This window comes from Nannocystis pusilla, from assembly GCF_020073745.1.
In the GTDB taxonomy this organism is placed as follows: Bacteria; Myxococcota_A; Polyangia; order Nannocystales; family Nannocystaceae; genus Nannocystis; species Nannocystis radixulma.
This window is the reverse complement of sequence record NZ_JAIRAU010000001.1, coordinates 1,312,501-1,369,224: the sequence shown is the minus strand read 5'-3', so window position 1 is coordinate 1,369,224 and position 56,724 is coordinate 1,312,501. Positions and strand designations below refer to the sequence as shown.

47 protein-coding genes, 2 rRNA genes and 2 pseudogenes (2 of these 51 cut by a window edge) are annotated in these 56,724 nt (G+C 70.7%); 28 read left to right on the top strand and 23 right to left on the bottom strand.

What is annotated here, in order from left to right:
* Together K7C98_RS05405 and K7C98_RS05400 are read left to right on the top strand one after the other, a co-directional pair.
* Positions 1–1,316, top strand: partial view of a hypothetical protein gene (locus tag K7C98_RS05405; RefSeq protein ID WP_224190438.1) — the 3' portion only. 109 nt of this gene lie to the left of the window's left edge; only the last 1,316 of its 1,425 coding nucleotides appear in the window; its start codon lies off the left edge, out of view; its stop codon occupies positions 1,314–1,316.
* Between the two features lie 116 nt (positions 1,317–1,432).
* Complete coding sequence (locus tag K7C98_RS05400; RefSeq protein WP_224190437.1) at positions 1,433–2,323, top strand: nucleoside hydrolase; 891 nt, start codon at positions 1,433–1,435, stop codon at positions 2,321–2,323.
* 146 nt (positions 2,324–2,469) lie between these two features.
* Here K7C98_RS05400 and K7C98_RS05395 read toward each other — a convergent pair whose 3' ends face one another.
* On the bottom strand, positions 2,470–3,006 hold the full coding sequence (locus K7C98_RS05395) for a hypothetical protein (RefSeq protein WP_224190436.1): 537 nt from the start codon (positions 3,004–3,006) through the stop codon (positions 2,470–2,472).
* Positions 3,007–3,019: 13 nt separating this feature from the next.
* Between K7C98_RS05395 and K7C98_RS05390 the strand changes: the two genes are divergently transcribed.
* The 6 genes from K7C98_RS05390 to K7C98_RS05365 all read left to right on the top strand — a co-directional run bounded on the left by K7C98_RS05390 (position 3,020) and on the right by K7C98_RS05365 (position 12,254).
* Positions 3,020–3,835, top strand: a complete 816-nt coding sequence (locus K7C98_RS05390) for a hypothetical protein (RefSeq protein ID WP_224190434.1) — start codon at positions 3,020–3,022, stop codon at positions 3,833–3,835.
* A gap of 536 nt (positions 3,836–4,371) precedes the next feature.
* On the top strand, positions 4,372–5,796 hold the full coding sequence (locus K7C98_RS05385) for an HsdM family class I SAM-dependent methyltransferase (protein WP_224190433.1): 1,425 nt from the start codon (positions 4,372–4,374) through the stop codon (positions 5,794–5,796).
* The gene (locus K7C98_RS05380) at positions 5,789–7,018 is read left to right on the top strand and encodes a restriction endonuclease subunit S (protein WP_224190432.1); all 1,230 of its coding nucleotides are present in this window, start codon (positions 5,789–5,791) and stop codon (positions 7,016–7,018) included. The genes K7C98_RS05385 and K7C98_RS05380 overlap by 8 nt, the downstream gene beginning before the upstream one ends.
* A 513-nt stretch (positions 7,019–7,531) precedes the next feature.
* A complete protein-coding gene (locus K7C98_RS05375; RefSeq protein WP_224190430.1) occupies positions 7,532–9,247 on the top strand; it encodes a tetratricopeptide repeat protein in 1,716 nt (571 codons plus the stop codon).
* Positions 9,248–9,539: 292 nt separating this feature from the next.
* Positions 9,540–10,352, top strand: coding sequence for a hypothetical protein (locus K7C98_RS05370; RefSeq protein WP_224190429.1), 813 nt, complete (start codon positions 9,540–9,542; stop codon positions 10,350–10,352).
* Between the two features lie 141 nt (positions 10,353–10,493).
* A complete protein-coding gene (locus tag K7C98_RS05365) occupies positions 10,494–12,254 on the top strand; it encodes an N-acyl-D-amino-acid deacylase family protein (RefSeq protein ID WP_224190427.1) in 1,761 nt (586 codons plus the stop codon).
* A gap of 91 nt (positions 12,255–12,345) precedes the next feature.
* Here K7C98_RS05365 and K7C98_RS05360 read toward each other — a convergent pair whose 3' ends face one another.
* Positions 12,346–13,323 (bottom strand): Kazal-type serine protease inhibitor family protein, encoded by a 978-nt coding sequence (locus K7C98_RS05360; RefSeq protein ID WP_224190426.1) that lies wholly within the window; start codon positions 13,321–13,323, stop codon positions 12,346–12,348.
* Between the two features lie 227 nt (positions 13,324–13,550).
* Entirely contained in the window at positions 13,551–13,697 is a 147-nt protein-coding gene (locus K7C98_RS05355; RefSeq protein ID WP_224190425.1) for a hypothetical protein, read from the bottom strand.
* 256 nt (positions 13,698–13,953) lie between these two features.
* Here K7C98_RS05355 and K7C98_RS05350 point away from each other — a divergent pair, with 256 nt between their 5' ends.
* From K7C98_RS05350 to K7C98_RS05340, 3 genes are read left to right on the top strand one after another with little or no spacing between them, the layout of a single operon-like run.
* Entirely contained in the window at positions 13,954–14,535 is a 582-nt protein-coding gene (locus K7C98_RS05350) for a TetR/AcrR family transcriptional regulator (RefSeq protein ID WP_224190424.1), read from the top strand.
* A gap of 18 nt (positions 14,536–14,553) precedes the next feature.
* Positions 14,554–15,789, top strand: coding sequence for an acetyl-CoA C-acetyltransferase (locus K7C98_RS05345; protein ID WP_224190423.1), 1,236 nt, complete (start codon positions 14,554–14,556; stop codon positions 15,787–15,789).
* A gap of 19 nt (positions 15,790–15,808) precedes the next feature.
* The gene (locus tag K7C98_RS05340) at positions 15,809–16,291 is read left to right on the top strand and encodes a PaaI family thioesterase (protein ID WP_224190422.1); all 483 of its coding nucleotides are present in this window, start codon (positions 15,809–15,811) and stop codon (positions 16,289–16,291) included.
* Between the two features lie 78 nt (positions 16,292–16,369).
* Here the strand turns inward: K7C98_RS05340 and K7C98_RS05335 are convergent, their stop codons facing one another.
* Positions 16,370–17,302 (bottom strand): methyltransferase domain-containing protein, encoded by a 933-nt coding sequence (locus tag K7C98_RS05335; RefSeq protein ID WP_224190421.1) that lies wholly within the window; start codon positions 17,300–17,302, stop codon positions 16,370–16,372.
* 55 nt (positions 17,303–17,357) lie between these two features.
* Between K7C98_RS05335 and K7C98_RS05330 the strand changes: the two genes are divergently transcribed.
* The 3 genes from K7C98_RS05330 to K7C98_RS05320 all read left to right on the top strand — a co-directional run bounded on the left by K7C98_RS05330 (position 17,358) and on the right by K7C98_RS05320 (position 20,270).
* Positions 17,358–18,179 carry a DUF1338 domain-containing protein gene (locus K7C98_RS05330; protein WP_224190420.1) on the top strand — a complete coding sequence of 274 codons (822 nt, stop codon included), beginning with the start codon at positions 17,358–17,360 and terminating at the stop codon, positions 18,177–18,179.
* 90 nt (positions 18,180–18,269) lie between these two features.
* On the top strand, positions 18,270–19,049 hold the full coding sequence (locus tag K7C98_RS05325; protein ID WP_224190419.1) for a tRNA(His) guanylyltransferase Thg1 family protein: 780 nt from the start codon (positions 18,270–18,272) through the stop codon (positions 19,047–19,049).
* A gap of 60 nt (positions 19,050–19,109) precedes the next feature.
* Positions 19,110–20,270, top strand: coding sequence for an acyl-CoA dehydrogenase family protein (locus K7C98_RS05320; protein WP_224190418.1), 1,161 nt, complete (start codon positions 19,110–19,112; stop codon positions 20,268–20,270).
* Positions 20,271–20,383: 113 nt separating this feature from the next.
* Here the strand turns inward: K7C98_RS05320 and map are convergent, their stop codons facing one another.
* From map to K7C98_RS45435, 4 genes and pseudogenes are all read right to left on the bottom strand, one after another.
* Positions 20,384–21,145: a type I methionyl aminopeptidase gene (gene map / locus K7C98_RS05315; RefSeq protein ID WP_224190417.1), complete on the bottom strand. Its 762-nt coding sequence runs from the start codon at positions 21,143–21,145 to the stop codon at positions 20,384–20,386.
* A gap of 68 nt (positions 21,146–21,213) precedes the next feature.
* Positions 21,214–22,077, bottom strand: coding sequence for a PrsW family glutamic-type intramembrane protease (locus K7C98_RS05310; RefSeq protein ID WP_224190415.1), 864 nt, complete (start codon positions 22,075–22,077; stop codon positions 21,214–21,216).
* Positions 22,078–22,090: 13 nt separating this feature from the next.
* The gene (locus tag K7C98_RS05305; RefSeq protein ID WP_224190604.1) at positions 22,091–22,561 is read right to left on the bottom strand and encodes an RDD family protein; all 471 of its coding nucleotides are present in this window, start codon (positions 22,559–22,561) and stop codon (positions 22,091–22,093) included.
* A gap of 12 nt (positions 22,562–22,573) precedes the next feature.
* Positions 22,574–22,774, bottom strand: a pseudogene (locus tag K7C98_RS45435) (double zinc ribbon domain-containing protein); the annotation flags it as partial.
* A 123-nt stretch (positions 22,775–22,897) separates the two neighbouring features.
* Between K7C98_RS45435 and K7C98_RS05295 the strand changes: the two are divergent.
* The 3 genes from K7C98_RS05295 to K7C98_RS05285 all read left to right on the top strand — a co-directional run bounded on the left by K7C98_RS05295 (position 22,898) and on the right by K7C98_RS05285 (position 25,204).
* The gene (locus K7C98_RS05295) at positions 22,898–23,353 is read left to right on the top strand and encodes a hypothetical protein (RefSeq protein WP_224190414.1); all 456 of its coding nucleotides are present in this window, start codon (positions 22,898–22,900) and stop codon (positions 23,351–23,353) included.
* Positions 23,354–23,516: 163 nt separating this feature from the next.
* On the top strand, positions 23,517–24,830 hold the full coding sequence (locus K7C98_RS05290) for a cytochrome P450 (protein WP_224190413.1): 1,314 nt from the start codon (positions 23,517–23,519) through the stop codon (positions 24,828–24,830).
* A 44-nt stretch (positions 24,831–24,874) separates the two neighbouring features.
* Positions 24,875–25,204 carry a LysR family transcriptional regulator gene (locus tag K7C98_RS05285; RefSeq protein WP_224190412.1) on the top strand — a complete coding sequence of 110 codons (330 nt, stop codon included), beginning with the start codon at positions 24,875–24,877 and terminating at the stop codon, positions 25,202–25,204.
* Positions 25,205–25,343: 139 nt separating this feature from the next.
* Here K7C98_RS05285 and K7C98_RS05280 read toward each other — a convergent pair whose 3' ends face one another.
* Positions 25,344–26,096, bottom strand: a complete 753-nt coding sequence (locus K7C98_RS05280) for an EF-hand domain-containing protein (RefSeq protein ID WP_224190411.1) — start codon at positions 26,094–26,096, stop codon at positions 25,344–25,346.
* A gap of 460 nt (positions 26,097–26,556) precedes the next feature.
* Here K7C98_RS05280 and K7C98_RS05275 point away from each other — a divergent pair, with 460 nt between their 5' ends.
* Positions 26,557–27,564 carry an NADP-dependent oxidoreductase gene (locus K7C98_RS05275; protein ID WP_346660266.1) on the top strand — a complete coding sequence of 336 codons (1,008 nt, stop codon included), beginning with the start codon at positions 26,557–26,559 and terminating at the stop codon, positions 27,562–27,564.
* 46 nt (positions 27,565–27,610) lie between these two features.
* Here the strand turns inward: K7C98_RS05275 and K7C98_RS05270 are convergent, their stop codons facing one another.
* Positions 27,611–28,075 carry an SRPBCC domain-containing protein gene (locus K7C98_RS05270; RefSeq protein WP_224190408.1) on the bottom strand — a complete coding sequence of 155 codons (465 nt, stop codon included), beginning with the start codon at positions 28,073–28,075 and terminating at the stop codon, positions 27,611–27,613.
* A 215-nt stretch (positions 28,076–28,290) separates the two neighbouring features.
* On the opposite strand from K7C98_RS05270, the gene K7C98_RS05265 reads away from it, so the two are divergent.
* The gene (locus K7C98_RS05265) at positions 28,291–28,989 is read left to right on the top strand and encodes a hypothetical protein (RefSeq protein WP_224190407.1); all 699 of its coding nucleotides are present in this window, start codon (positions 28,291–28,293) and stop codon (positions 28,987–28,989) included.
* 269 nt (positions 28,990–29,258) lie between these two features.
* Here the strand turns inward: K7C98_RS05265 and K7C98_RS05260 are convergent, their stop codons facing one another.
* The gene (locus tag K7C98_RS05260) at positions 29,259–29,459 is read right to left on the bottom strand and encodes a CsbD family protein (RefSeq protein ID WP_224190406.1); all 201 of its coding nucleotides are present in this window, start codon (positions 29,457–29,459) and stop codon (positions 29,259–29,261) included.
* Positions 29,460–30,054: 595 nt separating this feature from the next.
* Here K7C98_RS05260 and K7C98_RS05255 point away from each other — a divergent pair.
* Entirely contained in the window at positions 30,055–31,767 is a 1,713-nt protein-coding gene (locus K7C98_RS05255; protein WP_224190405.1) for a choice-of-anchor Q domain-containing protein, read from the top strand.
* Positions 31,768–31,815: 48 nt separating this feature from the next.
* Here the strand turns inward: K7C98_RS05255 and K7C98_RS05250 are convergent, their stop codons facing one another.
* Positions 31,816–32,709: an SDR family NAD(P)-dependent oxidoreductase gene (locus K7C98_RS05250; protein ID WP_224190404.1), complete on the bottom strand. Its 894-nt coding sequence runs from the start codon at positions 32,707–32,709 to the stop codon at positions 31,816–31,818.
* Between the two features lie 63 nt (positions 32,710–32,772).
* On the opposite strand from K7C98_RS05250, the gene K7C98_RS05245 reads away from it, so the two are divergent.
* Positions 32,773–33,402, top strand: a complete 630-nt coding sequence (locus K7C98_RS05245) for a TetR/AcrR family transcriptional regulator (RefSeq protein ID WP_224190403.1) — start codon at positions 32,773–32,775, stop codon at positions 33,400–33,402.
* Between the two features lie 23 nt (positions 33,403–33,425).
* Here K7C98_RS05245 and K7C98_RS05240 read toward each other — a convergent pair whose 3' ends face one another.
* Positions 33,426–34,154 (bottom strand): hypothetical protein, encoded by a 729-nt coding sequence (locus tag K7C98_RS05240; protein ID WP_224190402.1) that lies wholly within the window; start codon positions 34,152–34,154, stop codon positions 33,426–33,428.
* Positions 34,155–34,854: 700 nt separating this feature from the next.
* On the opposite strand from K7C98_RS05240, the gene K7C98_RS05235 reads away from it, so the two are divergent.
* The 4 genes from K7C98_RS05235 (at position 34,855) to K7C98_RS05220 (ending at position 39,290) form a co-directional block, all read left to right on the top strand.
* The gene (locus K7C98_RS05235; RefSeq protein ID WP_224190401.1) at positions 34,855–36,282 is read left to right on the top strand and encodes a monooxygenase; all 1,428 of its coding nucleotides are present in this window, start codon (positions 34,855–34,857) and stop codon (positions 36,280–36,282) included.
* Positions 36,283–36,395: 113 nt separating this feature from the next.
* Positions 36,396–37,004 (top strand): TetR/AcrR family transcriptional regulator, encoded by a 609-nt coding sequence (locus tag K7C98_RS05230; protein WP_224190400.1) that lies wholly within the window; start codon positions 36,396–36,398, stop codon positions 37,002–37,004.
* A gap of 19 nt (positions 37,005–37,023) precedes the next feature.
* Positions 37,024–37,869 (top strand): DUF4241 domain-containing protein, encoded by an 846-nt coding sequence (locus K7C98_RS05225; RefSeq protein ID WP_224190399.1) that lies wholly within the window; start codon positions 37,024–37,026, stop codon positions 37,867–37,869.
* Positions 37,870–38,075: 206 nt separating this feature from the next.
* Positions 38,076–39,290 (top strand): MYXO-CTERM sorting domain-containing protein, encoded by a 1,215-nt coding sequence (locus K7C98_RS05220; protein ID WP_224190398.1) that lies wholly within the window; start codon positions 38,076–38,078, stop codon positions 39,288–39,290.
* A gap of 80 nt (positions 39,291–39,370) precedes the next feature.
* Here K7C98_RS05220 and K7C98_RS05215 read toward each other — a convergent pair whose 3' ends face one another.
* Positions 39,371–41,557 (bottom strand): 3-hydroxyacyl-CoA dehydrogenase NAD-binding domain-containing protein, encoded by a 2,187-nt coding sequence (locus tag K7C98_RS05215; protein WP_224190603.1) that lies wholly within the window; start codon positions 41,555–41,557, stop codon positions 39,371–39,373.
* A gap of 23 nt (positions 41,558–41,580) precedes the next feature.
* Positions 41,581–42,792 carry an acetyl-CoA C-acetyltransferase gene (locus tag K7C98_RS05210; RefSeq protein ID WP_224190397.1) on the bottom strand — a complete coding sequence of 404 codons (1,212 nt, stop codon included), beginning with the start codon at positions 42,790–42,792 and terminating at the stop codon, positions 41,581–41,583.
* A gap of 116 nt (positions 42,793–42,908) precedes the next feature.
* Here K7C98_RS05210 and K7C98_RS05205 point away from each other — a divergent pair, with 116 nt between their 5' ends.
* Both K7C98_RS05205 and K7C98_RS05200 read left to right on the top strand, forming a co-directional pair.
* A complete protein-coding gene (locus K7C98_RS05205; protein WP_224190396.1) occupies positions 42,909–44,117 on the top strand; it encodes an acyl-CoA dehydrogenase family protein in 1,209 nt (402 codons plus the stop codon).
* On the top strand, positions 44,114–45,127 hold the full coding sequence (locus K7C98_RS05200) for a phosphotransferase family protein (protein WP_224190395.1): 1,014 nt from the start codon (positions 44,114–44,116) through the stop codon (positions 45,125–45,127). The genes K7C98_RS05205 and K7C98_RS05200 overlap by 4 nt, the downstream gene beginning before the upstream one ends.
* Before the next feature lie 16 nt (positions 45,128–45,143).
* On the opposite strand, the gene K7C98_RS05195 is transcribed toward K7C98_RS05200, so the two are convergent.
* From K7C98_RS05195 to K7C98_RS44625, 6 genes and pseudogenes are all read right to left on the bottom strand, one after another.
* On the bottom strand, positions 45,144–46,598 hold the full coding sequence (locus K7C98_RS05195) for a coniferyl aldehyde dehydrogenase (RefSeq protein ID WP_224190394.1): 1,455 nt from the start codon (positions 46,596–46,598) through the stop codon (positions 45,144–45,146).
* A 138-nt stretch (positions 46,599–46,736) separates the two neighbouring features.
* Entirely contained in the window at positions 46,737–47,207 is a 471-nt protein-coding gene (locus tag K7C98_RS05190; RefSeq protein ID WP_224190393.1) for a DUF4334 domain-containing protein, read from the bottom strand.
* Positions 47,208–47,223: 16 nt separating this feature from the next.
* Positions 47,224–48,315, bottom strand: coding sequence for an NAD(P)-dependent alcohol dehydrogenase (locus K7C98_RS05185; RefSeq protein ID WP_224190392.1), 1,092 nt, complete (start codon positions 48,313–48,315; stop codon positions 47,224–47,226).
* Positions 48,312–49,469, bottom strand: a complete 1,158-nt coding sequence (locus tag K7C98_RS05180) for an acyl-CoA dehydrogenase family protein (RefSeq protein WP_224190391.1) — start codon at positions 49,467–49,469, stop codon at positions 48,312–48,314. The genes K7C98_RS05185 and K7C98_RS05180 overlap by 4 nt, the downstream gene beginning before the upstream one ends.
* Positions 49,470–49,486: 17 nt before the next feature.
* The gene (locus tag K7C98_RS05175) at positions 49,487–50,725 is read right to left on the bottom strand and encodes an acyl-CoA dehydrogenase family protein (protein WP_224190390.1); all 1,239 of its coding nucleotides are present in this window, start codon (positions 50,723–50,725) and stop codon (positions 49,487–49,489) included.
* Positions 50,722–51,780, bottom strand: a pseudogene (locus K7C98_RS44625) (acyl-CoA dehydrogenase family protein); the annotation flags it as partial. The pseudogene K7C98_RS44625 and the gene K7C98_RS05175, both read right to left, overlap by 4 nt.
* A 448-nt stretch (positions 51,781–52,228) precedes the next feature.
* On the opposite strand from K7C98_RS44625, the gene K7C98_RS05165 reads away from it, so the two are divergent.
* Positions 52,229–53,905, top strand: a complete 1,677-nt coding sequence (locus tag K7C98_RS05165) for a DUF3556 domain-containing protein (protein ID WP_224190389.1) — start codon at positions 52,229–52,231, stop codon at positions 53,903–53,905.
* 323 nt (positions 53,906–54,228) lie between these two features.
* On the opposite strand, the gene rrf is transcribed toward K7C98_RS05165, so the two are convergent.
* Positions 54,229–54,345 (bottom strand): 5S ribosomal RNA (rrf, locus tag K7C98_RS05160).
* A gap of 176 nt (positions 54,346–54,521) precedes the next feature.
* Positions 54,522–56,724 (bottom strand): 23S ribosomal RNA (locus K7C98_RS05155) (it continues 740 nt past the right edge of the window).

The window sequence follows — 56,724 nt, the reverse complement described above, 5'->3', positions numbered from 1 at the left end:
CGTGGCAGTGTGCGTCGCGTCCCGGCGACAGCGCCTCGCTCAACCCCGAGATCGAGGCCGCCGCCGTCGACCCCGCCGACCTCGACCGTGGTCGTAGCGACTTTTACGGCGAGGATTTCGGCAACGACGTGTTCTTCACCGACGTCATGGGCGTGTTGCGCGGCCCGATGAGGACGTGGCCGGTCGCGCAGGCCCTGATCGGATTGCACGGCGCCGGCACCACCAACCTGGCGATCGAGCTGAGCGAGGACGTCACGATCGGCGGTCAGACCTACGCGCGCGGCACCACCGTCGACACCGGCCTCGACGTCGCCGCCGGCTCGATCTTGCCGCTCGGCGTGGTCGTGCACATGGACCGTTATCAGCTGCGTGTCGGCATCACCTGCGCGCTGTGTCACTCGACCGTCGATCCCGAGACCAGGCAAGTGATCCACGGCGCGGCCAACAGCGACCTGCAGATCGGCCTGCTCCTCGCGCTCGCGCCCAACAGCGCGGCCTACCGCGGGCACACCGACATCGGCCCCGACCCTGACGAGGCCGCGCTCGAGGAGGCCGTCGATCGCACGCTGGCGGCCTGGCCTCCGGGCAGCTTCGACGCCACCCTCGACGGCGCCGCCAACCCGACGCGGATCCCCGACGTCTTCGTCCACGAGGAGGCGCCCTACGGCTGGACCGGCTCCTCGCGCGCCGGCCCGCTCGGCGGCCTCGCGCTTTACATCAATGGCCCCACCAGCCTCCACGCCGTCAGCGCGCCCTACGTCCCCCCGCCCGAGTGGGAGCGGATCGTCGCCATGGCCGCCTGGCAGGACGCGTTGCGCCCGCCCGAGGTCGTCGTCGACGCCGCCGCCGCCGCGCGCGGGCGCCAGGTGTTCGTCCGCGCCGGCTGCGAGCGCTGTCATGCCGGTCCGGCCTACACCACGCAATCGGTCCTCCCGCACGCCCGCGTCGGCACCGACCCCGCGCGCGCCAATGGCCAGAGTGGTTACAAGATCCCCGGCCTCGTCGGCTTGTGGTGGAGCGCGCCCTATCTTCACGACGGCGGCGTCGCCGTCGCGCCCGCCGAGAGCGTCGTCGGCGTCGGCAACATCCGCGCCCGCGGCCTCCCCATCGATCCGCGCGCCAGCCTGCGCGCCCTCGTCGATCGCGAGCTGCGCGCCCGCGTCATCGCGGCCAACCACGCCGACGCCACGCGCTGGGCCCTCCACGTGCGCGGCGTCGGCCACGAGTTCTGGGTCGACCCCGGCGCCGGCTTCACCCCCGCCGAGCAGAGCGCCCTCGTCGAGCACCTGCTGTCGGTGCGCCTGCCGGGCCGCTGACCGCACCGCACGAGCCGCGCGCGCGCCTCGTGTCGTGACCGCAGCCGTCGCGCTCGCGACTTCGCGCGCCCGCGATCGACTTCCGTCCGCGCCGCCCCGCGACTACGCTCGTGCGCGTGCAGCACGACGAGCGCATCCCGCTGGTCTGGGACATGGAGACCAGCGACCCGGACGACTTCCTCACCTTGCTGATGTTGCTCGGTCATCCGCGGGTCGACCTGCGCGCCGTCACCGTCACGCCCGGCACCGCCGAGCAGGTCGGCGTCGTCCGCTGGGCCCTGCGCGAGCTCGGCCGCGACGACATCCCGGTCGGCGCCTACGACCTCGGCCGCGACAAGCCGTGCGTCTCGCAATGGCACTACGACGCCTACGGCGCGATCGCCCCCTCGCGCGACGCCGAGCCCGGCCCCGAGCTGCTGCGCCGCGCCCTGCGACCGGGCGTCACCCTCGTCACCGGCGCCGCGCTCAAGAACCTCGGCGGCGTCATTCGCGGCCCGCACGCCGACGAATTCGTGCTCGACCGCCTCGTCGTGCAGGGCGGATTCGCCGGAGAGGGCGTCGTCCCGGCCGAGCGGCAGCTCGAGAAATTCCGCGGCCTCGTCACCTGCCCGAGCTTCAACCTCAACGGCGATCCGAAGGCGGTGCTCGCCGCGCTCGCGCATCCCGGCATCCGCTCGCGCCGCTTCGTCTCGAAGAACGTGTGCCACGGCGTGGTGTACGACGCCGGGGTCCACGCGCAGGTCACCGAGCTGCGCCAGCGCAGCGCCAGCCTGGCGCTGATCTGGCGCGGCATGGATCATTATCTGCGCAAGCACCCCGCCGGCAAGATCATCCACGACCCGCTGGCCGCCTGCTGCGCGATCGACGGATCGATCGGCGCCTGGGCGGAGGTCGAGGTCTACCGCGCGAAGGGCGAGTGGGGCGCCCGCCTCGCCGAGGGCACGCGGACCTTCATCATCGTCGATTACGACAGGCCGCGCTTCCTCGCCACCTTCCTCGCCTGTTGATTCTTTAACAAAGGACCCCGTGCGCGGACACGCGGATCGAATCATCAAGGCGCTCGCACGACTCGGCGGCAGGTCGGGCGCGCGCCCGGCCTGCCGCGTCGACGATTCACGGCATCATGCGCCGCGGATCGCGGCGCCTCGGTGGGTCAGCCGGCGCACTCCGACGCATCGATCTCGGGGTAGCAAACCTCGCCGTCGTCGCACGGGTTATTGCACCACTCCTGCTTCGTGCACGGATTGCAGTTCTCGAGGGTGTCGGTGCTGCAATTCGGGCTGCCGATGAAGTAGTCATCCGCCCCGATCGTGCAGCAGCCGAAGCAGTCGCAGCCGTTCGGCGCATCGCAGTTGTCCTTGCAGGTCTCCGCGTTGCCGTCGACGCACTTGCCGAAGTCCCAGGGGCCCACGGGGTTCGCGGGGTAGAGGCCCGGATTGTACTTGCACACCGGGCCGCCCGGCTCCAGCTCGTCGCACTTGAGGTTCCACTGACAATCGGCGCCGCCCTGGCCGCCGTTGCCGTCGAAGTAGCAGTCCTGCTTGCACGGATCCTTGTCTTCGAGCGGCGAGCCGAACAGCTCCTCGCTGTCGTCGCACGGTCCGAAGCACTCCAGGTCGGCGCAGTCGATCCCCTCGTCGCCGTCGTTGTTGAGGCAATCGCCGCACTGGTGGATCTGGCCGTCGTTCATACAAATCTGTGGGGTGCACTCGATCCCGGCCGTGTCGGTCTCGGCCACTCCTCCGGTGTCGCCCGCGCTGTCCGTCGCGCTCGCGCTCTCCGCTCCGCTGTCCGTCGCGCTCGCGCTCTCCGCTCCGCTGTCGGTCGCGCTCGCGCTCTCCGTCGCGCTCGCGCTCTCCGCTCCGCTCTCTGATGCGCTCACGCTCTCCGCTCCGCTCTCTGACGCGCTGTCCGTCCCGTTTCCGCTGTCCGTCCCGTTTCCGCTGCTCGTCCCGTTTCCGCTGTCCGTTCCGTTCCCGCTGTTCGATCCGTTCCCGCTGTCCGACCCGTTTCCGCTGTCCGTCCCGTTCCCGCTGTTCGATCCGTTCCCGCTGTTCGATCCGTTCCCGCTGTCCGTCCCGTTCCCGCTGTCCGTCGCGCTCGCGTTCTCCGTCCCGTTCCCGCTGTCCGTCGCGCTCGCGCTGTCCGTCGCGCTCGCGCTGTCCGTCCCGTTCCCGCTGTCTGTCGCGCTCGCGTTCTCCGTCCCGCTCCCGCTGTCCGTCGCGCTCGCGCTGTCCGTCCCGCTCGGGTTGCCCGACGCGCTGTCGGTCGCGCTCGCGGTGTCACCGGCCGTCGCCGAATCGCTCATCGACTCGGTCCCTTGCGCGGTCGTCGTCAGCCCGTTGGAATCGCTGATCCCCGAGGTCGGGTTGTCGGCGGTCGCGGCCGTCGAATCCGTACTCAGATTACCGGTGCTGGTGGCACCGACTGTCGCTGAATCACCAGGGTTACCCTCGCCGCAGCCCGCAAGAAATAGCCCCACCGCGATGACCATCTTTTTCGCCATGAACCCACCATGAAGTGGACTCCATCAAGCGCCATCAATAAACCATCAAATCGGCGTCACGGGCGCCGACTCGGGCCTCGGCGGAGCCGGCGCCCGCGAAAACCCCGGCTGTTGAAACACGTGCGCCCTCCTCGCGTCGCGTCGGTCGAACATGCGGAGTCGCCGCCGCCATCGACCTCTCGCACAGATGTCTCGAGGAACAGGTCGAAACGAGTTTCGTTTGTCGATTGTGTTGGAATGACCTCTGTTCATTCGTCCGCGCGATCGCTCGCGCGAATCACGCCGGTCGGCACGGGTGGCGCGTCGACGTCCGGCATGACGGCGTTCACGTCTCCGCCTCCGCGATCGACGACACGCCCGCGGTCCGGGCCCCTCACGCCTGCGGGCGCCTGGCAGCGGGCAGGGGGCGTTGACCTGAACACCCGCTCTCGTTGCATCGGCAACTTCACCCCAGCAGTCACCCCGCGTCTGGGGCCGTTCTGGCGTGTTTTGGCTCATGCGCGATTGCGCGCCCCCCGCGTCCGGGCTGACGTATCCTCGCGTCGAACGATGACGGGCCAGCGTGTGCGCCGTGACGACAACACCCTCGAGCGCCAGCTGTGGCTCGCGGCCAACAAGCTCCGCCATCACCTCGATGCGGCCGCCTACAAGCACATCGTCCTCGGGCTGGTGTTCTTGCGTTGCCGCCCGCGCGAGTGGTCGAAGCTGGCATCCTCGCGCGGCAGCTCCGACCTCGGGGTCAAGCTCGACCGGGCCCTGGAGAAGATCGAGCGCGACGACGCCTCGCTGACCGGAGTCCTGACCGCGCGCTATAAAGGTTCGGGCCTCGAGCCCGCCTGTCTCGAGGAGCTGGTCGCGCTCGTCGGCAGCGTCGACATCGACGGCGACCGCGACCTGCTCGGGCGGATCTACGAGTACTTCCTCGCCGAGTTCGCCAGCGCCGAGGGGCGCAAGGGCGGTCAGTTCTACACCCCGCGCGGCGTCGTCCAGCTGCTCGTCGCCATGCTGGCCCCCAAGGCCGGCCGGGTCTACGACCCGTGCTGCGGCAGCGGCGGCATGTTCGTACACAGCGCACGCACGCGCGACATCTGTCTCTTCGGACAGGAGTCGAACCCGACCACCTGGCGCCTGGCGAAGATGAACCTCGCGCTGCGGGGCCTGCAGGGCGACCTCGGCCCCGGCCCCGGCGACACCCTGCGCCGCGACCTCCACCCCGACCTGCGCGCCGACTACATCCTCGCCAACCCGCCCTTCAACGCCAGCGCGTGGGGCGAGGCCGAACCCGACGATCCGCGCTGGCGCTACGGTCGACCGCCGCCGCGCTGCGCCAACTTCGCGTGGGTCCAGCACGTCCTCCACCACCTCGCGCCGCAGGGCGTCGCCGGCGTGGTGCTCGCGTGCGGCAGCCTGAGCTCGCGCCGCTCGGGCGAGGGCGACATGCGCCGCGCGATCGTCGAGGCCGACAAGCTCGACTGCGTGGTCGCCCTGCCCGCGCAATTGTTCTACGCGACGTCGATCCCGGCCTGTCTGTGGATCTTCGCCGCCGACAAGCGCGGCGGCGACGGCCGCGACCGCCGCGGCGAGACCCTCTTCATCGACGCGCGTCACCTCGGCAGCATGGTCACCCGCACCATGCGCGAGCTCTCGCGCGACGACATCGACACGATCGCCGGCACCTATCGCACCTGGCGCGGCGAACGACGTCGGACCGGCGCGAGTCGGCGCGGCGCGGAGGCCTCGTCGCGGGTCGACGTCCCCGGATTCGCGCGGGCCGTCGACCTCGCCGAGATCGCGCGCCAGGAATTCGTGCTCACGCCCGGGCGCTACGTCGGCGCCGCCGCCGAGCCCACCCCGACCGAGCCGTACGCGGAGCGCATGCGCCGGCTCGCCGAGACCCTCGCCGCCCAGCTCGTCACCGCCGCCGAGCTCGATCGCAAGCTCCGCGAGCTCGTCCGGGGGCTCGGCGTTGACTGAGCGCCGCCTCACCACACTGGGCGCGCTCGGCAGGATCGTCATCGGCAGCACGCCCCCGGGCGACGACCCGACGCACTTCGGCGGGCCCGTCCCGTTCGTCACGCCCGCCGACCTCGACGGCCGCCGCATCGTCGACAGCGCCGCCCGCAGCCTCACCGAGCAGGGCGCGGGCCTGATCGCCGCCGCCCGGGCCCCGCGGGGCTGCGTCCTCCTCGTGTGCATCGGCGCCGACCTCGGCCGCACCGCCTGCGCCGGCATCGACACTGCCATCAATCAGCAGCTGGCCGCGATCATCGTCGAGCCGCCCAACAGCGCCCGCTATGTCTATTACGACCTGCGGGCCCGGCGTCGCGAGCTGCGCGCCGCCGCCGGGGGTTCGGCCCAGCCGATCCTCACCAAGTCGGCGCTCCTGCGCACGCCGATCGCCATGCCCACGCCGACCCGGCAGCGCGCGATCGTCGACGCGCTCGGGGCCCTCGACGACAAGGTCGAGCTCAACGAGCGCCTGTGCCTCACCCTCGCGGAGATCGCCCGGGCCCGCTTCCGCGCCCAGTTCGTCGACCTCCCCGGCGGTCCGGGGCGCGACTGGAAGGCCGCCCGCCTCGGCGATCTGTTCGACCTCGACAAGGGCCTGTCGTACCGCGGCGAGCTGCTCGGCGACGCCGGCCCGCGCCTGCTCGGCCTCGGTCAGTTCGCCCCGCGCCCCGAGCTCGGCTTCGACGAGCTCCCGCGGCGCTACGGCGGCCGTCACAGCGAGCGCCACCTCGTCCGCGCCGGCGACCTCATGATCGCCAACACCGACCTGACCCAGCGGCGCGAGCTGATCGGCGTACCGCTGCGGGTCCCCGAGCTCGGCGAGGGCCCGCTGCTGTTCACGCACCACGTCTACGCCGTCCGCTTCCGCCGCGGCTGCGAGGAGTGGCGCGATTTCGTGTACTTCGCGCTCCAGCAGCCCGAGTTTCGCGCGCGCGCGGCCGGCTTCGCCGCCGGCACGACGGTGCTGTCGCTGCCGCGCGACGCCGTGCTCGACCACGCGATCGCCCTGCCGCCGCCGCGCCTGCGCGCCGCCTTCGCCGAGGTGACGCGCCCGTTGCTCGTGCGCATCGACCACGCGCGCCACGAGTCGCGCGCGCTGGCCGAGCTCCGCGATCATTTGCTCCCGGGCCTGGTGTCCGGCGCCCTCGCGCCGCCGCGCGTCGCCGGCCGGCCGGCCGTCCCCTGAGCTGCGGTGATGCGCACCCGAACCAGCCTCGGGGCCGGCGATGTCTATATGCAGTCCCCGAAGGGCAGCGACGACGGCGGCCAGCGACGACGCCATGCACCCCGCCCCCGCGGCGGCAACTGACCGGTCGCGGACCCGCCAAAAAGCGGACCGGCCGCGCTCGCCCCGGCCGCGCCTCGCTCCATACATTGTCCAAAGGACATGTTGTTTTTAAAAGCATGTCCGCGGCCTCCTTGCTGTGGGCGGTGGACGGCCCGCTCTGCCGCTCGGCCCGGCGCCGGTGAATGCGGCGAACGCCTCGCCCGGCCGCGACGGCCTGCCTCGCGGCCTCGACGGTCGCGGCGGTGATTCATGGCACTGGCGCGCGTCCCCCGCAGCAGAAGCTGGCGCCGACGGCAGTCTACTCCGCGGAGCCGTCCGGGGGCCCCCGGCGTGAACCCCCGGGTGGGGTTCCGGCGCCCGTCGAGCGCGGCTCGCGTCTCGGCGTACCTTGAGCAGCGGAGCCTCGCTGTCATGTCTCGAGTTCGAACGATCGCCGTCCTGGCCCTGCTCGCCTGCGGTCGGCACGCCGGGGACGGGTCCACCGATCCGCCGGCCGGCGGCACCGGCTCCGGCGCCGCGGCGACCGCCGACCCGACGCGCGGCGAGTCGTGGACGCTGATCGCGCTGGCCCGCGGCGCCATCCTTTTCGACGACCTCGGCGACCACCGGCGCAAGGTCACCACCCAATCACCACAGGCGCAGGCGTTCTTCGATCAGGGCCTCGCCCTCCTGTATGGATTCAACCACGACGAGGCCGCGCGCTCGTTCGCCCGCGCCGTCGAGCTCGACCCCAGCTGCGCCATGTGCCTGTGGGGCGTCGCCTACGCGCTCGGGCCCAATTACAACATCCCGATGCTGCCCGACCGCGCGCGCGCCGCCTGGGACGCGATCACGCGGGCGCAGGAGCACGCGCAATACGGCCAGCCGGTCGAGGTCGCGCTGGTGGCCGCGCTGGCGCGGCGCTTCAAGGGCTCCGAATACGCCCCTCCCGAGGAGATGGAGGCCTACAACCGCATCTACGCCGGCGAGATGCGCGACGTCGCCAGGCGCTTCCCCGACGACCTCGACGTCCAGGTGCTGTTCGCCGAGGCGCTGATGAACGCCAACCCCTGGCGATTGTGGAGCAGCGAGGGCGTCCCCGCGCCCGGGACCCGCGAGATCGTCGAGACCCTCGAATCGGTGCTCGCGCGCGACGAGTCGCACCCCGGGGCCAATCATTTCTACATCCACGCCGTCGAGGCCTCGCCGCGGCCGGAGCGGGCGGTCGCCGCCGCCGATCGGCTGCCCGGGCTCATGCCCGGGGCCGGTCACATCGTCCACATGCCGGCCCACATCTACCAGCGGGTCGGCCGCTACGGCGACGCCGCCGAGGCCAACCGCCGCGCGATCCAGGTCGATCAGCGCTACCTGGCCCGCGTCGAGCCGATCGGCTATTACCCGCTCTACCTCGCCCACAATTACGGCTTCCTCGCCTACGCCGCGTCGATGCAGGGCCGCAGCGCAGAGTCGCTCGAGGCCGCGCGCAAGTCGGCCGAGCACATGCCGCGCGACGTCGTGTGCGGCATGCCGGGCATGGACTTCTTCCTGTCGGAGCCGCTGCTGGTGATGGTCCGCTTCGGCCGCTGGGACGAGGTCTTCGGCGCCTCCAAGCCCGACCCGAAACACCAGACCCTGGTCGCGCTGTGGCACCACGCGCGGGGCATGGCGCTGGCGGCGACCGGCGAGATCGAGGGCGCCTACGCCGAGGCGATGGCGGTGCGGGAGATCATGCGCCAGCTGCCCGAGGACCAGCTCGCGGGCCTCAACAACGGCAGGCGCGTGCTCCAGCTGGCGGCCGACGTCGTCGAGGCACGCGCCGCCGAGGCCGAGCGCTCGCCCGAGACGGTGGCCCGCTGGCAGCGGGCGGTCGCCCTCGCCGACACGCTCGCCTACAACGAGCCGGCCGACTGGTTCTATCCGCTGCGTCACTACCTCGGCGCCGCCCTCCTCGACGCCGGCCGGGCGCGCGAGGCCGAGGCCGTCTACCGCGCCGACCTGGCGAGGAACCCGAACAACGGCTGGGCCCACTTCGGCCTGTGGAAGTCGCTCGCCGCGCAAAAGAAGAGGGTCGCCGCGCGGAAGGCCGAGCGCGACTACCTCGACGCCTGGGCCTTCGCCGACTTCGAGCTCGAGCGGACCGCGTTCTGAACGAGGTCGGCAATCATCATACCTCATCGTGCCAGCGAAACCCGGCGCGGATCCGCGCACGGCTCGCATTCGCGGCCCGCGAATGGACGAATGGCCGCTGACCACAATGGAGGAATTCCGGCGACGCTCGCGGCGCCGCGGTCGATTCGCTGCAGGGCGTGGACGGCTTCCTCTGGCCGTTCGGCCAGTCGCGGACACTTGCTCGCTACAAGTGGACGATCGCCCGCATCGGCATCACTGTGCTCGTACGATTGCGATGGATGTTTCTACACGGATCGTGTAAAGTGGAGGTGTGACCACGATCGAGCAGATTCAACGCCAGCTCTGGGACTCCCTGATGGACCACGAGCGCCGCGTCTTTCTACAGCTCATCCAGGACGAACTACCCAGTCTCACCTTGCGCGAGCTCGGCGAGATCCTCACCAGCCCCGCCGCACGCAGCGTCGGCGCCCTTCCGGTGTCCTCGCTGCTCTCCGGCACCGCGGCCCAGGTGGTCACCCAGGCGCCCGCGACAAAGAGCCCGCGCCGCGCTCGTGCCAGCGACAAGCCCGCCGACAAGCCGGCCAAGTCCGTCGATTCGGCGGCCCCGACGCCCAGCCCGCGATTGCGGCCTGTGTCGCGCGCGGAGGTCCCCGTCCGCGATCTCGTCGAAGAGGCTGCTGCTGCCGCCGTCGCCGCCGAGAGCGCCGCCCCCGACCTCGACGTGCGGCGCGAGTCGTCGCTGACGAACATACGCAGCGTGCGCAGCGGCGGCAGCGGCGAAGAAACCCCGCCGGCCCCTCGCCGGCCGCGCCCGGAGCCCGCCCAGCTCGAGATCGCGCCGGCCTCCGATCGCAGCAATGTCGATGTCGTGCGCAGCGCCATGTCCCGCACGCTCGCCCAGCACAATCGCTTCGATCCCGACACCCTCGTCATGAACGCCCTGCGCACCACCGGCGAGTGGATTCGGGCCAGGGACCTGCGCCCCCGCGTCGGCCTCCAGCCCGACGACCTGCGGGCCGTGCTCAATCGCCTGGTCAAGGCCGGCGCCATCCGCCGCGAGGGCGAGGGCCCCGATACCGTCTATCAGGTCCTCACCGCCGCCGCCGCCGCACCGGTCGCGTGAGCGTCGCCCCCAGCACCCAGGCGCGGCCGCCGTGCCACGCATGATTCGCCCCTGGTAGATTCCCTCGCCTGTCCCTCGAGACATCATCGCAGTCGCGGCCCGCGCGCTGTCCGTTCCCCCGCCCGCCTGATACGCTGAGCCATGCGCTCCCAGGTCCTCCGCGGCGGCATTGTGTTCGACGGCCTCGGCAACCCGCCCCGCGCCCTCGACGTATTGGTGGAGGCGGGCGCGGTCGCGGCCCTGCTCCCGCCGGACTCGGCCGTCGGGGAACACGTCGAATCGATCGACGTCCGCGGTTGCTGGATCACCCCCGGCTTCATCGACATCCACACCCATTACGACGCCGAGCTCGAGCTGTGGCCCGCCCTCGGCGAATCGCTGCGGCACGGGGTCACGACCGTGTTCCTCGGCAGCTGTGGCCTGAGCCTGGCGATCGGCGCCCCCGATGAATTGGCCGACATGTTCTGCCGGGTCGAGGGGATCCCCCGGGCCTGCGTCGAGCCGCTGCTGCAGCGGGTCAAGGACTGGAACGGGCCGGCCGAGTATTTGCAGCACCTGGAGCGGCTCCCGCTCGGCCCGCACGTCGCAGCATTGCTCGGCCATTCGGCGATCCGCGCCGCCGCCATGGGCCTGGGCCGCAGCCTCGACGCGCGCGCCCGCCCGGGCGCCGACGAGCTCGCGCGGATGCGGGCACTGCTCGACGAGGCCCTCGACGCCGGATACCTCGGCCTGTCGATCAACACCCTGCCGTGGGACAAGATGGGCGGCGAGCAATTCCGCAGCCGGCCGACCCCCTCGGTGTTCGCCTCCTGGTCGGAGTACCGGGCCCTCGCCGCTGTCCTGCGCGCGCGCGGACGCGTGCTGCAGGGCGTGCCCAACGTATCGACCAAGGTCAACGTATTGCTGTTCGCCGCCCTCAGCGCCGGCCTGCGCCGCGCCGCCCTCAAGACCACCCTGATCGCCATGATGGACGCCCCGCCCGCGCGCGGCGTCCACCGGGTCGCGGGCGGGCTGGCGTGGCTCGTCAATCGCCTGCTCGGCGGCGACCTGCGGTTTCAGGCCCTGCCCAATCCGTTCGACATGTGGGTCGACGGCATCGAGGTCCCGGTGTTCGAGGAGTTCGCCGCCGGCACCGAGGCGCTCCACCTCGAGCAACCGGCCGCCCGCGCCGCCCTCCTGCGCGACCCCGCCTATCGCCGGCGGTTCCGCCGCCAGTGGCAGGATCGCCTGCGCGGCCGCGCCTACCACCGCGACCTGCGCCGCACCCGGATCCTCGCATGTCCCGAGGGACAGTTGGTCGGCAAGTCGTTCGCCGAGGTCGCCGAAGCGCGCGGGCGCGACGCGATCGACACGCTCCTCGACCTCGTGGCCGAGCACGGGACCGCGCTGCGCTGGCAGACGATCGTCGCCAACGACCGCCCCGAGGTGCTCGAGTGGATCGTGCGCCACCCCGGCGCCCTGATCGGCTTCTCCGACGCCGGCGCCCACCTGCGCAACATGGCCTACTACAACTTCCCGCTGCGCCTGCTGCGAATGGTCCGCGCCGCCGCCGCGCGCGGGCGCCCGATCATGAGCCCCGAGCGCGCCGTCCACCGCGTCACCGGCGAGCTCGCGCAGTGGTTCGGCCTCGACGCCGGCGTGCTCGCCCCCGGCGCCCGCGCCGACCTCGCCGTCATCGACCCCGAGGCCCTCGACGACAGCCTCGACGCCCTCCACGAACAGCCCGTCGCCCCCGAGGGCGTCGGCGGCCCCTTCAGCAGCCTGCGCCGGCTCGTCCGCCGCAACGACGCCGCCGTCCGCCGCGTGCTCGTCGCCGGCCGCACCGCCTGGAGCGCCGGGGCGTTCGCGCCCGAGCTCGGCCGCGAGCGCGGCTTCGGCACCGTCCTCCGCGCCCGGTCTTGAGAAATTGACGAAGGGACATGTCTGTCAAGACATGCCCCCGAGACCAGGGCTGTTCAGGCATGTCCTCACGGACACGCCCGCAGCCCGCCGCTCACGAACCCGCCGGCTTGCACTCGCCCTTGTACGCCAGGCCGACCCCGGCCGACTGGCGCGCGCAGTCGTTGCCGTAGGTCTTGTCGTCGCAGCCGCACACCGGGCTGTACTCGAACGTGCACGCCTCCGGCCTGGCCCGGCAGGTCCCGCCGATGTCGGCCCCGCCGCACTGGCTCGGGTCGCAGAACTGGCCCTCGCCGCAGGCGAGCCCGCGGATCCCTCCGCACTCCGGACCGCCCGCGGCGGCCCCGGTGGCCCGCGTGTAGAATTCGCTGGCCACCAGCGCCTTCATCGTCCCGTTCGGCCCCGTCACCTCCGACGTCGTCGCCGCCGCGAGGATGCCCTCGGGCGTCTCGTACATCGTCTGATTGGCGGCGTCCTGGACCTCCTGCGGCGCGCCGCCGGCGGCCAGGTCGATCCCGGCGAACAGCCCCTGCCAGTCGGTGTTGAGGCGGAACGCGCTGGCCGACGGACACGGCAGCCCGGCGCACTTGGCATGAATGCCGCGCACGCGCAAAAACTCACCCTTCGGCTCGACGCCCGCGCGCCCGCTCCAGCCCTCGCTGGCGACCAGCGCCCCGATCTCGGGGAACTTGGGGTCTACTCCCAGGGAGATCCCCCCGCGCACCAGCGCGTGCCGCTGCCCGAACGCCTCGCGGAACGCGTCCTCGCCCGCCGGGTCGAGCTTAAGCGCCGCCAGATCGACGGTGCCCACATAACACTCCTTCTCCGCCTTGCCGTCGGCGCACGTCGTCGTGTCCTGATTGACGCGCTGGACGTAGAACCCGCCGCACATCGGCGCCGCGCACTTGCGGACGTCGCGGCGCGTCACGATGTAGAACGTCTCCTGCTCGGCGGCGCCGGGCCCGCTCTGCTCCCCGGCCTCCTCGGGATTCTTCGGGGCGGGGCTGTCGCAGGCCGGCGAGAGCGACAAAACAGAGACACAAGCCAACAACACGAACGATGAATGGTGCATGACGATGAATGGCCTCTGGCGGAGGCGCGGGAGTTCTATGCCATGAGCCCGGCGATGCAATACCCCTTTTGCCGCCTGCCCTCGTGACGAAACGAGGCATCGCCCGCGCGATCCGCCGCCCACCTCCGCGACGCAGGTCGGGTCGCCCGTGCGACACGCGGCGACCGGACACGCACATGCGCCGGTGGACGCATGTCCGTGACAACATGTCCATGAAGCCATGTTTATCAACGCCGCTCCGACGACGGGAGTTTGCATGCGCCCTCGTCGCGCGCCCCGTCGTTGCCGTAGGTCTTGCCGTCGCAGCCGCACACCCGCTCGAACGCGTCGCACTGGCCCGGGCGCGTCTGGCACGACTCTCCCGGCGCGCACATGCCTCCGGCGCACCCGAATGGTTGTCTATGCGATGAGACCCGCGCCGCACCCCGCCCGGCCCCTCGTCGTGACGAACCGGCGCGCGTCCGTGTGATCCATCTCCGCCTCGCACGCCGCACACCAGGCCCCGCCTCCCTCCTTCGCCCACATGGGCGACCACGTCCCGCGGCATTCGGCGCCGCGCACGCTTGACATCTCGGATGACGCCCGTCATATTACGACCGTCATACCGACCCGGCCGAGAGGAGGCCCGCCGTGACCGTCAGGACCGAGCAGAAAGAGCGAACCCGGCAAGACATCCTCGCCTCGGCGAACCGCCTGTTGCGCGAGCGCGGGATCGCCGGCGCCAGCGTCGCCGAGGTGATGAAGGGCGCCGGCCTGACGGTCGGTGGATTCTACGCCCACTTCGAATCGAAGGAGGCGCTGGTCGCCGCCTCGTTGCGCGAGTCGCTGCGCGAGCTGTGGAGCGGCCTGGTCGCCGCCGCCGGCAAGCTGCGCGGCGTCGAGGCGGTCTCCTTCGTGGTCCGGCGCTACCTCTCGCGCAGCCATCGCGACCACCCGTGCGAGGGCTGTCCGCTGCCGGCCGTCGTCGCCGACGTCGCCCAGGCGGGCGAGCCCGTGCGTGACGCCCTCGCGCGCGAGCTGGGCGACTACGCCGGCGCGCTCGGCGAGTGCATCGCCGACGACTCGCCGGCCAGCCGCCAGCGCGCGCTGGCCCTGATCGCCCTCATGTACGGCGGTCTCAGCCTCTCGCGCGCCCTCAAGGGCACCCCCGCTTCCGAAGAGCTCCTCAAGGCCTGCCGCGACTTCGCGCGCCAGGCGTTCCACAACGATTAGTCCCGGAGGACATGTTTCATGGGCAAGGCACTCATCCTCGACGCTGTTCGCTCCCCGCGCGGTCGCGGCAAGGCCGGCAAGGGCAGCCTCAGCGCCATTCACCCGCAAGAACTCCTCGCGCAGAGCCTCCATGCGATCGTCCAGCGCGCCGGCGTCGGCGCGGCCGCGGTCGACGACGTGATCGTCGGCAGCGTCTCGCAGGTCGGCGAGCAGGGCGCCAACATCGCCCGCAACGCGGTGCTCGCCGCCGGCTGGCCGCAGGAGGTCAGCGGCGTCTCGCTCAATCGTTTCTGCGGCTCGGGCCTGCAGGCCGTCGCCATGGCGGCCTACGGCGCCGCCTCGGGGTTCCAGCACTTGCTCGTGGCCGGCGGCGTCGAGAGCATGTCGCGCGTGCCGATGGGCTCCGACGGCGGCGGCCAGGACGGCAACAACGACCGCCTGCGCGAGCGCGTGTTCCAGATCCCCCAGGGCATCAGCGCCGATCTGATCGCCACCCGCGAGGGCTTCACCCGCGCCGAGCTCGACGCATTCGCCGTCGACTCGCACCGCAAGGCCACGATCGCCGTCGAGCAGGGCCGCTTCACCCGCGCCCTCGTCCCGGTCGTCGATCCGGCCACCGGCCAGGTCGTGCTCGCGCGCGACGAATTGGTCCGCCCCGACACCAGCCTGGGCGGCCTCGCCAGGCTCGCGCCGTCGTTCGTCGAGCTCGGCAAGCTGCCGGTCACCCCGGACGGCCGCACGCTCGACCAGATCGCGCTGGCCCAATTCCCCGAGACCCCGCGCATCGACCACCTGCACACCGCCGGCAATTCGAGCCCGCTGACCGACGGCGCCGCGACCGTCCTGATCGGCTCGGAGGAGTTCGCCCGCGCCCACGGCCTCAGGCCGCGCGCGGTCATCAAGACGATCGCCACGATCGGCAGCGACCCGGTGCTCATGCTCACCGCCCCGGCCCCGGTCTCGCGCAAGGCGCTGCAGCAGGCCGGCTTGCAGGTCGGCGACATCGACCTGTGGGAGATCAACGAGGCCTTCGCCGCCGTCGTGCTCGAGACCACGCGCAGCCTCGGCGTCGACCCCGAGCGCGTCAACGTCAACGGCGGCGCGATCGCCCTCGGCCACCCGCTCGGCGCCACCGGGGCGATGTTGCTCGGCACCGTCGTCGACGAGCTCGAGCGGCGCGACCTCGTCACCGGCCTCGTCACCATGTGCATCGGCGGCGGTCAGGGCATCGCCGTGATCGTCGAGCGCGTGTGAGATCACAGGAGTCGCGCTCATGACCACCGCCGCACCGCCACCCGAGAAGAGCGAGACCCCCGTCATTCACCCGCGCGAGTGGTTCGCGCGGGTGATGGCCGGGGAGCTCCCGCACCCGCCGATCGCCCGGCTCGTCGGCATTCGCATGATCCGCGCCGAGGACGGCGTCGCCGTCGCCGAACTGCAGGCCGACCCCGAGCGCCACGGCAACCCCATGGGCACCATGCACGGCGGGATCCTCTGCGACCTCGCCGACCTCGCCATGGGCACCGCTGTCGGCTCGATCCTCGAGCGCGGCGCATCGTTCACCACCCTCGAGCTCAAGGCCAACTATTTTAAACCGGTGTGGAACGCCCTCCTCACCGCCAACGCGCGGATCGTCAAGCGCACCCGCACGATCTGCTACATCGAGTGCGACGTCGTCGACGACAAACAGAGCCTGGTCGCCCGCCTCGCCAGCACCTGCATGATCCTGCGCGGCGACATGGCCGCAGGCCGATAAGTATCGTTCGTAAGGACAATGACCCGAAAGAGCCTCCGGGTGCTCGTTATGTCCATGGAGGACGAGCGTGCGTGACGCTCAGCGGCGGCGCATCACCGCGAACAGCTCCTGGCGGTGGCGGATCAGCGTCGAGCCTTGTGCCACCTCGAGCTGCTCGATGGCGAAGCGCCGCGCGAAGCGCCGCTCGACCTCGGCGCGGTCGGTCGTGAACGGCGGGCCGCCCGGGCGGCCGTGGGCGTAGAACAGCCCGACCAGCGTCCCTCTGGGCTGCAGCGCGTCGGCCACCGCCGTCACGTAGTCGTCGCGGCGGGCCGGGTCGATCGCGCAGAAGCAGGTGTGCTCGACCACCAGGTCGAACGCGGGCGGCTGACCGATGCGCGTGAACAGGTCCTGCACCGCGAACGTGATCGGCAGGCCGGGCGGCGTCATCGCCTGGGCCTGCGCGATCGCCGTCGGCGCCAGGTCGATCGCCGTCACCGTCGCCTCGAGCGCGGCGAGGAGGCGCGCCTCGTGGCCGCGGCCGCACCCGGGCACCAGCGCGTGCATGCCCTTCGGGACATGCTCCGAGAACCATGTCACGAGCGGCGGCGCGGCCCGTCCGAGCTCCCAGCCGCCGGTGTCGGCGGCGAACATCGGGTCCCAGAACCTGGCCTCACCGGGCCCGGCGCCGGGCACGTCGGGCGCGCGCGCGATCAGCTCGCCGCGGATCGTCCGGGCCACCGGGGCGACGACGTCGACGAACGCCTCGAACTCCGAGCCTGGCAGCTTCAGCCCGGGCCGCCTGGCGTCGGCCAGCGACAGCGTCGCGTGGCGCGCGAACGCGTCGACCGCGACCGCGCGCACGGGGCTGCCGGCGTGGCGCTCGAACGCCGCCCACATCGGCCCGGCGACCGCGTCGACGCGCGCGTAGGCCGGGCCCTCGAGGTCGCGCCCTTGCTCGCCGCGCGCGCCGACGACGACGGCGCGCACGTGTTGATCGGGCCGGTGGAGCTTGAACGATCGGAGGTCCACGCGCCGCGAACTTTGGCGCGTCCGCGACGCCGCCGCAAGCGCTATCCTGCCCGCCATGGACGGCGCGATCCGGGAGCTCCACGACATCCTCGCCCGCCTGTGGCGCGACTACGCCGGGCATAACCCGCAGGTCGCCCGGATCCACGCGCTCCTGGCCGATGCCGGCGAGGTCGTCGTCCACGACCACCTCGCCCTGCGCACCTGGGGCGATCCGCGCTGCGGCATCGACGTGCTCGCGCGCCCGTTCGTGCGCGCCGGCTACCGCCCCGCCGGCGCCTACCGCTTCGCCGAGAAGCGCCTCGTCGCCCGTCACTTCGCCCACGACGACCCCGGCCTCCCGCTCGTGTTCATCAGCGAGCTGGTCCTGGCCGAGTGCTCGCCCGCGCTGCGGGCCGCGGTCGCCGGTCTCATCGCACAGGTCCCCGAGGACATGTTCGATGCGCCAGACCTGTGCGCGCGCGGCCGGCCGTGGCAGCTCACCAGGGCCGCCGCCGAGGCGCTGCGGCGCGAGAGCGAGTACGCCGGCTGGCTGGCCGCGTTCGGCTGGCGGGCCAACCACTTCACCGTCTCGGTCGACGCGCTCGCGCGGCTCGGCGACCTCGCGCGCCTGAACGACTTCCTCAAGGGCCACGGCCTGCGCCTGAACGACGCCGGCGGCGAGATCAAGGGCTCGCCGGCGCAGGGCCTCGAGCAGTCGTCGACCCTCGCCGACCTCGTCGACGTCGCCTTCAGCGACGGCGTCGCCGCGGTGCCGGGCTGTTACTACGAGTTCGCGCGCCGCTGGCCCGGCCCCGACGGTCGGCCGTTCCGCGGCTTCATCGAGGGCTCGGCCGACAAGATCTTCGAGAGCACCGACCAGCGGGGGTCCCGATCATGACCGCCGCACCGCCGCCCGAGCTCGTGCTCTTCGCCCTCCATCACGTGCGCATCGACGAGGCCGGCGAGCTCGTCGCGGAGGGCTGGCGCGATGAAGTCTGACGACCTGTCCGCGCGCCTGCGGCCGTTCGAGACCGCCGGCGACCGCCGCGTCCCGCCGGGCTTCCACATGGTCGCGCGGCTCGACGGCCGCGGCTTCAGCAGGCTGACGAAGGAGCGCATGCCCGGGCTCGAGCGGCCGTTCGACGTCCGCGTGCGCGACATGATGATCGACACCTGCCGCCACCTCATGCAGTGCGGCTTCTCGGTCGTCTACGGCTACACGCAGAGCGACGAGATCTCGCTGCTGTTCCACCCGCGCGAGCGCGCGTTCGGCCGCCTGCTGCGCAAGTACCACTCGATCCTCGCCGGAGAGGCGAGCGCCAAGTTCAGCCTGCTGCTCGGCGAGCCGGTGTGCTTCGACTGCCGCGTCGCCGAGCTGCCCGATGTCGATCGCGTCGTCGAGTACTTCCGCTGGCGAGCCGACGACGCCGCCCGCAACTGCCTCGGCGCCCACTGCTACTGGGCGCTGCGCGCCGCCGGTCGCAGCGAGGGCGAAGCGACCGCCGCGCTCGCCGGCCTCGGCCCCGAGGGCCGCCACGAACTCCTGTTCCGCAGCGGCACCAACTTCGCCGATCTGCCGCTCTGGCAGCGCCGCGGCGTCGGCCTCGTGTGGGTGCACATCGGCGACGAGCGCCCGCGGATCTCCCCGGACCTCGCGCTGCCGATGCGCGGCGACTACGACGCCTACGTGCGCGCCAGGCTGGCAGAGTCGACGCGCGAGGCGCCCGGCGACACGACTCACGAGCCCATTGTGCAGCCGCAGCGATGAGCCATCGCACGCCCGCCGGGCTTATGCGTCCGCGGCGAGCAGTGCCACCCTTTGTTCGACATGGAGCGACTCGCCTCGGACCTGCTGTTCAACCCCACCGAAGAGCACCGCATGCTGCGGCAGATGGTCGCCGACTTCGCTGTCCGCGAAGTCGAGCCGCAGGCCGCCGCGCACGACGCCAGGGGCGAGCTCAACGTCCCGCTGTTCCGCCGCCTCGGCGACCTCGGCCTGCTCGGCATCACCATCCCCGAGGCCGACGGCGGCGCCGGCATGGACGCGGTCGCGGCCGTCATCGTCCACCACGAGCTCGCCAAGTACGACCCCGGCTTCACGCTGGCGTACCTCGCCCACGCGATGCTGTTCGTCAACAACTTCTACCACTGCTCGAACGCCGAGCAGCGCCGCCGCTACCTGCCGCGCGTGTTGTCGGGCGAGTGGCTCGCCGGCATGGGCATGACCGAGCCGGGCGCCGGCACCGACGTGCTCGGCATGACCACCACCGGCGTGCGCGACGGCGACGGCTGGGTCCTGAACGGCACCAAGACGTACATCACCAACGGCTGCGAGGGCCACTGCTTCCTCGTCTACGCCAAGGTCGAGGGCCGGATCACCGCCTTCGTCGTCGATCGCGACTGCCCCGGCTTCCGCACCAGCAATCACATCGACAAGCTCGGCATGCGCGCCTCGACGATGTCGGAGCTGATCTTCGAGGACTGCAAGGTGCCCGGCGCCAACGTGCTCGGCGAGGTCGGCAGCGGCCTCACCCACATGATGCGCAACCTCGAGATCGAGCGCACCACCCTGGCCGCGATGAGCGTCGGCATCGCCGACCGCTGCGTCGACATCATGGTCCGCTACGCCGAGGAGCGCCACGCGTTCCGCCAGAGCATCAACCGCTTCGGGCAGATCCAGCGCTACGTCGCCGACGGCTACGCGATGACCGAGGCCGCCAAGTGCCTCGTGTACAACGTCGCCCGCGACATCGGCCCCGAGGTCCGCAACCGCGTCGGCTCCGACGCCGCCAAGCTGTTCGCCGCCCCGGTCGGCAAGCAGGTCGCCGACTACGCCATGCAGGTCATGGGCGGCGCCGGCTACTGCAAGGAGTTCCCCGTCGAACGCCTGTGGCGCGACGCCAAGCTGCTCGAGATCGGCGGCGGCACCCTCGAGGCCCACCAGAAGAACCTGACGAAGGACCTCACCGCCCTGATCGCCAAGGGCTGACGCGGCGCGTCGGTCCTGCCGCGCCGCGCGGATCTCCTGCCTTCGAGGACATGCCCCCGGGAGCACGTCCTCCCGTCCATTCAAGGCATGTCTCTTCGAACATGCCCGCCGGGTCACGTCAGTACGCGCGCCCCGTCCTCGGTCACGCACACGGTGTGCTCGAACTGCGCGCTCCACTTGCGGTCGGCGGTGACGACCGTCCAGCCGTCGCCGAGGACCTCGATCTCGGCTGTCCCGAGGGTCAGCATCGGCTCGATCGTGAACACCATCCCCGGGCGCAGCCGCAGCCCCGTGCCGGCGCGGCCGACGTGGGCGATGTGCGGCGGCTCGTGCATGTGGCGGCCGATCCCGTGGCCGCCGAAGTCGCTGACCACCCCGTACCCGGCCCGCCGCGCCACCTCGACGATCGCGGCACCGATGTCCCCGAGCCGCGCCCCCGGCCGCACCGCCGCGATCCCGGCGTCGCGCGCCGCCCGCGTGGTCGTCACCAGCTGCCGCGCCGTTTCCGACACCGCGCCGATGCAGAACGTCGCCGACGTGTCGCCGTGGAACCCGTCGAGCTCGGTCGTCACGTCGACGTTGACGATGTCGCCGTCCTGCAGCACCACGTCGGCCCGCGGGACCCCGTGGCATACAACCTCGTTGCGGCTCGTGCACACGCTCGCCGGGAACGGCCCCGGCCCCGCGCCGCGGTACCCGAGCTGACTCGGACGTCCCCCGCGCCGCGCCGTGTCCTCGCGGACCCAACCGTCGATCTCCGCCGTCGTCACCCCCGCACGCAGCCGCCCCCCCACATACGCCAGGGTCGCCGCCGCAGCCGCCCCCGCGCGCTCGATCGCCGCGATCTCGCGCGGCCCGTAGATCGTCACCGACATGCCCGCCAGGGTGCGCCGGGATGACGGCCGCGGTCCAATACCATTTGGGTATCGCGTCCGGCGAACACCTACGACGCCACGCGCACCCCGCAGCCCGGGCAGTACGCCGGATTGGCGACGAGCGGGGCCTTGCAGCCGCCGCAGCGGCGCTCGAGCCCGCGGACGTGGGCCACGCCGCAGGCGGAGCAGAACCTGGCGCGAACGGCCGAGGGCGCGCGACACTTGGCGCATTCGACGAACGGCGCGGCGGTGCGCCCCGCGTGCATCGACTTGCGATTGGCGACCACCAGCAATCGCACGGACGCCGCACCGCACACCACGAATACCACGATGGCGAGGCCGAAGTCGTCGGTGAACAGGCCGAAGTCGTAGAGGCCGTGGGCTGCGAGCGCGCCGAGCAGACCGAGGAACGCGTAGCCGCGAGACGGCTCGCCGCGCAGCTTGGCCCGCCGGTCGGCGCCGAGGCCGTAGCCCCACAGCGCCGAGAAGAACACGTGCCCGAGGGTCGCCGTCAGCGCGCGCACCCCCAACACCTCGGAGCCGTGTCCCACCATGTAGAGGACGTTCTCGAGCGACGCGAACCCGAGCGCCACCGCCCCGGAGTAGACCATGCCGCGCAGCGGCTCGTCGAAGTACGGTGAATCATAAAGGCTGAGGCGTACGACCAGGAACTTGCCCAGCTCCTCGATCAGCCCGGCGAGCACGAACGCGACGAACGCCGCCTCGCTCGCGCTCATCCCCGGGCGGATCGACACCTCGCCGCCGACGACCTGGCCGACGAACCCGATCGGCAGCGCCACCACGGCCCCGAGCAGGAATGTCCGCAGGACCAGCGCGACGGGGTCGGGGCGCTGGCGATTGCTCCGGACCACCATCCCCAACCAGAAGAAGCCCGGGGCGAACCCGAGCAGGACGAAAGTCAGCGGGTGCACGGCGCCAGTCTCCTCATTCCGGCCGCACGCGGACCACCCGGGTGTCGCACAGATAGTCGTGCCAGGCCCGCTTGGCCGGCGTCAGGGCGACCCACAGATAGCCGAGCCCGAGCGGCAGGAGCGACAGGACCTCGGCCAGCGAGCGCCCGAGCGCGAGCCCGTACGGCACCTTGCCGCCGTCGCCGTGACGGACGACCCGCAGCCCGAGCAGCAGCTTGCCGACCGTGCCGCCCCAGGTGCCCACCATGATCATCGCATAGATGGACGTGACCGCGCCCGTCAACAAGTTCGCGGGTAGGTCGCGCTTGAGCGCCTCCTTGAGCGGCAGTCGCTCGTAGTCGACATCGGGCAGGCCGAGCCGCTGGGCCACGAAATAGACGACCGCCGCCAGCAACACTCCGTCGATCACGAACGCCGCGGTTCGGTGCCAGAAACCTGCCGGACCGCCGAACAGCGGCACGCTGGCGTGGGCCGGCAACGCCACCCCGCAATCGGCACAGTAGACCGCGGCCGCCGCATTGAATCGATGACAGCCGGGACATATCTTCCGGCCGACCGCATTCCCCGGCGAAGCCGGAGCCGCTGCCCCCGCCCCGCTCAATTCGGCCCCGCAACGATTGCAGAACTTCGCTATCTCCGGATTCAACCCGCTACACTTCGGGCACGGGACACGCCCGCCCACCGGTCGTTCACTCATCGCGCGAGGATAGCGCGCGTTCCGACGCCCTCGCAACGCCCGAGAGAGGTCTCTCCGCGGAGGGGGGCGCCGCCCCCACTTGCGAGACGCGCGGGCTCGCCCATGATCGGTTATCGTCGTGTCATGGCCGTACGACGAACTTTCCCCAATGAACACGAGCTCTGCAACTGGAACTCGGTGAGTCTCACCACCCATCGCGTGCTTCAGGGTGACAGCGACATCTCCGGTTCGCGCTCGATCCTCCTACACACCGTCAATGGAACGAGCGTATCGAAGTCCGCCCATGCGATCTTCATCGTCGCGGCGGCGGTCGTCGGCGTCGGCGGGCTCGCCTCACGGCACGTCGAGGTCGGCTCGCTCCTCGCCGGCGCCCTCGTCCTCGCCTATTTCATGACCCGCGAGGTCGTGTTCACCGTGTACGGCGACGGTCGCAAGATCTCCCGCACCGTCAAGGGCGGGGCCGCCGACGTCCGCCAGGCGCTCGAGTTCGCCGATCGTATCGATCGGCTCGCCTGCCTCGTCACGCGCTCTCCCGAGGTCGAACCGCGGGTGCGAGGAGACGTCCCGCCGCCCTTATGATGCGAATCCGCGGGGACGATGTTCGCGGCGAAGGACAGGCAATGCTCGGACCTCCGGTTCACTGTTTCGCATCACGTCCACACGGGCCCCCACCGCCGCAGGCCGCGCTGGTCCTCACGCCCGCTCGCCCGGGCCTCGCTTTCGGGCCACACTCCCACGGGTGATGGACGAGCGCACGCATCGACTCCCCGACGGGCCGAAGAGCAAGTTCTGGCAGACTCTCCGCTACCTCCGCGACCCGGTCGGGTCGATCGTCGACCTCGGTCGGCGTCACGGCGACCTGTTCACCATTCCGAGCCTCACCGGCCCGATCGTGGTCGCCGCCGCGCCCGAGGCCATCCGGACCATCTTCGCCGCCGAGCCCGACACCTTCGCCCCGCTCGCCGCCGACGCCATGGCCCCGGTGCTCGGGCGCGGCTCGATCCTCATCCAGCACGGGGCAGCGCACCGGCGCGCGCGCAAGCTGATGCAGCCGCCCTTCCACGGCGCGCGCATGCGGGCCTACGGCGCCACCATGCGCGACAGCTCGCACGCCCACCTGGCTGGGCGGCCGCTCGGCCGCACGTTCCCGGTCGAAGATGTCTTTCGGGACATCTCGCTGGAGGTCATCATCCGCACGATCTTCGGCGTCGCCACGGGCGAGCGGATCGCCGCCTGCCGCCGCGGCGTGCGCGAATCGATCGCCGCGTTCGGCCCGCTGCTCGCCACCTTCACCTCGCTGCAGCGCGAGTTCGGCGGCTGGGGCCCGTGGGCCAGGTTCCGCCGCCTGCTGACCGGCGTGCACGACCTCCTCCGCCAGGAGATCGCCGCCCGCGACCCTGCGCGTCCGGGCGACGACATCCTGAGCCTGCTGGTCGCCGCGCGCGACGAGTCCGGGGCGGCGATGGACGAGCAGGAGATCGTCGAGCAGCTGTTCACGATGGTGATCGCGGGCCATGAGACCACCGCGACCGCGCTGACCTGGGCGGTCGACGAGCTGCTGCGCCAGCCCGAGCTGCTCGGGCAGCTGCGCGAGGAGCTGAGGCCGATCGGCGTCGACCCCGATCGCCTCGCCGGGTCGCCGCTGCTCGACGCCGTGTGCGCGGAGACCCTGCGCCTGCATCCGTTGATCCCGCTGGTCACGCGCAAGCTGCTGCGGCCGTTCGAGGTCGGCGGACACGTGCTGCCGGAGGGCGTCGGCCTCGGGGCCTGCCTGCTGCTCGCGCACCTCCGCGAGGAGCGCTACCCGCAGGCCACCGCGTTCCGCCCGCAGCGGTTCCTCGCCGGCAAGCAGCCGTCGCCGTACGAGTACCTGCCGTTCGGCGGCGGCGCGCGGCGCTGCCTCGGCGCCGCCTTCGCCCTGCACGAGATGAAGATCGTGTTGGCGACCGTGATCCTCGAGTTCGAGCTCGAGCTCACCGCCGCGCCCGCGCGGACGTCCGTGCGCGCCGCCACGATCGGCCCCAGGGGCGGCGTCCCGGTGGTCCGCCGCCGCTGACCGCGGGCTTGCCTCGCGCCGCCGCCCCCGCGTAGCCTGGGGGCGTGAGCCTGACCCAGATCAGCTACTTCGTCGCCGTCGCCGAGGAGCAGCACGTCGGTCGCGCGGCGCAGCGGCTGCACGTGTCCCAGCCCCCCGTGACCCGCCAGATCCGCCAGCTCGAGGACGAGCTCGGCACCCGCCTGTTCGACCGCACGCCCCGCGGCGTCCGCCTCCTCCCCGCCGGCGAGCGCTTCCTCGCCCACGCGCGGGCCATCCTCGCCGAGGTCGACGCCGCCCGCCGCGCCGTCTCGGGACATGTTCTCAACGGCATGCCCGATAAGACATGCCCTGAAAGGCATGCCTCAAGAAGCAGGCGAGCTGCAGCGTCTTGACGAGCGCGCGCTCGCGGCATCACCACGGCCGCGTTCGTCGTGACCGCGAAAACGAAAGCGCGCCGCTGCCCTGGGGCAGCGGCGCGTCGCGTTCTCCTCTCGACCCGCGCTCACGCCTGCCGGCGCGCGGGCGCGGCCCTCATTCGCCGCGCGGTCCGCCGCGGCGCCTGTCGCCGTGCTTGTCGCCGTGCTTGCCGCCGTGGTGGGCCTGCTTGAACGCCACCAGCTCGTCGCGGGTCAGCTTGCCGTCCCTGTCGCCGTCGGCCTCGGCGAACTTCTCGGCCAGGAAGCGGTGCTCGGCGACCTCGTCGGCCGACAGGGCGCCGTCGCTGTTGACGTCGAACTTCGCCAGCATCATCGCCGCGCGCTCGGCCGGGTCCTTGCGGTGGCCCTCGCCGTGGTGGCCCTCGCCGTGCTTGCCGCGGCCCTTGAGCGCCTTCAGCTCCTCGCGGGTCAGCTTGCCGTCCTTGTCGCCGTCGGCCTCGTCGAACTTGTCGGCCAGCTTGCCCCCCGCGACCTCGTCGCGGGCCAGCGCGCCGTCGCCGTTGGCGTCGAACTTGGCCAGCAGCTTGGCCGCGCGCTCCTCGGGGTCCTTGTGCCAGCCGCCGCGGTCGCCGTGGTGGCCCCGCATCGCCTTGAACTCCGCGCGCGTCAGCTTGCCGTCGCCGTCGGCGTCGAGCTCGGCGAACTTCGCCTCGAACCGGTGCCCCTTGGCCTCCTCGCGGGAGATCGCGCCGTCGCCATCGGCGTCGAACTTGGCCATGAAGCCGCCCCGCTTGTGCTCACCCTCGACCTCCACGCCGTCCTGCTCGGGCTCGGCGGTCTCCTCCTTGTCGCAGGCGACGAACAGGAGGGAAAGGGACAGGAAGGCGGCCTTGGTCATGCGTGTCATGGTGTCTCTCCTCGTACCGGGGGCGGCCATCGCCGCGAGGGTCAAGACCCCGGCTCGCCCTTTGATATTCGTCGCTCCCGGGCCCGGCGCACGCCGGATTACCGTCGCTTTACAGTCCCCCCGCGCGGCGGACGCGAGCGCAGCCCCGGGCCCTCCTGCGGCCCACCTGGGCGCGCTTGTCCGCTTTCGCGCGCGGCGTCCGGTTACGCGTCGCCGACATGTCTCGGGCCGGCGGGGCGCGAAGCGGAGGAGTCTGCGGGAGTGCAACCTCGAGCTCCGCGGCTGGAACACCCGCAAGGTGACCCGCGTGTCGGGCGAGCGGCAACCCGACCCCGGCCGAGCCGCCGTTCCGAGCGGCCGCAAATCGGATGTCCCGAAAGACAGGTGACGCCCTCGCCGTGCGCCCGCGTCTGGCGCCGCCGAGCTTCCGGCGTACACTCGGCCCGCCATGACGACGACCATGCGAGCCCACGTGTTGACGCGCTACGGCGGCCCGGAGGCGACCGAGCTGCGCGAGGTGCCGGTGCCGGCGCCCGGGCCGGGCGAGCTGCGGATCCGCGTGCACGCGGCGGGCCTCAACCCGGTGGACTACAAGATCCGCGAGGGCCAGCTGAAGGTCATTCGCCGTTACCCGCTGCCGATCGTGCTGGGCAACGAGCTCGCCGGCGTGGTCGATGCGTGCGGTCCGGGGGTGGCCCGCTTCGCGCCCGGCGATCGCGTGTTCGCGCGGGTCGACAAGGACGCCATGGGGGCATTCGCCGACTACGCGTGCGTGGCCGAGGCGCTCGTCGCAACGATGCCCGCGCGGCTCGACTTCGCCGGCGCCGCCGCGGTGCCCCTGGCCGGGCTGACGGCGCTCCAGGGTCTACGCGACGAGCTGCACGCGGCCCCTGGCCAGCGGCTCTTCATCCCCGGCGGCGCCGGCGGCGTCGGCACGTTCGCGCTGCAGCTCGCCAAGCAGTTCGGCGCCACGGTCGCGACCACGGCCTCGCCGCGCGGCGAGGCGCTGGTCCGCCGCCTCGGCGCCGACGTGGTCGTCGATTACACCGCCCAGCGCTTCGAGGAGGTGCTGTCGAACTACGACGGCGTGTTCGACCTGGTCGGCGGCGACACGCTGGCGCGCGCGTTCGCGGTGGTCAAGCCGGGCGGCATGGTGCTGTCGATCGCCGGCCTCCCCGAGCCTCTGACCGCGCGCAAGGACCTCGGGCGCGGCCCAGGGCTGGCGGCGCTGTTCTGGGTGGCGAGCCTCGGCCTGCGCCTGCGAGCGCGCCGCCGGAGCGCCCGCTACCGCTATTTGTTCATGCACCCGAGCGGCGCCGACCTGGCCGACCTGGCGCGCCGCATCGACGACGGCGCGCTCGAGGTGGTGCTCGACCGCGTGGTCCCGTTCGCGCAGATCGGCGCGGCCTTCGCCCACCTCGAGTCCGGCCGCGCCAAGGGCAAGATCGTCGTGCGCATGGTCGACTGACCGGCCCCGCTGCATCGGCCCGCCGTTGCGGGTCCGACGAATCACATCAGGCCCGCCGCGCCTCGACGAACGCCGCGAGCTTGCCCAGCGAATCGCGCCAGCCGGCCTCGTTGTCCGCGGGCGACACCCCCGGCGGCAATCCGTCGTGGACGGCGACGACGTCGGTGCCGCCGTCGGCGTCGACCAGCGTGGTCGTGATTGTCATCTCTCCGCGCAACGCCGGGTCCGTCGCCTCGAACTCGACGACCTCGACGACCTGCTCATCGGCCACGAGCTTGACGAAGCGGCCGTGGTACGTGTCGGTGTGCGCCGTCGTCTTGCCCGCGCCCGTCGGTGCGTCGTACGTGAGCGAGACCCGGAACGCGCCGCCTTCGCGGGGCTCGAACACGTGCACGTGGCTGCTCATGCCGGTGGGCACCCGCCAGGCGGCGATCGCCCGGGCATCGAGGAGCGCGCGGTACACCTCCGCGCGCGTCGCGTTCACGTGATGGCGGATCCGGGTCGAGCTCATGCCGGACCGTAGCACGGGCCGGCGCAAGATCGCGCGGACACCTGCAGGAGCGCGCCTCGCAGGGCCCGGGAGCCCTCGCGCAGGCCCCGCCCATCGGATCGCCACGACTCGCTATCCACACACATGTCCCGAGAGACATGTCATCGTACTCGCCCGCCCCGGGCGTGGATCTGCGCGCGGTTGCCGGGCGGTGGGCGCGCCGCTATCGTCCGCCGGTGTCTCGCAACGCACACCAACCGGGTCGCGCTCCCTCGGCCGAACTGCTGCGCCTGGCCGAGCAGGGCGCGCGCAACATCCAGGCCGCCGATCGCACCCAGATAGCCAGGGCCGACAGGCACATGCGCGTCGCTCTCGGCGCTCACTACGGCAGTCTGCGCCAGCGACTGTTCTTCGTCCCGCTCGTCGTCGGCGCCGGCTTCGTCGCGGCCACCGCCGCCGGTTTTCTGCCGGTCGATTGGCTCGGCGCAGGCATGGCCCCCATGATGTTCGGTGTGTTCGGGGCGGCGTTCATCGAGCCGGTCGCCGGTGATGGACGGATCGCCGGCGAGCGCGAATGGCTGGCCACGCGCCCCTTCCCGGTCACCGGCTACTTCGAGGCGCTGCAGCACCCCCCGACCTCCGGCGCGCTGCTGCTCACGCGCGTCCGCTTCGCCGGCGAGGTGCCCCCCCCCGACCTCGTCCAGGGCGTGCTCGGGGTCATCGACGCCAACCCGGTCGTGCGCCCGGAGGGAGGCCAAATCTACCTGCTGCAGAGCGGCCTCATCTCCGGCGCCACGGGCATCCGCATCAACAAGCGGCCGGTGTACCGCAACCACCGGATCGTGCCGTACGTCCACGGCCTGGTCGACAACGTGCTCGCGCCGCTGCACGCCACCTATCCCATCGACCAGGTCGAGCTCACCCGCGCCGCCTGAGCCGCTCGTGCGACGCGATGAAGCGGCGCCTCGAGCCCTCGCCGCCAGCGAATCATGGCAGGGCCGAAACGTCGCGACAGGCACCGGCGGACGAAAGCGAGGAGACGTGCAGCTGCGGCGCGAGGTCGCCGGGTGGAAGATCGCCCGCACGCACAGTCGACCTTCACCCGACGAGTCTCTCCATTTTTATAATAAACCAAGACAGCAATTGACCAGACACAACGGAGGCGGTCACAGCTCGTCGCCGAGCTGGCCGCCCCCCCTGGCGATCACAGGTTGTTGTAGTTCTTGTAGTCGAGCTTGCGCTCGATCTCTTCCCGGCGCTCGCCCGAGCGCTCCTGAATGATCCCGCACAGCTTGTCGGCCGAGCCCTCGGCCTTCAGGAAGTCGTCGTCGGTGAGGTTGCCCCACAGTTGCTTGGCCTTGCCCTTGAGCTGCTCCCACTTGCCTTGAACTTGATCGCGGTTCATCTCGGATTCTCCTGGTCGACAGTCTGATCGCGCTTGCCGAACTCGCCCCCATGACTAGGCCGCAGAAGTGCTCCAGGCGCCGACGTACGGGCCGCAGGAGGCCTGCTTTTCGGGCGGCGTCCGCCCGCGGTCGTCGTCGGCGCTCATGCCGCGCCCCACCAGCCCGCAGGGTCGCCGTGCCAGATCGGGCACCAGCGGCCGGATTGCGCAGGCGAACCGCCTTTTTGCGCATTGCGTTCGTCGCGGTCGAGAGCACCGCCCGGTGGATGCGGACGCGCACATGCTCTGCACCTCGCCACATTCAAGGCAACGCCCGCCGAGCTCGGCGGCGGTCGGCCCTGTTCCCCTCGTAGCAACGACATGTCCCGAGAGACATCCCATTCGCCCGGTCCTCCGCGCCCCGCGGGTCGGTGGGAATGAGACGTTTCGCGCACGGGCGAGCCATCGGCGGACTGCGTGCCGGCTCGCCAGCCCCACGTTTATTAAACACAGGTCTTGAGGACCCGAGCCTGTCGGTCGTCGACGGTGCGCGCGTGTGAACCTGGGGCCGACGAGCCTCGCCTCCTCGCGCCAGCGCTCGCGGTACCATCACCGGATGTCGCCCTCGAGATCGCGCATCCACCTCGGCCTGCTCGTCGTCGTCGCGTGCGGTGATTCGGGCTCGCAGAGTACGGACAGCGGCGCCGGCAGCTCCGGCGGCGAGCCACCCGCCACCCAGCCCACCACCGAGACCGAGGGCGACGGCCCCACCAGCGGCGGCCCCGACAACATCACCCACGGCCCCACCGGCACGACCACCGGCGCCGTCACCGACGGCCCCACCAGCGCCACCGAGGCCACCACCGACACCGCGGGCGACACCGACACCGGTGGGGAGCCGGCGCCCGCGAGCGGTTGCGAGGGGCGGCTCGAGCCCGTCGCGCACGCCGGGCAGATCGTGGTCGTGGGCGACGGCACGGCAGCCTCCTGCAGCGAGCAGGCCGTACACGACGCCGTCGCCGCGCTCAACGCTGCAGGCGGCGGCACCCTCACCTTCGCCTGCGGCGGTGCGCACACCATCACCCTCACCCAGTCGGCGCGGTTCACCGCCAGCGCGATCGTCGACGGCGACGGCGAGATCACCCTCAGCGGTGGTGGGGCCGTGCGGGTCATCGAGCTCGATCATCACCTCGAATTCGTCGTCCAGCGGATCACCATCCGCGACGGCCACGTCGCCGCGGGCAGCGAGAACGAGAGCGGCGCCGGCCTCTTGAGCCCGTGGTTCGGCACCCTCAAGATCATCGACGCCACCTTCGAGAACAACCACAGCGCCAGCGAGGCCGCCGACGTCGGCGGCGGGGCGATCTACGCCGGCGGCCTCACCGAATGTGTGCTGTCCGGCGCGCGCTTCATCGGCAACAGCGGCTCGATCGGCGGCGGCGTCCTGAGTCGCAGCACCAACCTGCGGGTCGTCGACACCGTCTTCGCCGACAACACCGCCACCACCTACGCCGACGGCGGCCAGTACGGCAACGGCGGCGGCCTCTACATCGATCGCATGTGGCTCGACGCGCCCGTCGACTTCGTCCTGTGCGGCGGCGTGTTCACCGGCAACCACGCCAGGCAGCACGGCAGCGCCTTCTTCTCCTACAACCTCGAGGGCACCGGCGCCGTGTTCGACCGCAGCGTCTTCGCCGACAACGACATGGACGGCAGCCCCGGCGGCGGCAGCGGCTCCGTCTATCACCAGGGCGTCCCGCTGCGCCTGCTCGACTCGACCCTCGCCGGCAACTCGACCGGCGGCCACGCCGGCGGCCTGTTCCTCGGCGGGGGCACCGACGCCGAGATCGTCAACTGCACCTTCGTCGGCAACAGCACCCCCGGCAACGCCGGCGCGCTGTGGGCCGGCGACGGCGTCGTCGACGTCACCAACACCACCTTCTCCGGCAACAGCGCCGACTACGGCCCCGTCATCTTCAAGGGCGAGGCCGGCGTCGTCACCCTCAAGAACACGATCTTCGCCGACAACACCACCGCCAACGAGTTCAGCGCCCTCGCCTGCCACGCCACCTTCGCCGACGCCGGCGGCAACATTCAATGGCCGGACCACAGGAACAACGGCAGCCCCGACACCCCGTGCGCCGACGGCATCGTGTTCGCCGACCCGATGCTCGCGCCGCTGGCCGACAACGGCGGCGCCGCCCCGACCATGGCGATCGCCGCCGGCAGCCCTGCCGTCGACGTGGCCGAGGAGTGCCCGCCGTACGACCAGCGCGGCCTGCCGCGCGCCGGCGCCTGCGACGCCGGGGCTTACGAATACCAGCCGTGACGCACCACGCAGATAACCCTCCGAACATGTCCTGACGGTCATCCGCATTCATCGCGCGCCGCGATCCGGCTCCGCGAACACCAGCCCGCGCTCGCGCGCCAGCTGCTCGGACAGCGCCCACGTGCGCCGCGCCAGCGCGGCGTCGAGGGCCAGCGGCGTCGGCTCGAAGCGGCGCGGGTCGAAGAAGATCGCCCCGTCGGCGCGCTCGACGTCCCGGGCTATGAGCAGGCCGATCACGTTGCCCGCCGAGCGCTCCGGCGACGTCCCGAACAGGCGATACAGCCCGCGGACGTACCACGGCCAGCCGCGCGCCGTCTCGGTGCGGGTCATGCCGACGCAGACAACGCTCGTCGTGACCGGCAGCTCGCGCCAGCGCTGCGCCGCCTCTTGCACGTGCAGGTAGCCCAGCACCTGCGACGACATCAGCGCCGGCAGCAGCGACCAGCGGCGGCGGCGAAACTGCAGGTCGTCGAGGTCGGGCAGGAGACCCGCCGGCGCCTTCGCCCCGACGTGGACGATGCGACCGTCGCCCGACGCCGCCAGCGCCGCGAGCAGCCCGCGGTTGAGCGCGTAGCGGGCCAGGTACTGCAGCCCGAACGCACGCTCGAAGCCGTCGGCCGTGTCGACCCGCTGCAGCGACGCCGTCATCGCCGTGTGCACCAGCCCGTGCAGCCGCGGCCGCCAGGCCGCGATCGCCTCGATCGCCCGCGCCACCCCGGCGATCGTCGTCAGGTCGGCCGCGCAGAACGCCGCCTCGCCGGCCCCCGCCGCGCGCACCGACGTCACCGCCCGCGCCCCGCGCTCGCCGTCGCGTCCCACCAGCAGCACCGCTGCTCCGCGGCGCCCGACCTCCGTCGCCGCCGCCAGCCCGATCCCCGCCGTACCGCCAGAGAATACGAAGTTGAGGCCGCGGAGCGGCCGCTCGTCGTGCATCGTCTCCATCGCCCTATAAAAATATAAGCAAACACTTGCATCGTCAGCTTGCGTTCGCGAAGCTTCCCCCGCATGCCCTCAAAGCGCCGCATCGAGCCCCGTCGCCGCCCGCTGCAGGCCCGCTCGCAGGCCACGGTCGAGGCGGTGCTGCAAGCGACGGCTTACATTCTCGTACGCGACGGCTACGCGCGCCTGACGACCAACCGGATCGCCGAGCGCGCGGGCGTCAACATCGCCTCGCTCTACCAGTTCTTCCCGAACAAGGAGGCGATCGTCGTCGAGCTCGAGCGGCGTCACGGCGAGCGGACCGACGCGGCGATGATGGCCGCGCTGGCGCGCCCTCGCGGCCCTGACCTCGAGTCGACCCTGCGCGCGCTCGTCGGCGCCTACATGGCCGCGCAGACCATCGATCCGGCCCTGCAGCGCGTGTTCGCCGAGGAGGTCCCGCGCCTCCGCGGCCGCCGCAGCGCCAGCGCGGGCGAGCGGTGCGCCGTCGAGGTCACCGCCTTCCTCGCCGCCTCGGGCGTCACCTCGCCGCGGCTCGAGCTGGCCGGCTGGATGCTGGCCACCGTCTGCAGGTCGGTCGTCTACCACGGCGTGCTCGAGCGCTCGACCGATGCCTGCTCCGGCGCGCTGGTCGACGAGATGGTCGCCATGCTGTCCCGCTGGCTGCGCGCAGCACCCTCCGCCTCTGCCGCCTGACGCCGCGATTCATCGGAGCGGCATCACGAAGGCTCGATCGTACACGGCGACCCCTCGACGGAGAACAGGGTGCCGGCGTGCGCCTCCAGCCAGGTCCACAAATTCTTGCCTCCGAGCGTGATTTGGGAGTCGCGGAGCTCCGCCTCCTCGATCTCGCCGTCCGCGTTCGCATCGCTGGCCGCGAACGGATCGAAGACGAGCTCTTCGTCGCCGAACAACCTGTCACCGCGCACGCTGATCGTGACCCGCGGCTCCTCGTCGGCGAAGCTGGCCTGCGAGATACAGCCCACGTATGAGTTTCCGGCGGTCAGGCCCCACGAGAAGAATTTGGTCTCTTCACCGCGCTGCGCCGTGCCCTCCACGTAGATCGAGTACAGGCCGGTGCGCATCCGTTCGACGTCCGACTCGTCGACGTTACCGGCGACCGGGCCGGCGGCCGACGCGATCGTGAACCCAATGCCCCGGATCAGCGCGTGAGGGTGCTCGCTCGTCCGGTGGGCACGGCCGAGGACAAAGCCATCATCTGCCCCCACCAGGTCGACGATTCGATACCGCTGCGAAGCTTCGTCGAGCGACGATTCCTCGACCACGACATCGCCGATCGAGACCTGCAGCCGGGAGAAGGTGACGACCCAGCCATCCTTGACCGTACTCGGGTGGATCCCGTCGTCGACGAACGACGCGTCCGCCAGCAATACGTCGATGTCGCGCTCCACCGCGTCCTCGCCGGCGGCGCAGGCGCTCAAGAGCAAGAGAGAGACGTGTAGAGGGAGCATCGCCCAGGAGTCGGACATCGGGCCAGCAACCATGGCGGTGGACGCCTTATTCCCCGCGTTCAAGCCCCATGCGTCGCCGCTCGAGCGCCTGCTGCAGCCGCGACCGGTGGCTGTTGGCCGGCACGCTTGACGTCGCTGTACGGTCGTGCGACGGACTCGTCGTCACGCTGGCGGCCGCGGAGATCCTGCGCACGACGTCGCTTTGCTCGAACCAGCAATGATGATTGCTCGTCGGCAACTAGCGGAGCCTCGTGCTTCCTGATCATCGCGTTGCGCCGGCGATGGCCGGCTGATCAGGACCGTCGATGGACACGGTTCCCGGGCGACTTCACGAACGGGATCACGCCGGACGACGTCGCGCTCCTCGCCGGCGCCGCCCGTGGGCCGGCCATGCGATCGGAGAAACGCACTCTCGACCTTGAACGACACCACCGCCGCCCCGCCTCAGTGCCTCACCGAGATCGCCCTGGCGCCCGGACCCGCCCGCCGCTCCGGACCGCGACAGCGCCCTCGCGTGGCCGGGCCGCGCCCATGACCGCGCGGGTCGGCCGGCGAAGAACAGCACGCCAGGCGCGCTGACGTCCTCGCCCGCGTCGAGCATCACCGGCGACTTCGCGCACGATCGTCCGCCGCCCGAGTTCCCCCGCCGCCAGGCCGCGCGATATCCTCGGGTCCGATGTCCCGCGCGCGCTCGTTCGTGTTCACCCTCGCAGCTCTCGCCGCCTGCAACGGCTCCCCGGGCGCACCCTCGACCGAGGGCGACGCGAGCACCACCACGGCCGGCACCGACACGCCCGCCACCGCCACGAACGACGCCAGCACCGATCCCGCCCCGACGACCACCGTCGACGACCCGACCACCACCGTGCCGACCGGCACCACCGGCGACCCGTCCGGCCTCACCTACTACCGCGACATCAAGGCGATCCTCGACGGCAAGTGTGCCACCTGCCATCGCCCTGGCGACATCGCGCCGTTCTCGCTGACGAACTACGACGAGGCCAGCATGTTCGCGCCGATCTTCGCCCCGTCCGTGGAGGATCGGACCATGCCCCCGTGGCCGCCGGGCGCCGATTGCAACGACTTCGCCTCCGACCGGGCGCTGACCGAGGACGAGCGCGCGCGCGTGCTCGAGTGGGTGGCAGCCGGCGCGCCCGAGGGCGACCCGGACGACGCTCCACCGGCGCCGGACGACGACGCCCCGTCGATCGCCTACGACGTGCAGATCGGGCTCTCCGAGCCGTTCACGCCGACGCAGCTGCCTGACGATTACCGCTGCTTCCTGCTAGACTGGCCCAAAGACCAGCCGACCTACGCCACCGCCTTCACCATCGAGCCGGGCGCGCGCGAGGTCGTGCATCACGTGATCGCCTTCATCATCCCGCCGGACGAGCTCGCGGACTTCGAGGCGCTCGACGCCGCCGACCCCGGGCCCGGCTACCCGTGCTACGGCGGCCCCGGCGGCGAGGCCAGCCCGCGCGCCCAGTGGCTCGGCGCATGGGTCCCGGGCGCCAGCTCCGGCGCGCTGCCGGAGGGCACCGGCATCCTCGTCAAGCCGGGCTCGAAGATCGCCATGCAGATGCACTACCACCCCAACGGCGCGCCCGTGGCCGACCAGTCGACGATCATGGTCCGCACGGCCGAGAGCGTGGCGCGCCCGGCCTATTTGCTGCCGTTCGCCCACCCCGGCTGGATGGTCGACGCCCCGGCGATGACGATCCCCGCCGGCGAGGCCGACGTCATGCACTCGTTCACCATCGACCTCGGCTCGGTCATCTCCTACCTGTACAAGGACGAGGCCGTCGGCGTCGGCGAGCCGCTGCTCGCCCACATGGCCGGCGTGCACATGCACACCCGCGGCGCCCGGGCCAGCCTCGTCGTCGAGAGCGGCGGCGCCCCCGAGGCCTGCCTCATCGACGTGCCGCGCTGGGACTTCAACTGGCAGGGCATCTACGAGTTCGCCGAGCCGATCACCATCGAGCCCAGCGACGTCGTCCGCCTCGAGTGCCACTTCGACAACTCCTCCGGCGACGCCTCGCTCAAGTGGGGCGAGGGCACCGAGGACGAGATGTGCCTCGGCATGATCTACGTCAGCACCCCATGATCTGGCTATCGGGACATGCTCTTTTCAGCATGTCCCTTGCAACATCTCGCGCGTCAGCGCACGACCGCCCCCGTGCCGGGGCGGCCGGCGGCGGGCTATACTGCGAGCGACACATGGCGAGCGAAGACACCAAGTCGGCGCGCACCCGCGAGCGGATCCTCGACGCGGCGGCGCACGTGCTCAGCCGCAAGGGGTACGCCGGCACGCGCCTGGCCGACGTGGCCGAGGCCGCCGAGGTCCAGGCGCCGGCCATCTACTACTACTTCGAGTCGCGCGACGCGCTGATCGAGGAGGTCATGTGGGTCGGGGCCAACCGCGTGCGCATGCACGTCGAGGCGGTGCTGGCCGCGCTGCCGCCCGACACCAGCCCGTTCGCCAAGATCCTCGAGGCGGTCGCGGCGCACCTCCGCTACGAGCTGCACATCAGCGACTACACCACCGCGTCGATCCGCAACGCCAACCAGGTGCCCGAGCAGCTGCGAACCCGTCCGGCCGCCGAGGAGGCCACCTACAGCCGGCTCTGGCGCGACCTGTTCGCCCAGGCGCAGGCGGCCGGCCAACTGCGGCCCGGCCTCGACATCAACGTCTCGCGCCTCCTCCTGCTCGGCTCGATGAACTGGGCCGCCGAGTGGTGGAACCCGCGCATGCGCTCCCTCGCCGACCTCGTCAAGGCCACCCAGGACTTCGTCCGCTACGGCATGGGCAACCCCGAGCACTTTTAAAACTTTTTAAAAACAAACCATGGCAAGCCCCCACGGTCGCATCGTCGTCAAGGCAGGACCCTTCGTAAACATGGAGGCCGAGCTGCTCGCGCCGGAGGGCGCAGGTTGGCGCGCGCGGGTCGCCATGTTGGGCCGTCCCTTCGAGGTCGTGGTGTCGAACGTCGACCTCGGCCTGGAGCCGCCGCCGCCGCCCTCCGTCCGTATCCGCGCGATCGAACCACCGCGGGACTACGAGCAGCTGTTCACCTCGCCCGACGCGGTGTTCGATCCACCCGGTGCTGTCGAGGTCCGGCCCGGACCCGCGCTGCTCCTGACGAGCGGACGGCTCCTCGGCTTCGACCCGACCAACGCGGCGTTCCTCGACGAGGACTACGCGGCTTACGAGCGGACCGTCGCACCCGGCCTGTACCCGTCCTGGGTCTGCCTCGACGTGGGCTCCGGGCGCGTGTGCGCGGTGAGGCTTCGCTTCGCCGATCGGCCGGTCGCGCGGTGGAGCGTCGCCGGCGTCCCCGCGGCGGATCATCTGCGCATCGCGTCGCGCTTCAACACTCCGCCCGAGGCGCCGTTTGCTTACGAGTGCCGCGGCTTTGCAGCGCTTTGCGACGCGGACGCGATGACGTCGATCCGCGAGCACGAGGACACGCTCCCACAATCCGTGCTCGACGCCACGGCGGCCGCGCCCGACCAGGCGCTACGGCTCGGTGACGCGGACCCAGCTCCGGAGCTGCTCGTGCTCGCGGCGCACGACGGCAGCCCCTGCCGCTCCTGGTGGGGCGAGGACGGCGACGGCAACCTCGTCGCGCTGGTGGCCGACCTGTACAACCGCGGATACCACCGCGCACGAGCGCGTACGGTTCGCCCCTGATACCGATCCGCCGGGTGGCGGATGCCCGCGCGGGACCTCCTCCGCCGCGGCATGGGCGGCCCCGAGCAGCTCCGATCCGCCCCTCGCTCGAACATGTCCCCGAAGACATGAACTATCGGTGAAGACGCGGTGGGGTCCGCGAGCCACCCCGCGACCGCATGAGCCTCGCCGTCCCGCGCGCGTCGAATCGTGCGAAGCTCCGGCCCATGACGCGCAAGAACTTCTTCTCCTTGCTTACGACGGGCCTCGGCGCGCTCGTGCTGATCGGCGGCGCGCTCGTGCCGACGCAGGCGCGCGCCTGCGATCCCGTATTCGACGAGTGTCTGGCCGACCTCGAGCTGATGACGGAGGGCCCGCTGCCGCTCGACGGCGCCCTCGTGTGGCGCCCGGTGTTCACCGACCCCGAGGCGGGCAGCTTCAGCCAGTTCGCCGTCGAGTCGGGGGCCACGGTGGTGGTGACGCCGATGGGCGGCGGCGCCGAGGTGCAGGGCGCCGTGACCGGGATTCAGAGCGTACAGGCGATCGTCTGGCGACCGACCGGTGAGCTCCCGGCGGACACCACCCTCGAGGTCGAGGTGACGTTCGACAACAGCAAGCTGTTCTGCTTCGGGGACTTTGAACCGACGCTGACCCGCAAGTTCACGGTCTCGACCGGCTCGGAGACCGCGCCGCCGGTGGTCGCGCCGGAGCTGACGGGCGAGACCAGCGTGGCGCTCATCGGTCACTCCCGGGCCGAAACCCTGATCTGCTGCGACGGCGCCTTCCCGACCTGGACGATGGTCGACGACTGCGGGCTCGCCTTCGACTGGTCGGAGGGGACCTGCGCCTCGCTCGTGGGCACCGGCTGGCTCGACGTCGCGCTCACGCTCGACGCCGACGCCGTCGCGGCCGCCAATCACCAGGTCGGCTACGTCTTCGAGTCGAACGCCGGCACCTACGCGTTCGTCGCCGGGTCGACGACGATCGCCGTGCGCCTGGACCAGCCGCTGTGCGGCAAGGTGCGGGCGACCCGGCTGGCGACCGGCGAGGAGACGCTCGGACCCGAGGTGTGCTTCGGCGAGGACCTTCAGGCCATGCTGGGCGAGCAGGTGATGGATCCGCTGCCGACGCTGGCCGCCTGCGCCGGGCAGCCGTACACCTGCGAGAGCATCAGCGACGGCGACGAAACCTGGGACCCGAACGCCTGCACGCCGTGGCCGGAGGACTCGACGCCGACGACGAGCGCCGGCTCCTCGGGCGAGAGCGACTCGTCCGGCAGCGACGGCACGTCGAGCAGCGACGGCGGCGCGAGCGACTCCGGGACCGCCGGCATGGACACGGACAAGGCCGGCTGCGCGTGCGCGTCCGGGCCGGCCGGCGACGGGTGGGGCCTCGCAGCGCTGCTGCTGCCGTGGCTCGGGCGCCGGCGCTCGCGTCGGTGAAGAGTGCAGCCTGCTCGGCCATCGAGCAGGACTCGACGGACATGTCCCAAAGCCAGCCCCACCGGACGGCGGGGACGCCGTCACTCGTAGCGCTCGCCCCGCTCGGCCTTCGCCACCAGCGAGGCGGGCGGCTCGAAGTGCGGCCCGTACGCGGCCGCAAGCTCGCGCGCCCGGGCGACGAAGCCGCGCAGCCCGCCCTTGTACTGATTGATGTACTGCAGCACCCCGCCGGTCCACGCCGGGAAGCCGATGCCGTAGATCGAGCCGATGTTCGCGTCCGCGGTCGACGTCAGCACCCCGTCGTCGACGCAGCGGACGGTGTCGATCGCCTCGGCGAACAGCATCCGCTCCTGCATGTCGATGAACGGGATCTGCTTGCTGCCCGAGCGGAACGCCGCGCGCAGGCCCGGCCAGATGCCGACGCGCTTGCCCGATGCGTCGTACTCGTAGAAGCCGCCGCCGGTCGAGCGGCCCTTGCGGCCGAGCTCGTCGATCATGCGGTCGACGACCGCCTCGGCGCCGTGGGGGACCCACGTCTTGCCCTGCGCCTCCTCGGCCTTGCGCGTCTCCTGGCGGATCTTCTGCGTCAGCGTGATCGTCAGCTCGTCGAGCAGCTGCAGCGCGCCGGCCGGGTAGCCGGCCTGGAGCGCCGCCTGCTCGATCGTCGCCGGCTCGATGCCCTCGCCGACGGCCGCGACCGCCTCGTTGATGAACTTGCCGATCACGCGCGAGGTGAAGAACCCGCGCGCGTCGTTGACCACGATCGGCGTCTTGCGGATCTGCAGCACGAAGTCGAACACCTTGGCGAGCACCGCGTCGGACGTGTTCTTGCCGCGCACGATCTCGACCAGCTGCATCTTGTCGACCGGCGAGAAGAAGTGGATGCCGATGAAGCCCCCCGGCCGCTGCACGCCCTCGGCCAGCAGCGCGATCGGCAGCGTCGACGTGTTCGAGCCCAGCACCGCCGTGGGCTCGACGAAGCCCTCGATCTCCTTGAAGACCTTGTGCTTGAGCTCGACGCTCTCGAACACCGCCTCGATCACGAAGTCGACCCCGGCGAAGTCCTTCGGGTCGTCGGTCGGCGTGATCCGGGCCAGCAGCGCGTCCACCTTCTCTTGCGTGGTCTTGCCGCGCTCGAGCGCCTTCTGCTCGAGCTTGACCGCGTAGCCCTTGCCCTTCTGCGCGCCGGCCAGGGTCACGTCCTTCAGCACGACCTCGATGCCGACCTTGGCCGCGACGTAGGCAATCGCCGCGCCCATCATCCCGGCGCCGATCACCCCGACCTTCTTCGCCTGGTACTTGGGATAGCCGGCCGGTCGGCTGGCCCCGGCGTTGATCTTCTGCAGGTCGAAGAAGAACGCGCCGATCATGTTCTTCGCCACCTGGCCGGTGGTGAGGCTGACGAGGTAGCGCGTCTCGATCAGCGACGCCGTGTCGAAGTCGACCAGCGAGCCCTCGACCGCCGCCGCGAGGGCCGCCCGCGGCGCCGGCATCGGCGCGCCCTTGAGCTGCTTGCGCAGGTTGGCCGCCATCGCCGGGAGTACGCTCGAGATCGCCGGGCTGGCCGCGCTGCCGCCGGGGATCTCGAAGCCCTTCTTGTCCCACGGCTTGGCCGCGTTGGGATTGGCGGCGATCCACGCCTTCGCCCGCGGGATCAGCTGGTCGACCGACTCGACGATCTCGTCGACGACGCCGACCTCGAGCGCCTCGCGCGGCCCGAACTTGGTACCGGGCAGGATCACCTGCGTCAGCGCCTTCTGCAGCCCGAGCATGCGAACCAGGCGGGTGATGCCGCCGCCGCCGGGCAGGAGGCCCAGCGTGACCTCGGGCTGGCCGATCTGGCAGCCCGGAACGTCGGCGACGATCCGGTGGTGCGCCGCGAGGGCGACCTCGAGGCCGCCGCCGAGCGCGGTGCCGTTGATCGCCGCGACCACCGGGCGGCCGAGCTTCTCGAGCTTGCGCAGGTCGGACTTCACGCGCTCGATGTGGGCCGTCTGTTCGGCCGCCCGCGTCGTGTCGTACTGGCGCAGGCGATTGAGGTCACCGCCGGCGAAGAAGCTCTTCTTGGCGCTGGTGAGGATGACGCCCTTGATCGACTCGCGCTCGGCCTCGAGGCGGGCGACGCTGGCCGCCATCGACTCGGTGTAGGCGTCGTTCATCGTGTTGACGCTCGCCGCCGGGTCGTCGATCGTGAGGATCACGATCCCGTCGTCGTCGCGCGTCCAGCGGATCGCAGGAGACTTGTGGGTGTTCGACTCGCTCGTCATCTCGGTACCCTCTCGGAACGTGCTCACACGCGCTCGATGATCGTGGCGATGCCCATGCCCGCGCCGACGCACAGGGTGGCGAGGCCGTAGCGCAGGTTGCGGCGCTCGAGCTCGTCGAGCAGCGTGCCCAGGATGATGCAGCCGGTCGCGCCGAGCGGGTGGCCCATGGCGATCGCGCCGCCGTTGACGTTGACCTTCTCCGCCGGGATCTCGAGGTCACGCATCCACTTCAGGACCACCGACGCGAACGCCTCGTTGAGCTCGAACAGGTCGATGTCGTCGACCGTCAGCCCCGCCCGCGCGAGCGCCTTCCTGGTCGCCGGCGTCGGCCCGGTCAGCATGATCGTCGGCTCGCTGCCGGTCACCGCCATCGACACCACGCGCGCGCGCGGCCGCAGCCCCAGCTTGGCCCCGATCTGCTCGCTGCCGAGCAGCATCAACGCCGCCCCGTCGACGATCCCCGACGAGTTGGCCGCCGTGTGCACGTGCTCGATCTTCTCGACCCAGTGGTACTTCTGCAGGGCCACCGCGTTGAAGCCGCCGAGCTCGCCCATCTTGACGAACGAGGCCGGCAGCGCCGCCAGCGACTGCACCGTCGACTCCGGCCGGCGGTGCTCGTCGCGGTCGAGGATCGTCACGCCGTTGATGTCCTTGACCGGCACGATCGATCGCGCGAAGTAACCCTGCTTCCACGCGTGCTCGGCCCGGCGCTGCGACTCGACCGCGAACGTATCGACGTCCTCGCGGCTGAATTTCTCGAGCGTGGCGATGAGGTCGGCGCCGATGCCCTGCGGCACGAAGTAGGCGTCGTACGCGGTGGTCGGGTCCTGGTGGTACGCCCCGCCGTCGGCCCCGATCGGCACGCGCGACATCGACTCGACCCCGCCCGCGACCACGAGGTCGTCCGACCCCGACGCGACCTTGGCCGCCGCCGTGTTGACCGCCTCGAGCCCCGAGGCGCAGAAGCGGTTCATCTGCACCCCGGCGACCGTCTCCGGCAGACCCGCCACCAGCGCCGCGGTGCGGGCGATGTCGCCGCCCTGCTCGCCCACCGGCGAGACCACCCCGAGCACGATGTCGTCGATGCGCTCGAGCAGGAGCCCCGGGTTGCGCGGCACCAGCTCGTGGATGAGGCCCACGACCAGGTCGACCGGCTTGGTGCCGTTCAGCGCCCCACCCTTCAACTTGCCCCGGGGGGTGCGCATCGCGTCGTAGATGAACGCGCTCTTCGCCATGGGAGCAACCTAGACGACGGCGATAATTTTTACAACGAATTAAAAAATCACCGTGACGATGCTTGACTCACGGACCCGAGGTGGTTTCTCCTCTGATCTCCGATCAAGGGGGCGACATGGCCATTCGCTTCGACATCGAGCCGGAGATCGCGGCGCTGGCGGAGCGCACCCGCGAGTTCGTGCGTGACGTGGTGATCCCCGTCGAGCTCGAGATCAAGGGCTCGCTGCACGACGCACGCGACGCCGAGGCCGTGCGCGCGCGCCTGCAGGCCGCAGCGCGCGCCGCCGGTCTGCTCGCGCCGCACGTCGGCGAGCGCTGGGGCGGCCGCGGCCTCGACGTGCGCGGGCAGGCGATCGTCTTCGAGGCGGCCGGCTATTCGTTGCTCGGGCCGCTGGCGCTGAACATCTCGGCGCCCGACGAGGGCAACATGCACCTGCTCGAGCGCGTGGCCACACCGACGCAGCAGGAGCAGTTCCTCGCGCCGCTCGCGGCCGGTCGCGTGCGCTCGTGCTTCGCCATGACCGAGCCGCCGCCGGGCGCCGGCTCCGACCCGCGGGCCCTCGCCACCACCGCCACGCGCGTCGCCGGCGGCTGGCGCATCGACGGCACCAAGTGGTTCATCACCGGCGCGCGCGGGGCCGACTTCGCCATCGTCATGGCCCGCACCTCCGGCGCGCCCGGCGACCGCGGCGGCGCCACCATGTTCCTCGTCGCCGGCGACAACCCCGGCATGCACATCGTCCGCGACCTCGACACCCTCGACCACGGCCTGTTCGCCGGCCACAGCGAGGTCTATTTCAACGAGTGCATCGTCGGCGACGACGCGGTCCTCGGCGAGGTCGACCGCGGCTTCGAATACGCCCAGGTGCGGCTGGCGCCCGCTCGCCTGACGCACTGCATGCGCTGGCTCGGCCTGGCGCGCCGCGCCCACGACCTCGCGCTCGGCCACGTCACCCGCCGCGAGGGGTTCGGCAGCAAGCTCGCCGAGCTCGGCATGATCCAGCAGCAGCTGGCCGACAACGAGATCGACCTCGCCGCCAGCCGCGCGCTGATTCATCACACCGCGTGGGTCCTCGACACCCACGGCGGCGACCCCGGCACCGCCTCGTCGATCGCCAAGACCTTCGTCTCCGAGGCCGTCGGACGGATCGCCGACCGCGCGATGCAAATGGCCGGAGCCGTCGGCACCTCCGGCGACCTCCTGCTGTCTCGCTACTGGCGCGAGATGCGACCGTTCCGGATCTACGACGGCCCGAACGAGACGCACCGCTGGTCGATCGCCAAGCGCAGCGTCGCAGCCTTCAAGAAGCGAGACGGCGCGTGAACCCGCCCGGGCTCGACCTCGCGGCGCTGCACCGATACTTCGCCCGGCGCGTGCCGGACTACGGCGGCCAGCTCGAGGCGCAGCTGCTCGCCGGCGGCAAGTCGAACCTCACCTATCGCCTGCGCGACGGCGTACACGACTGGGTGCTGCGCCGGCCTCCCCTCGGCACGCTCACGCCGAGCGCCCACGACATGGCCCGCGAGTTCCGCGTCGTCGCCGCGCTCGGACCCACGCGCGTGCCCGTGGCCCCGGCCGTGCTGCTGTGCGACGACACCTCGGTGCTCGGGGTGCCGTTCGCGGTCACGCAATTCGTGGCGGGTCGCGTGATTCAGAGCGCCGAGGACGCCGCGACCTTGAGCCCCGACGAGCAGCGACAATGCGGGCACCAGCTCGTCGACCGCCTGTGTGAATTGCACGCGGTCGACCCGTCGGCCGTGGGCCTCGACACCTTCGGCCGCGCCGAGGGTTATCTCGAGCGGCAGATCCGCCGCTGGATGGACCAGTGGGAGCGCGTGCACACCCGCGACATCGCCGAGCCCGTCGAGCTGGGCGGCCGCCTGCGCCTGGCCCTGCCCGCCCGCAGCGACCGCTCGATCGTGCACGGCGACTACCGCCTCGACAACGTGATCCTCGCGCCCGACCGGGTCGAGATCGCCGCGATCGTCGACTGGGAGATGTGCACCCTCGGCGACCCACTCGCCGACCTCGGCCTCGCGCTGGTCTACTGGGACCCGCTCACCGAACCTGTCCTCGGGGTCAGGCACATTCGCGGTACCGCCAATCATTTTTTAGATGCGGACGACATGGCGGCCCGCTATTCACAGCAGTCCGGTCGCGCGCTCACGGACCTCGACTTTTACATGGCGCTGGGCTTCTTCAAATTGGCCGTGATCGCCGAGGGCATCCACCAGCGCTACCGCGCCGGCCTCACCGTCGGCGACGGCTTCGCCACCACCGGCGACGCGGTGCTGCCCCTGCTGCGCGCGGGCCTCGAGCGGCTGCCCGCCTGAACGCGAGCCGAGGCTCCTACCCCTCGATCTCGCGCTTGAGCGCCTTGCGGGTCTTCTCGCCGTACGGCGGCTTCAGCCCGGCGAGCCCGGCCAGGTCGAGATTCGGCTGGCGGTACACCGCCTTCGTGTGGCTGAACGTCTTGAAGCCGTCGAAGCCGTGGTAGCTGCCCATGCCGGACGGGCCGATGCCGCCGAACGGCAGGTCCTCGGCCATCGCGTGGAAGATGACGTCGTTGAGCGTCACGCCGCCCGACACCGTGCGCTCGACCACCCGGCGCTCCTCGTCGGGGTCCGTGCCGAAGTAGTACAGCGCGAGCGGGCGTTCCCCGGCGTTGACGTGAGCGATCGCCTCTTCCGTGCGATTGTACGTCATGATCGGCAGGATGGGCCCGAAGATCTCCTCGCGCATCACTCGCATCTCCGGCGTGGTGTTGCGAATGATGTGGAGCGGCATCTTGTTGCCGGACGCGGCGGCGAAGTCCTCGTTACCCGGGTTGACGGCGATGACCTCGGCGCCCCTGGCCTTCGCGTCGTCGATGAGGCCCTGCAGGCGCTCGCGGTGGCGTGAATCGACCACCGACGTGTAATCGTCGTTGGCGAGCAGCGTCGGGTACAGGCGGGCCACGGCCTGCTGCAGCGCGGCGACGACGCTGGCCTCCTTGGCCTTCGGTACCAGCAGGTAGTCGGGCGCGAGGCAGATCTGGCCGGCGTTGAGCATCTTGCCCATGGCCACGCGCTCGCTGGTGCGGGCCAGGTCGGCGCTCTCGCCGACGATCACGGGCGACTTGCCGCCGAGCTCGAGCGTCGTCGGCACCAGGTTGTCGGCCGCGGCGTGCAGCACGTGGCGAGCGATGCCGGTGCCGCCTGTGAAGATCAGGTGGTCGAACGCGAGGCCGGCGAACGCCTTGCCGACGCCGGGGCCGCCGAGGACGAACGCGAGCTCGTGCTCGGGGAAGTACTGCGCCGCCAGCTCGCGCATCGTCTCGGCGGTGCGCGGCGTGTACTCGGACGGCTTGACCATCGCCCGGTTGCCGGCGGCGAAGATCTGCGCGAGCGGGGCGAAGGTCAGGTAGACCGGGAAGTTCCACGGCGAGATCACGCCGATCACGCCCTTCGGCTGGTATTCGACGTGAGCGCGCGCGCCGAGCAGGGCCAGCGGGAAGTCGAGCTTGCGCTTCTCGGGCCGCATCCAGCGATCGACGTTCTTGAGCGCGTGCTTCAGCGACTTCACCGTCGACATGATGTCGGTGACCATCGATTGCGTCGCCGAGCGGTGGCCGAAGTCGGCCGACAGCGCCTGGGCGAAGCGATCCTTGTTGCTGACCACGAGGTCGATGGCGCGCTGCAGCCGCTGCTTGCGGATCGGCGCGCCGACCGGCAACTCGGCGGTGAACGTCTCGCGCTGGCGGCGGAGGATCTCGCGCATGCGCGCGATCTGGGCCTCGTCGGTGGCTGTCTGCTCATTGTCCATGGTCGTGCTCCTCGGTGCGGCGATCGTGCTACGAATTGAATCAGCGGACCGCGCGCTCGCGGCCGTGCCAGTACGGGCCCAGCGCCGGCGCGTCCGGGCGCTCCGCGGCGTGGGTCCGAATCACGGACGAGACGGTGGTCATGACGCAGCCCCCTGCTCGAGCGGACGCAGCCGGCGCAGGTGGAAGAACAGCGGCGCCCGGTCGCCCTTGCGGTCCATGACGCCGAACACTCGGTCGTCGTCGATCTTGCGGAAGTGATCGAAGATCGGGTGCTTGTCGTAGATCATCGTCGCCGTCGCGGCGCCGCGGTAGTGCACCAGCCGCAGCGAGGCCTTGCCGAGGATCGGGCTGGCGACCCGCCGGCCCCCCTCGTCGCGGGTGACGATCGGGTCGACGTCGTCGTCGTCGTGAAACGACTTGCCGACCCACCCGACCGCCGCCAATTGCTGCTCGCCCGGGTGCCCGGTGCGCAACACCCCGCCCTCCCACTCGCCGTGCATGAACGCGGTGTCGATCGGCGCCAGCGCGTCGAACAATTGGTGCAGCGCGTCGACCGTGCTCTCGCGGTCGCCGGCGATCAGCTCGAGAAGGGCGTTCGTGGCGCTCATGGACTCTCCGTCGCGGTCATGCCATTCGCAGAACCGGCTTGATGACCCGCCCGGCCAGCATGTCGGCCGCGGCCTGGTTGATCTGCTCGAAGGGATAGGTGGTGACGAGCTCCTCGAGCGGCAGCTCGCCGCGGCGGTACCACGCGATCATCTGCGGGATGAAGCTGCGCGGGTCGGCGTCGCCCTCGACGGTGCCGCGCACGCTGCGGCCGCTCACCATCATGGCGTTGAGGTCGAGGGACAGCTTGGCCCCCCGCGGGCTCAGCCCGGCGAGCGCGAGCCGGCCGCGCGGGCGGAGCAGCGAATAGGCGGCCTCGATGACCTCCGGGTTGCCGGTGTTGTCGAACGCGAGCGTCAATCCGCGGAGGTGCCTGAGCGCCGGCCCCAGGCCTTCGGAGGCGCTGTCGACGACCTCGGTGGCCCCGAGCGCGCGCGCCGTCACCAGGCGGTCGGGCCGGACGTCGACGGCGACGATCTGCGAACAGCCGGCGATCTTCGCCGCCATGACCGCCGCGAGGCCGACGGTGCCGCAGCCGAAGATGCCGATGACGTCGCGCGGCCCGGCCTGCAGCACGTTCATCACCGCGCCCATGCCGGTCTGGACGCCGCACGCGAGCGACGTCATGAGCGCGCCCGGAAGGTCGTCGTCGAGCCGCACGAGGTTGGTGGTGGCGGCCACCGCGTGGCTGGCGAACGCCGACTGCGCGAAGAAATGTCCGGTGATCGGCTGCCCGCCGCGCGAGATGGGCGACGAGCCGTCGAGGCGGCGCGCGAACAGGTTGAACTCGCGCGCGTGCCGGCAATAGCCCGGCAGCTCGGCGGTGCAATTGGGGCACTGCCCGCACGCGCCGAAGCTCATCACCACGCGCTCGCCGACGGCGAATTTGCTGACGCCGGCGCCGAGCTCGACGATCCGCCCGACGCCCTCGTGCCCGAGCACCGCCGGCAGCGGCGTCCCGTAGTAGCGATCGCGGGCCGAGAGGTCGGTGTGGCAGATCCCGCACGCCTCGACCTCGACCAGTACTTCGCCCGCGCGCGGGCCGTCGAGCTCGCACTCCTCGATGCTGAACGGCTCACGCTCGCGCGCGACGGCGGCGCGGATCTTCATGCGGTCTCACCGATCCGCCCGAGCAGCCGATCCGCCAGCCTGGCGCGCTGATGGGCCGCGTCGCCGAACAAGACCTCGTTGTGCTTCTGCCGCTTGAACCACAGATGCACAAAACACTCCCAGGTGAAGCCGATGCCGCCGTGCAGCTGCACCGATCGCCCGGAGCAATACGACGCCGCGTCGCTCGCCGCCGACTTGGCCATGCGCGCGCCCACCTCGGCCGCGCCCGGCTCGTGGTCGAAGGCGCAGGCGGCGTCGTACAGCAGCGAGCGGGCCGCGTCGATCTTCACCATCATGTCGACGAGCGGGTGCTTGACGGCCTGGAAGAACCCGATCGGCCGCTCGAACTGGACCCGCGTGCGCGCGTACTCGGCGGTGGTCTGCAGCTGCCACTCGGCCGCCCCGACCATGTCGGCGGCGAGGATGGTCAAGATCGCAGGCTCCGCCGCCGCCAGGGCCCGCGCGCCGTCCCCGGGCGAAACGATGACTCGCTCGGCCGGCACGGCGACGTCGCGCAGCTCGACGTGGGCCTGGTCGCGGGTGAGGTCGACGATCGCGTCGGGCACGATCGTGACGCCCGCGGCGTCGACGTCGACCGCGTAGAGCCCGACCCCGCGCGACGACCTCGCCTTGACCAGCAACACGCCCACCTTGCGCGCGTCCTGCACGAACCACGCGGTGCCGTTCAGCACGCCGGCGTCGCTCGCGGTCACGTCGCAGTCCCCGGCCTCCCACGACCCGCGCCGATCGGTGATCGCCAGGCTGACCGAAAGACCAGCCGCGATCCGCCGCAGCAATTGCCGCGCGGCGTCGCTGTCGCACGCGGCCGCGACGTAGGTCGCGCACAGCGTCGCGATCAGCGGCGACGGCGCCGCCGCGCGCCCGACCTCCTCGACCAGGCCGGCGATCGCCACCAGCCCCATGCCGAAGCCGCCGAGCGCCTCGGGCACGGCGACGGCCGTCCAGCCGAGGTCGAGCATCTTGCGCCACAGCGCCTCGTCCCACACGCACTCCGACGCGCGCGCCGGCTCGGAGCTGGCGGCCACCAGCCGGTGCAGCTGCTCGGGCGAGCAATGATCCTGCAACAGTCGCCGCGCAGTGTCCTTGAGGATCTGCGCCGTCTCGTCGAAGCCGAAGTCGTGCGGTCGGGTCATTGTTGTTTATGGAAAGGTCACTTCGACTTGGCCAGGCCGAGCACGCGCTCGCCCAGGATATTGCGCTGGACCTCGTTCGACCCGGCGGCGATCGTGAAGCCGTACGAGTTCATGTAGGCGTGCGGCCAGCGCCCGGCCGCGGGCGCGTGCGCGTCGGTCTGGTGCAGCGTCGCTGCCGCGCCCTCGATCTCGCAGGCCAGCCGCGCGGTGTCCTGCAACAATTCCGAAAGCGTCAGCTTGTGCTGCAGCGGCAGGCGCAGCGGGTGGTCGGTGAGGGCCCGGACCGCCGCGCGCCGCTCGTTCTGCGCGAACGCTCGCTCGCGGATCAGCATCTCGACGATCGCGTCGCGCAGCCGCGGGTCGTCGCTCGCCGGCTTGCCGGCGCGATGGCAGCGCTTCGCCAGCTCGACGAGCCCCGACGCGCCGAGCGTGGCCGCGTTGTCGTCGCCGACGCCGCCGCCGGACGACGGGGTCACCAGCGAGCCCGCGCCGCGCTCGTGCAGCAGCGTCGTCATCGCCACCTGCCAGCCGCGGCCGACCTCGTCGAGGCGCAGGTCGTCGCCGATCGGGTAGTCGTCGAACAGCACCTCGTTGAAGCCGAGCTCGCCGGTCATCTTGACCAGCGGGCGGATCGTCAGGCCCTTGCCGACCCCCGCGCGCACCGGCGCGACGAAGTAGGTCATGCCCTCGTACTTGCGCCCGCGGTCGGTGCGACACAGCAGGATCATCCACGTGGCGAAGTGCGCCAGCGTGGTCCACACCTTGTGCCCGCGCACGCGCCAGCCCTCGCCGTCGCGCTCGGCGAAGGTCTGGACATTCGCCAGGTCGGAGCCCGCGCCCGGCTCGCTGAAGCCCTGACACCAGATCTCCTCGGCCGCCAGCAGCGGCGGCAGCAGGCGCCGCTTCTGCGCCTCGGTGCCGTGGTGCACGATCGTCGGCGCGGCCATGCCGAGGCCGACGATGTTGGGGAAGAACGGCGCGCCCGCGGCCTTGAGCTCGTGGTTGGCGATCCGCTGGCAATCGCGCAGGCCGCCGCCGCCGTACTCGCCCGGGTAATCGCAGCCGACCAGGCCGGCCGAGTACGCGGCCTTCTGCCAGGCGCACAGGTACTCGAGCTGCTCCTCGGTGGCGATCTCGAGCGGCCCGAGCGGCAGGCGGAAGCTCGGCCGGGGCGGCAGGTTGCCGGCCAGCCACGCCTTGCAATGGGCGCGGTAGGCCGCCTGTTCGGGGCTCTCGCTGTGCGCTGATTCCGTCATCTCGTCAGCCTGCGTTCGTCCAGTCCCAGTCGTCGGCCGATGATCTCGGCCATGATCTCGCTGGTCCTGCCGAAGATGCGAGTGACCCGCGCGTCACGGTACATGCGACTGATCCGGTACTCTTCCATGTAGCCGGCGCCGCCGTGCAGCTGCAGGCACTCGTCGATGACGCGGCCCTCGAGCTCGGTCGCCAGCATCTTGGCGCCGCTGGCGACCTCGGCCGTCAGCGCGCCGGCGTTGGCCAGCATCACGCAGTGGTCGACGTGGCTCTGGAGGGCGTCGATCTCGGCGCGCATGCGGGCCAGGCGGAAGCGCGAGTTCTGGAACGTGCCGATCGGTCGGCCGAAGGCGGTGCGCTCCTTGACGAACTCGAGGGTGACGGCGAACGCGACCTGGGCGTGGGCGATCGAGCCGATTGCGATCTGCAGCCGTTCGACCGCCAGCGCCTGGGCGAGGTAACGGAAGCCCTGAGTCGGGTCGCCGAGGACGTTCGCCTTCGGCACGACGACGCCGTCGAAGAACATCTCGGCGGTGTCCTGGGCGTCGAGGCCCAGCTTGTCGAGCTTGCGGCCGCGCTTGAAGCCCGCCATTCCCTCTTCTACCACGAACAGGCCGATCGCGTGCGACCCGCCCCCGGACTTGGCCCCGGACCCGCTCCCGGTCTTGGCGGCGACGACGACGAGGTCGGCGAGCAGCCCGTTCGAGATGTACGTCTTCGAGCCGTGCAGGACCCAGTGGTCGGCGTGCTCCTCGGCGCGGGCCTGCATGCCGGCGAGGACGGAGCCGGCGGCCGGCTCGGACATGGCGACCGCGAGGATCTTCTCGCCGCGCACTGCCGGGGGCAAAAACCGCTGCTTCTGCGCCTCGGTGCCGTGCTGACCGATGTACGGCGCGACCACGCGCGAGTGCAGGGTGAGGCACAGCCCCGGGTCGCCGTGCAGAAAGTTCTCTTCCTGCACGATCTGCTCGTATCGCATATCGTCGAGCCCGAGCCCGCCGTACTGCTCGGGCGCCCACATCAGCAAGTAACCCTGTTCGCCGGCCTTGCGGAAGATCCCGCCAATGCTGTGCCCGACGAGACCACCAATGTTGCCACCGTCGGCGCGGCGGCGCCGACAATCCGTGAAGTCCCCGTCCTCATGGTGCCTCCCTCTCTTCGCGTGCGCTCACCTCTCGCGTCGACCGGGCCGCGGACCGCTCTCGTGGCATCCTGCGAACTGAACTTCGCAGTTTTCGCCATTCATGGCGCCACTCGGAATCCCGCGTATAGCTTTGAAATTCCTCATGAAATAAATCAGCCTGCATTTACTTGCTGGCGACTAGCAAGTATACAGATCGCACACCAGACCGTCAAGCGGCCCGGGGGAGGTGCGTTTTCGAGCAGCGAGAAGGCCGGTAGGTCTCCGGCCTTCACACCGTGGCTGTTCGCGGCAGTCTCTGCAGTCCGGTGAATCGGCGGTCTTCCAATCGTGACGCGCGCGCGGCTATGATCGTCGGATCGCGATGGGCCTGCTCGATCCGATCCCCCCGCCGTACGACCCGCTCGAGTGGGCCACCCGGCCGTTGCCGGACAAGAGCCAGATGGTGTGTCGCTCGTGGGCCCTGCAGGGTTACGGCACCCCCGTCGCGGTCTACTTCGTCTACCTGCTCAAGGTCGGGCTCTACGTCGGTGGGTGGATCTTCTTCTGCGGGTTCACCCCGGGCATCGGCGAGCTGGGCGCGATCGGGCAATGGTGGCTCGAGCCGGTCGCGTTTCAGAAGGCGATCGTGTGGAGCCTGTTGTTCGAGGTCCTCGGCCTCGGTTGCGGCAGCGGGCCGTTGACCGGGCGCTACTTCCCGCCGATCGGCGGGTTCCTCCACTTCTTGCGCCCGGGCACCACCAAGCTGCCGCTGCTGCGCGGCCTCCCGCTGGTCGGCGGCGCGACCCGCGGCGCGCTCGACGTGGCGCTCTACGCGGTGCTGTTGATCAGCCTGGTGCGCGCGCTGGTGGCCCCGCAGCTCGACGCGGCGCTGTTGCTGCCGCTGGTCGCGCTGGTGCCGCTGTGCGGCCTGCTCGACCGGACCGTCTTCCTGGCGGCGCGCGCCGAGCACTACTGGGTCATGCTCGTCGTGTTCGCGTTCGCCAGCCCGTGGCTCGCCGGGGCCAAGGCGGTGCAGGCGGCGCTGTGGTTCTGGGCCGGGGTGTCCAAGCTCAATCATCATTTCCCGGCCGTGGTGTGCGTGATGACCAGCAATTCGCCGGTCACGCGCTTCGCGTGGATCCGCCGCCTCGTCTACCGCAATTATCCCGAGGACCTGCGGCCGTCGCGGCTGGCCACGGTGATGGCTCACGCCGGCACCGCGCTCGAGCTCTCCGTGCCGATCGTCCTGCTCCTCGGCGACGGCGGTGTCCTCACCACCGTCGGCCTGGCGATGATGGTGATGCTGCACGGCTTCATCCTCAGCACCGTGCCGATGGGGGTGCCGATCGAGTGGAACGTGGCCGTGCTGTACGGCGGGTTCTTCCTGTTCGGCGCGCACGCCGACGCCAGCGTGCTCGCGCTCGCCGACACCCCGCTCCTGGCGCTGTTCGTCGGCCTGTTCGCCGTGGGCCTGCCGCTCTACGGCAACCTTGTGCCCCACCGCATGTCGTTCCTGCTGGCGATGCGCTACTACGCCGGCAACTGGCCCTACTCGGTGTGGCTGTTCCGCGGCGACAGCCACAAAAAGCTCGAGCGCCTGCGCAAGTCTTCGAAGTGGTTGTACGACCAGCTCGACATGTTCTACGAGCGCAAGATCTCCGTCGGCCTCGTCGGCAAGGTGATCGCGTTTCGCCTGATGCACCTGGCGGGGCGCGCGCTGTGTCGATTGGTCCCGCGCGCCGTCCCCGATCCGTCCGAGTACGAATGGGTCGACGGCGAGCTGGTCGCCGGCCTCGTGCTCGGCTGGAACTTCGGCGACGGCCACCTCCACGACGAACAGCTGATCGCCGGCGTGCAGGCGCAGTGCGGCTTCGGGCCCGGCGAGCTGCGCTGCATCATCGTCGAGTCGCAGCCGCTGCACCGCCAGACCATGCAGTGGCGGATCCACGACGCCGCCGGCGGCGAGCTCGCGCGCGGCGAGATCGGCATCGCCGAGCTCCGCGAGCTGCAGCCGTGGTCGTTCGACCCGCCGGCCGGGCCGTCGCGCGAGCCTGTGTGACTCTCCGGTCGCCCTCGAGTCGGTTCGTCCAACCCCCGCAGGAGCAGCTGGGCGGTCGCGGCGATCCGATTGCCGGCGAACGCCTGGGTCAAGTCGCCAGGCAACCCCGCTCGGACCGGCCCGTCTCGCCCAGCCTGTTAACTCACACTTCGCTGCCCAGCCCTTACCCCGGCGGCGAGACCAGCTCGCCTCGGCGAACCCATCAAGTCACCGAGCAATGGCAGCGACCAGCCCTCCCCGGCGAGACCGCCCATCTGGCTCTCCACGCGCCCGGCCACGGCGAAACCAAATAAAAAAGCCCCCTTCTTTCGAAGGGGGCATAGCGCTGGCGGCGTCCTACTCTCCCACAGGGTCGCCCCTGCAGTACCATCGGCGCTGGAAGTCTTAACGACCGAGTTCGGGATGGGATCGGGTGTGGCCCTTCCGCCATAGCCACCAGCAAAACTTGTTCGACGAGCTGCGGGTCCGGCGGCCGCCCTGTGAGGGGTGGCCGAGTCGTACTCGCAAAGAGATTGTGCGCTGTGCACGGGGCTCCGGTTCGGAGCGGGCCATTTGGCCTTCGTGCGTGTGTCGCTCGGAACCTCGGACTGCAAACCGCCACACGGGAGCGGTGCCCAAGGTCAAGCCGAACGGTCGATTAGTACCGGTTAGCTCCGCGCGTCGCCGCGCTTCCACACCCGGCCTATTAACGTCGTCGTCTACGACGGACCTTCAGGGAATCCTCATCTTGTGGTTGGCTTCCCGCTTAGATGCTTTCAGCGGTTATCCGTTCCAGACATGGCTACCCGGCGATGCTCTTGGCAAAACAACCGGAACACCAGGGGTCTGTCCATCCCGGTCCTCTCGTACTAGGGACAGCTCCACTTCAAGATTCCTGCGCCCACGGCAGATAGGGACCAAACTGTCTCACGACGTTTTGAACCCAGCTCGCGTACCGCTTTAATTGGCGAACAGCCAAACCCTTGGGACCTACTACAGCCCCAGGATGCGATGAGCCGACATCGAGGTGCCAAACCACGCCGTCGATGTGAACTCTTGGGCGTGATAAGCCTGTTATCCCCGGAGTACCTTTTATCCGTTGAGCGATGGCCCTTCCATTCAGAACCACCGGATCACTAAGGCCCACTTTCGTGCCTGCTCCTCTTGTATGAGTCGCAGTCAAGCTCCCTTATGCCTTTACACTCTTCGGCTGGTTTCCAATCAGCCTGAGGGAACCTTTGCGCGCCTCCGTTACTCTTTCGGAGGTGACCGCCCCAGTCAAACTACCCACCAGGCAGTGTCCCGGACCAGGCTCACTGGTCACGGTTAGGCTTTCAGACTTCTCAGGGTGGTATTTCAACGTTGGCTCCGTGGAACCTAGCGGCCCCACATCATAGCCTCCCACCTATCCTACACAGACAAGTCCGAAAACCAGTGCCAAGCTGCAGTAAAGGTTCACGGGGTCTTTCCGTCTTGCCGCGGGTACGGGGCATCTTCACCCCGATTTCAATTTCGCTGAGTCCCGGGTCGAGACAGTGGGGAAGTCGTTACGCCATTCGTGCAGGACGGAACTTACCCGCCAAGGAATTTCGCTACCTTAGGACCGTTATAGTTACGGCCGCCGTTTACCGGGGCTTCGATTCGATGCTTCGCTTGCGCTGACATCTCCTGTTAACCTTCCGGCACCGGGCAGGCGTCAGACCCTATACGTCGTCTTGCGACTTCGCAGAGTCCTGTGTTTTTGGTAAACAGTCGCTACCCCCGATTCTCTGCAACCCCCAAAGGCTCATGGCGCGAGGCCCGTCACCCTCAAGGGCACACCTTCTCCCGAAGTTACGGTGTCAATTTGCCGAGTTCCTTAACCCGAGTTCTCTCAAGCGCCTTGGGATGTTCTCCCCACCCACCTGTGTCGGTTTACGGTACGGTCAGCACAGCGGTACACTTGTACGATGCTTTTCTTGGAAGCTTGGACTCACCGAGTTGTCCGCCTTGCGGCGACCCTCATCACCTCTCGGCGTTGCCCGCGCGTTTGTGGCCAGATGCCTCCTACGCGAGCCGCCTACCGGCTTGAACGACCATCCAACAGGTCGCTCGGCTATCCTCCTCCGTCCCACCTTACAAAACCATCCGTGCTGGTGCAGGAATGTTCGCCTGCTTCCCATCGACTACGCATTTCTGCCTCGCCTTAGGGACCGACTAACCCTGAGAAGATGATCTTTACCCAGGAACCCTCGGGTTTACGGCGACCGGGTTTTTCACCCGGTTTATCGCTACTCATGCCAACATCAGCTCTTGTCTGCGCTCCAACGCTCGTTTCCGTACGCATTCACCGCACAGACAATACTCGCCTACCGCCTGCCTTTCGGCAGACCCGGAGCTTCGGTTCATCACTTAGACCCGTTGAATTTTCGGCGCAGGTTCACTCGACCAGTGAGCTGTTACGCTTTCTTTAAAGGATGGCTGCTTCTAAGCCAACCTCCTGGCTGTCTGAGTGCTCCCACATCCTTTACCACTTAGTGATGAATTGGGGACCTTAGCTGCCGGTCTGGGTTCTTTCCCTCTCGGCAATGAAACTTAGCTCTCACTGCCTGAGTGCCAGCCTGTTGTCATCGGTATTCGGAGTTTGGTTGGGTTCGGTAAGATTGTGGTCCCCCTAGCCCATCCAGTGCTCTACCCCCGATGCAAATCGGCTGACCCCATACCTCAATATGTTTCGGCGAGAACCAGCTATCTCCCAGTTTGATTAGCCTTTCACTCCTATCCACAGGTCATCCCCCATATTTTCAACTATGGTGAGTTCGGCCCTCCACGCAGTCTTACCCGCGCTTCAGCCTGCCCAT

Excerpts from the sequence above, each read along its gene's own strand:
- K7C98_RS05395 (WP_224190436.1), bottom strand. The coding sequence starts at position 3,006 with ATGAACGACGGCCAGATCCACCAGTGCGGCGATTGCCTCAACAACGAC.
- K7C98_RS05385 (WP_224190433.1), top strand. The coding sequence starts at position 4,372 with ATGACGGGCCAGCGTGTGCGCCGTGACGACAACACCCTCGAGCGCCAG.
- K7C98_RS05375 (WP_224190430.1), top strand. The coding sequence starts at position 7,532 with ATGTCTCGAGTTCGAACGATCGCCGTCCTGGCCCTGCTCGCCTGCGGT.
- K7C98_RS05365 (WP_224190427.1), top strand. The coding sequence starts at position 10,494 with ATGCGCTCCCAGGTCCTCCGCGGCGGCATTGTGTTCGACGGCCTCGGC.
- K7C98_RS05360 (WP_224190426.1), bottom strand. The coding sequence starts at position 13,323 with ATGCACCATTCATCGTTCGTGTTGTTGGCTTGTGTCTCTGTTTTGTCG.
- K7C98_RS05355 (WP_224190425.1), bottom strand. The coding sequence starts at position 13,697 with ATGTGCGCGCCGGGAGAGTCGTGCCAGACGCGCCCGGGCCAGTGCGAC.
- K7C98_RS05345 (WP_224190423.1), top strand. The coding sequence starts at position 14,554 with ATGGGCAAGGCACTCATCCTCGACGCTGTTCGCTCCCCGCGCGGTCGC.
- K7C98_RS05340 (WP_224190422.1), top strand. The coding sequence starts at position 15,809 with ATGACCACCGCCGCACCGCCACCCGAGAAGAGCGAGACCCCCGTCATT.
- K7C98_RS05330 (WP_224190420.1), top strand. The coding sequence starts at position 17,358 with ATGGACGGCGCGATCCGGGAGCTCCACGACATCCTCGCCCGCCTGTGG.
- K7C98_RS05325 (WP_224190419.1), top strand. The coding sequence starts at position 18,270 with ATGAAGTCTGACGACCTGTCCGCGCGCCTGCGGCCGTTCGAGACCGCC.
- K7C98_RS05320 (WP_224190418.1), top strand. The coding sequence starts at position 19,110 with ATGGAGCGACTCGCCTCGGACCTGCTGTTCAACCCCACCGAAGAGCAC.
- map (WP_224190417.1), bottom strand. The coding sequence starts at position 21,145 with ATGTCGGTGACGATCTACGGGCCGCGCGAGATCGCGGCGATCGAGCGC.
- K7C98_RS05295 (WP_224190414.1), top strand. The coding sequence starts at position 22,898 with ATGGCCGTACGACGAACTTTCCCCAATGAACACGAGCTCTGCAACTGG.
- K7C98_RS05290 (WP_224190413.1), top strand. The coding sequence starts at position 23,517 with ATGGACGAGCGCACGCATCGACTCCCCGACGGGCCGAAGAGCAAGTTC.
- K7C98_RS05280 (WP_224190411.1), bottom strand. The coding sequence starts at position 26,096 with ATGACACGCATGACCAAGGCCGCCTTCCTGTCCCTTTCCCTCCTGTTC.
- K7C98_RS05275 (WP_346660266.1), top strand. The coding sequence starts at position 26,557 with ATGCGAGCCCACGTGTTGACGCGCTACGGCGGCCCGGAGGCGACCGAG.
- K7C98_RS05270 (WP_224190408.1), bottom strand. The coding sequence starts at position 28,075 with ATGAGCTCGACCCGGATCCGCCATCACGTGAACGCGACGCGCGCGGAG.
- K7C98_RS05260 (WP_224190406.1), bottom strand. The coding sequence starts at position 29,459 with ATGAACCGCGATCAAGTTCAAGGCAAGTGGGAGCAGCTCAAGGGCAAG.
- K7C98_RS05255 (WP_224190405.1), top strand. The coding sequence starts at position 30,055 with ATGTCGCCCTCGAGATCGCGCATCCACCTCGGCCTGCTCGTCGTCGTC.
- K7C98_RS05250 (WP_224190404.1), bottom strand. The coding sequence starts at position 32,709 with ATGGAGACGATGCACGACGAGCGGCCGCTCCGCGGCCTCAACTTCGTA.
- K7C98_RS05245 (WP_224190403.1), top strand. The coding sequence starts at position 32,773 with ATGCCCTCAAAGCGCCGCATCGAGCCCCGTCGCCGCCCGCTGCAGGCC.
- K7C98_RS05235 (WP_224190401.1), top strand. The coding sequence starts at position 34,855 with ATGTCCCGCGCGCGCTCGTTCGTGTTCACCCTCGCAGCTCTCGCCGCC.
- K7C98_RS05230 (WP_224190400.1), top strand. The coding sequence starts at position 36,396 with ATGGCGAGCGAAGACACCAAGTCGGCGCGCACCCGCGAGCGGATCCTC.
- K7C98_RS05225 (WP_224190399.1), top strand. The coding sequence starts at position 37,024 with ATGGCAAGCCCCCACGGTCGCATCGTCGTCAAGGCAGGACCCTTCGTA.
- K7C98_RS05220 (WP_224190398.1), top strand. The coding sequence starts at position 38,076 with ATGACGCGCAAGAACTTCTTCTCCTTGCTTACGACGGGCCTCGGCGCG.
- K7C98_RS05215 (WP_224190603.1), bottom strand. The coding sequence starts at position 41,557 with ATGACGAGCGAGTCGAACACCCACAAGTCTCCTGCGATCCGCTGGACG.
- K7C98_RS05210 (WP_224190397.1), bottom strand. The coding sequence starts at position 42,792 with ATGGCGAAGAGCGCGTTCATCTACGACGCGATGCGCACCCCCCGGGGC.
- K7C98_RS05205 (WP_224190396.1), top strand. The coding sequence starts at position 42,909 with ATGGCCATTCGCTTCGACATCGAGCCGGAGATCGCGGCGCTGGCGGAG.
- K7C98_RS05195 (WP_224190394.1), bottom strand. The coding sequence starts at position 46,598 with ATGGACAATGAGCAGACAGCCACCGACGAGGCCCAGATCGCGCGCATG.
- K7C98_RS05190 (WP_224190393.1), bottom strand. The coding sequence starts at position 47,207 with ATGAGCGCCACGAACGCCCTTCTCGAGCTGATCGCCGGCGACCGCGAG.
- K7C98_RS05185 (WP_224190392.1), bottom strand. The coding sequence starts at position 48,315 with ATGAAGATCCGCGCCGCCGTCGCGCGCGAGCGTGAGCCGTTCAGCATC.
- K7C98_RS05180 (WP_224190391.1), bottom strand. The coding sequence starts at position 49,469 with ATGACCCGACCGCACGACTTCGGCTTCGACGAGACGGCGCAGATCCTC.
- K7C98_RS05175 (WP_224190390.1), bottom strand. The coding sequence starts at position 50,725 with ATGACGGAATCAGCGCACAGCGAGAGCCCCGAACAGGCGGCCTACCGC.
- K7C98_RS05165 (WP_224190389.1), top strand. The coding sequence starts at position 52,229 with ATGGGCCTGCTCGATCCGATCCCCCCGCCGTACGACCCGCTCGAGTGG.